The organism is Nesiotobacter zosterae (assembly GCF_033843645.1).
Lineage (GTDB): Bacteria > Pseudomonadota > Alphaproteobacteria > Rhizobiales > Stappiaceae > Pseudovibrio > Pseudovibrio zosterae.
In genome coordinates, this window is record NZ_JAWXVZ010000006.1 from 305166 (window position 1) to 349281 (window position 44116).

The 44116-nt window shown below is 57.3% G+C and carries 39 protein-coding genes and 1 pseudogene; 26 read left to right on the forward strand and 14 right to left on the reverse strand.

Features of this window, described 5'->3' with window-relative positions:
* Positions 1-194 precede the first annotated feature (194 nt).
* The 5 genes from Q3Y58_RS11320 to Q3Y58_RS11340 are packed head-to-tail and all read left to right on the forward strand — an operon-like array spanning position 195 to position 7625.
* Positions 195-692 carry a flagellar basal body-associated FliL family protein gene (locus tag Q3Y58_RS11320; RefSeq protein WP_274218604.1) on the forward strand — a complete coding sequence of 166 codons (498 nt, stop codon included), beginning with the start codon at positions 195-197 and terminating at the stop codon, positions 690-692.
* Between the two features lie 12 nt (positions 693-704).
* A complete protein-coding gene (gene fliM, locus Q3Y58_RS11325) occupies positions 705-1940 on the forward strand; it encodes a flagellar motor switch protein FliM (RefSeq protein WP_319622295.1) in 1236 nt (411 codons plus the stop codon).
* Between the two features lie 14 nt (positions 1941-1954).
* Positions 1955-2542 (forward strand): DUF6468 domain-containing protein, encoded by a 588-nt coding sequence (locus Q3Y58_RS11330; protein ID WP_319622296.1) that lies wholly within the window; start codon positions 1955-1957, stop codon positions 2540-2542.
* Between the two features lie 5 nt (positions 2543-2547).
* Positions 2548-3195, forward strand: a complete 648-nt coding sequence (locus Q3Y58_RS11335; RefSeq protein ID WP_319622297.1) for a MotE family protein — start codon at positions 2548-2550, stop codon at positions 3193-3195.
* A 47-nt stretch (positions 3196-3242) separates the two neighbouring features.
* On the forward strand, positions 3243-7625 hold the full coding sequence (locus Q3Y58_RS11340) for a hypothetical protein (RefSeq protein WP_319622298.1): 4383 nt from the start codon (positions 3243-3245) through the stop codon (positions 7623-7625).
* Between the two features lie 93 nt (positions 7626-7718).
* Here Q3Y58_RS11340 and fliP read toward each other — a convergent pair whose 3' ends face one another.
* Together fliP and Q3Y58_RS11350 are read right to left on the reverse strand one after the other, a co-directional pair.
* On the reverse strand, positions 7719-8456 hold the full coding sequence (gene fliP / locus Q3Y58_RS11345) for a flagellar type III secretion system pore protein FliP (RefSeq protein WP_413697813.1): 738 nt from the start codon (positions 8454-8456) through the stop codon (positions 7719-7721).
* Positions 8457-8475: 19 nt separating this feature from the next.
* Complete coding sequence (locus Q3Y58_RS11350; RefSeq protein WP_319622299.1) at positions 8476-10140, reverse strand: flagellar biosynthetic protein FliO; 1665 nt, start codon at positions 10138-10140, stop codon at positions 8476-8478.
* Between the two features lie 393 nt (positions 10141-10533).
* Here Q3Y58_RS11350 and flgB point away from each other — a divergent pair, with 393 nt between their 5' ends.
* The 8 genes from flgB to Q3Y58_RS11390 all read left to right on the forward strand — a co-directional run bounded on the left by flgB (position 10534) and on the right by Q3Y58_RS11390 (position 17525).
* Entirely contained in the window at positions 10534-10935 is a 402-nt protein-coding gene (flgB, locus tag Q3Y58_RS11355; RefSeq protein ID WP_274218610.1) for a flagellar basal body rod protein FlgB, read from the forward strand.
* A gap of 50 nt (positions 10936-10985) precedes the next feature.
* Positions 10986-11396, forward strand: a complete 411-nt coding sequence (gene flgC, locus Q3Y58_RS11360; RefSeq protein WP_274218611.1) for a flagellar basal body rod protein FlgC — start codon at positions 10986-10988, stop codon at positions 11394-11396.
* Positions 11397-11429: 33 nt separating this feature from the next.
* Positions 11430-11744 carry a flagellar hook-basal body complex protein FliE gene (locus Q3Y58_RS11365; protein ID WP_274218612.1) on the forward strand — a complete coding sequence of 105 codons (315 nt, stop codon included), beginning with the start codon at positions 11430-11432 and terminating at the stop codon, positions 11742-11744.
* Positions 11745-11762: 18 nt separating this feature from the next.
* Positions 11763-12029: a flagellar biosynthesis protein FliQ gene (gene fliQ, locus Q3Y58_RS11370; RefSeq protein WP_274218613.1), complete on the forward strand. Its 267-nt coding sequence runs from the start codon at positions 11763-11765 to the stop codon at positions 12027-12029.
* 22 nt (positions 12030-12051) lie between these two features.
* A complete protein-coding gene (gene fliR / locus Q3Y58_RS11375; protein WP_274218614.1) occupies positions 12052-12825 on the forward strand; it encodes a flagellar biosynthetic protein FliR in 774 nt (257 codons plus the stop codon).
* Positions 12826-12833: 8 nt separating this feature from the next.
* Positions 12834-13910, forward strand: a complete 1077-nt coding sequence (gene flhB, locus Q3Y58_RS11380; RefSeq protein ID WP_274218615.1) for a flagellar biosynthesis protein FlhB — start codon at positions 12834-12836, stop codon at positions 13908-13910.
* A gap of 94 nt (positions 13911-14004) precedes the next feature.
* Positions 14005-16572, forward strand: a complete 2568-nt coding sequence (gene cckA, locus Q3Y58_RS11385) for a cell cycle histidine kinase CckA (RefSeq protein ID WP_319622300.1) — start codon at positions 14005-14007, stop codon at positions 16570-16572.
* A 65-nt stretch (positions 16573-16637) separates the two neighbouring features.
* On the forward strand, positions 16638-17525 hold the full coding sequence (locus tag Q3Y58_RS11390; RefSeq protein WP_319622301.1) for an ORF6N domain-containing protein: 888 nt from the start codon (positions 16638-16640) through the stop codon (positions 17523-17525).
* Between the two features lie 87 nt (positions 17526-17612).
* Here Q3Y58_RS11390 and Q3Y58_RS11395 read toward each other — a convergent pair whose 3' ends face one another.
* The 3 genes from Q3Y58_RS11395 to Q3Y58_RS11405 form a co-directional block, all read right to left on the reverse strand.
* Entirely contained in the window at positions 17613-18083 is a 471-nt protein-coding gene (locus Q3Y58_RS11395; RefSeq protein ID WP_274218618.1) for a hypothetical protein, read from the reverse strand.
* A gap of 255 nt (positions 18084-18338) precedes the next feature.
* On the reverse strand, positions 18339-19265 hold the full coding sequence (locus Q3Y58_RS11400; protein WP_274218619.1) for a pseudouridine-5'-phosphate glycosidase: 927 nt from the start codon (positions 19263-19265) through the stop codon (positions 18339-18341).
* Between the two features lie 33 nt (positions 19266-19298).
* On the reverse strand, positions 19299-20219 hold the full coding sequence (locus tag Q3Y58_RS11405) for a carbohydrate kinase family protein (protein WP_274218620.1): 921 nt from the start codon (positions 20217-20219) through the stop codon (positions 19299-19301).
* 262 nt (positions 20220-20481) lie between these two features.
* Between Q3Y58_RS11405 and recA the strand changes: the two genes are divergently transcribed.
* The 4 genes and pseudogenes from recA (at position 20482) to Q3Y58_RS19520 (ending at position 25881) form a co-directional block, all read left to right on the forward strand.
* The gene (gene recA, locus Q3Y58_RS11410; RefSeq protein WP_319622302.1) at positions 20482-21549 is read left to right on the forward strand and encodes a recombinase RecA; all 1068 of its coding nucleotides are present in this window, start codon (positions 20482-20484) and stop codon (positions 21547-21549) included.
* Positions 21550-21932: 383 nt separating this feature from the next.
* Positions 21933-24590 carry an alanine--tRNA ligase gene (gene alaS, locus Q3Y58_RS11415; RefSeq protein ID WP_319622303.1) on the forward strand — a complete coding sequence of 886 codons (2658 nt, stop codon included), beginning with the start codon at positions 21933-21935 and terminating at the stop codon, positions 24588-24590.
* Positions 24591-24831: 241 nt separating this feature from the next.
* Positions 24832-25386 (forward strand): annotated as a pseudogene (locus tag Q3Y58_RS19515) (ion transporter); the annotation flags it as partial.
* Between the two features lie 111 nt (positions 25387-25497).
* Positions 25498-25881, forward strand: a complete 384-nt coding sequence (locus tag Q3Y58_RS19520; RefSeq protein WP_413697814.1) for a cyclic nucleotide-binding domain-containing protein — start codon at positions 25498-25500, stop codon at positions 25879-25881.
* A 16-nt stretch (positions 25882-25897) separates the two neighbouring features.
* Here Q3Y58_RS19520 and Q3Y58_RS11425 read toward each other — a convergent pair whose 3' ends face one another.
* The 3 genes from Q3Y58_RS11425 to Q3Y58_RS11435 all read right to left on the reverse strand — a co-directional run bounded on the left by Q3Y58_RS11425 (position 25898) and on the right by Q3Y58_RS11435 (position 29169).
* Positions 25898-26890: a glycerophosphodiester phosphodiesterase family protein gene (locus tag Q3Y58_RS11425; protein WP_319622305.1), complete on the reverse strand. Its 993-nt coding sequence runs from the start codon at positions 26888-26890 to the stop codon at positions 25898-25900.
* 161 nt (positions 26891-27051) lie between these two features.
* Positions 27052-28269 (reverse strand): NADP-dependent isocitrate dehydrogenase, encoded by a 1218-nt coding sequence (locus Q3Y58_RS11430; RefSeq protein WP_319622306.1) that lies wholly within the window; start codon positions 28267-28269, stop codon positions 27052-27054.
* Positions 28270-28581: 312 nt separating this feature from the next.
* A complete protein-coding gene (locus Q3Y58_RS11435; protein ID WP_274218626.1) occupies positions 28582-29169 on the reverse strand; it encodes an HdeD family acid-resistance protein in 588 nt (195 codons plus the stop codon).
* 266 nt (positions 29170-29435) lie between these two features.
* Between Q3Y58_RS11435 and Q3Y58_RS11440 the strand changes: the two genes are divergently transcribed.
* The 3 genes from Q3Y58_RS11440 (at position 29436) to Q3Y58_RS11450 (ending at position 32648) form a co-directional block, all read left to right on the forward strand.
* Positions 29436-30209, forward strand: a complete 774-nt coding sequence (locus tag Q3Y58_RS11440; protein ID WP_319622307.1) for an RNA methyltransferase — start codon at positions 29436-29438, stop codon at positions 30207-30209.
* A complete protein-coding gene (murI, locus tag Q3Y58_RS11445) occupies positions 30202-31005 on the forward strand; it encodes a glutamate racemase (protein ID WP_319622308.1) in 804 nt (267 codons plus the stop codon). The genes Q3Y58_RS11440 and murI overlap by 8 nt, the downstream gene beginning before the upstream one ends.
* A gap of 200 nt (positions 31006-31205) precedes the next feature.
* Positions 31206-32648 carry an alanine/glycine:cation symporter family protein gene (locus tag Q3Y58_RS11450; RefSeq protein ID WP_413697815.1) on the forward strand — a complete coding sequence of 481 codons (1443 nt, stop codon included), beginning with the start codon at positions 31206-31208 and terminating at the stop codon, positions 32646-32648.
* 47 nt (positions 32649-32695) lie between these two features.
* On the opposite strand, the gene Q3Y58_RS11455 is transcribed toward Q3Y58_RS11450, so the two are convergent.
* Positions 32696-33334 carry a lysoplasmalogenase family protein gene (locus tag Q3Y58_RS11455; RefSeq protein WP_319622310.1) on the reverse strand — a complete coding sequence of 213 codons (639 nt, stop codon included), beginning with the start codon at positions 33332-33334 and terminating at the stop codon, positions 32696-32698.
* Positions 33335-33531: 197 nt separating this feature from the next.
* Between Q3Y58_RS11455 and Q3Y58_RS11460 the strand changes: the two genes are divergently transcribed.
* From Q3Y58_RS11460 to Q3Y58_RS11475, 4 genes are all read left to right on the forward strand, one after another.
* Positions 33532-34314, forward strand: coding sequence for an FkbM family methyltransferase (locus tag Q3Y58_RS11460; RefSeq protein WP_319622311.1), 783 nt, complete (start codon positions 33532-33534; stop codon positions 34312-34314).
* Positions 34315-34614: 300 nt separating this feature from the next.
* Positions 34615-35232 (forward strand): 30S ribosomal protein S4, encoded by a 618-nt coding sequence (gene rpsD / locus Q3Y58_RS11465; protein WP_319622312.1) that lies wholly within the window; start codon positions 34615-34617, stop codon positions 35230-35232.
* 176 nt (positions 35233-35408) lie between these two features.
* A complete protein-coding gene (gene ttcA / locus Q3Y58_RS11470; RefSeq protein ID WP_319622313.1) occupies positions 35409-36383 on the forward strand; it encodes a tRNA 2-thiocytidine(32) synthetase TtcA in 975 nt (324 codons plus the stop codon).
* 126 nt (positions 36384-36509) lie between these two features.
* Positions 36510-37238, forward strand: coding sequence for a pentapeptide repeat-containing protein (locus Q3Y58_RS11475; RefSeq protein WP_319622314.1), 729 nt, complete (start codon positions 36510-36512; stop codon positions 37236-37238).
* Between the two features lie 21 nt (positions 37239-37259).
* Here Q3Y58_RS11475 and Q3Y58_RS11480 read toward each other — a convergent pair whose 3' ends face one another.
* From Q3Y58_RS11480 to Q3Y58_RS11500, 5 genes are all read right to left on the reverse strand, one after another.
* On the reverse strand, positions 37260-37538 hold the full coding sequence (locus tag Q3Y58_RS11480) for a hypothetical protein (protein WP_274218635.1): 279 nt from the start codon (positions 37536-37538) through the stop codon (positions 37260-37262).
* Between the two features lie 195 nt (positions 37539-37733).
* On the reverse strand, positions 37734-38069 hold the full coding sequence (gene grxD / locus Q3Y58_RS11485; protein WP_319622315.1) for a Grx4 family monothiol glutaredoxin: 336 nt from the start codon (positions 38067-38069) through the stop codon (positions 37734-37736).
* Positions 38070-38195: 126 nt separating this feature from the next.
* Complete coding sequence (locus Q3Y58_RS11490) at positions 38196-38429, reverse strand: BolA family protein (RefSeq protein WP_274218637.1); 234 nt, start codon at positions 38427-38429, stop codon at positions 38196-38198.
* A gap of 79 nt (positions 38430-38508) precedes the next feature.
* Complete coding sequence (gene purL, locus Q3Y58_RS11495; protein WP_413697810.1) at positions 38509-40710, reverse strand: phosphoribosylformylglycinamidine synthase subunit PurL; 2202 nt, start codon at positions 40708-40710, stop codon at positions 38509-38511.
* Positions 40711-41218: 508 nt separating this feature from the next.
* The gene (locus tag Q3Y58_RS11500) at positions 41219-41758 is read right to left on the reverse strand and encodes a peroxiredoxin-like family protein (RefSeq protein ID WP_319622317.1); all 540 of its coding nucleotides are present in this window, start codon (positions 41756-41758) and stop codon (positions 41219-41221) included.
* A gap of 102 nt (positions 41759-41860) precedes the next feature.
* Here Q3Y58_RS11500 and Q3Y58_RS11505 point away from each other — a divergent pair, with 102 nt between their 5' ends.
* Positions 41861-42667, forward strand: coding sequence for an AraC family transcriptional regulator (locus tag Q3Y58_RS11505; protein WP_319622318.1), 807 nt, complete (start codon positions 41861-41863; stop codon positions 42665-42667).
* A gap of 41 nt (positions 42668-42708) precedes the next feature.
* Entirely contained in the window at positions 42709-43947 is a 1239-nt protein-coding gene (chrA, locus tag Q3Y58_RS11510) for a chromate efflux transporter (protein ID WP_319622319.1), read from the forward strand.
* The last annotated feature ends 169 nt before the right edge of the window (positions 43948-44116 follow it).

Below are 44116 nucleotides of genomic sequence, written 5' to 3' on the forward strand. Positions count from 1 at the left end.
GCCGTTTTTCTGGGAATTGCGGGATTTCGTTAGATCCTTTCACATAGGACCCAGCAATAATGAGCTACTAAAAAATGCCAGTGGGCAAAACTTGCCTAGATGGCTTTGTTAACCATCTGTTAACCATTTGGGCTGTTTAACCTATTGTTAAGACTTAAGTTAAAATCCCTCACTGTATTTGGGCGGGTCGAGAGATGACTGATGCACAGGCTCCTGAAACAGAAGAAACGCAGGAACCAGAGCGCAAATCTAAGAAAAAGCTGCTGATTGCAGTTTTTGGCGGTGTGGTTCTTCTTTCCGCACTGGGCGGTCTTGGTGTGTATATGGGGCTTCTCGATAGCCTGACGGACTCTGCCGATCCGAATGCGCCCAAGCAGGCGCAGCAGAAGTCTGTCGTGTTTTATGACCTGCCGGAAATGACGGTTAATCTTGCGACGGATGATCGCCGCACGTTTTTGAAGGTCCGAATTGCTCTCGAGGTCGAGAGTTATTCCGTGGTCAGCGATATCGAGCCGTACTTACCGCGGATCATGGATGCCTTCCAGATCTATCTGCGGGAGCTGCGTCCGGCTGATCTTGAAGGGTCAGCAGGGCTGTTTCGTCTCAAGGAACAGCTTCTGCGTCGCATTAACCTCGCCGTTTATCCTGCCAAGGTGGATGGCGTTCTGTTCAAAGAGATTTTGATTCAATAGGGGAGGCATTGCATGGCAGCAGGTTCCAATGCCGCACCGGGGGCCGCCGGGGGACAGGATTGGGATGCGTCCACCGCCACGGTGGATGAGGACATCTCTGATGATGATGAAGATCTTGCCGCTGCCTGGGGTGCTGCCCTCCAGGAGCAGGGCGCGGCGAATGCTGAGGATGTAGCGGCCCAATGGGCGGCCATGATCGAGGACAGCGAGCCGGAGCTGGATTCAGCAACGCGCGGGGCTGATCGTATCCTCAATCAGGAGGAAATCGACAACCTTCTCGGCTTCAGTCTCGACGAAACCATCACGGGCGACAACACGGGCATACGGGCGCTGATCAACTCGGCGATGGTGTCCTATGAACGTTTGCCCATGCTGGAAATCGTGTTTGACCGCCTTGTGCGTTTGACCACGACTTCCCTGCGCAACTTTACCTCGGACAACGTGGAAGTTTCGCTGGATTCCATCACTTCCGTTCGCTTCGGTGACTATCTCAATTCCATTCCGCTGCCCGCAATCCTTGGTGTATTCAAGGCAAGGGAGTGGGATGGCTTTGGTATGGTGACGGTGGAATCCTCGCTGATCTATTCCATTATTGACGTGCTGCTGGGCGGTGGTCGCGGCATGAGCCCCTTGCGCGTTGAGGGGCGCCCATACACGACTATTGAAACCAATCTTGTGCGCCGGATGATTGAGATCATCCTTGTGGATGCGGAGCAGGCGTTTGCGCCGCTCTCTCCGGTGCAACTGCCATTGGAGCGGTTGGAGACCAATCCGCGTTTTGCCGCAATCTCCAGACCAGCTAACGCTGCCATTCTTGTTGAGCTGCGCATCGACATGGAAGATCGCGGCGGCAAGGTCGAGATCATGTTGCCTTATGCAACGCTGGAGCCGATCCGTGATCTGCTGCTCCAGATGTTCATGGGCGAAAAGTTTGGCCGTGACCCTATCTGGGAAGGTCACTTGGCCTCTGAAGTCTTCAGCGCCGAGGTCAATGTGGATGCGGTGCTTTATGAAAACAGCATTCCCTTGCAGCGGGTGCTGAACTTGGAAGTTGGGCAAACATTGCTCTTCGATGTGGGTCCAAAGGATCCAGTTACTGTCAAATGCGGAGGGGTACCGCTGACACAGGGGGTAATGGGCCGCGTTGGCGACAACGTGTCCATTGAGATCGCAAGCAAACTGCGCCAACCAAAAATGACATTGGCAGCGTTTGAGCGGTCCATGCAGAACAAATCGGAAGGGATCTGAGGATGGCTATCGGGATGATCATTGAAATTGTAGTCGCTGTCCTGTTGGTGGTCACCATCGGCTATTGCTTCACGCTGAACCAGCGTTTGAAGCGCCTGCGTTCCGATGAGGCCTCCTTGCGTGCGACCATTTCAGAGCTGATCACCGCCACCGAGATTGCCGAGCGGGCCATCCTGGGTCTCAAGTCTACTGCGGGCAACGCGGACAAGACACTTGGTGAGCGTCTGGGGGAAGCGGAGGCGTTGTCACGCCGTCTTTCCAGCCAAATCGGCGTTGGTGCAGATGTTCTGGACCGTGTAGGGCAGGTGGCGGATGCCGCCGTTGCCGGTCAGCCAACCTCGAACGTGAACAGCTATGAGGCTGCTGCAGCGGCCGCAGAAGAAGTGGCAGCTCGCGTGGCTGCACATGCTGAGTACACTCATGCACAAATGCCTGCGCAGCCAGCCGCTCCGGCTCAAATGGCTCAGCCCGCTGTTCAGCAGCCAGCGCCTGCACAGCCCGCGCCGCAAGAGCCGCGCCACAGCCGGGTGAAGGACATCTTCAAGGCAGCGGAGGCTTCCACCTCGCGGCTGGAACAATTCCGTCGTAGAGCACAGGGGTGAATGGCGTGAGATTAAGACTGCTTCCGATCGTCGTTTTTGCCATCAGTTCCCTGCTTGTCCTCAAGCTGGTGGGCTTTTTTCTGGATGGCCGCTACGACTTGAGCACAGTGCGTATGGCTGGAGCGCAGCAGTCTGTTCTCGATCCTTCGAGCGTTGATACAACGCCACCTCCCGGTATTGGTGAGCCGGGGGGCTCTGCTCTTGGTGGGTCCGTGTCAGAGCGTGCGGTTCTGTCCAGCCTTGGCGAACGCCGCAAGGAGCTGGAACAGCGCGAGGAAGAGCTGAACCTGCGTGAACAGATGCTTGCCGCTGCTGAAGCACGCGTTGAGAAGCGCATCGCCGAGCTGAAGCAAATTGAGGCCCGGATTGAAGCGAATGTCTCTGCTCAGTCAGAGAAAGAAGCGCAGGAGATCAAGGATCTCATCAAGATCTACGAGAGTATGAAAGCCAAAAGCGCAGCTCGCATTTTTGATCGGTTGGAGATGGATGTCCTGCTGAAGGTTGTTGCAGAAATGCAGCCCCGGAAGATGGCTGACATTCTGTCCAACATGAGCCCGGAAGCAGCAGAGCGCTTGACTGTGGCCATTGCCGTCGGCCGTCAGTCTGCAGTTGAGACGCCTCAGGCGCTTTTGCCCAAGATTCAAGGCAACTAACGGGCATCGTAAGGGTGCGTTAACAAGCAAATTGCTAGAAATACGCAATGCTGTATCAGGGGAATCGGGCGGTGTTGACGGGTTCTGGACCCTACGTGAAAAAGAGCTTGTCGATAGGGCGTGGTGCGTTTGCAGCCCGCATCGGATTTCTGCGTCTTGTTGCGTCCCTTTGGGTTGTATTTTCAAGCTTGTTTCTCGTCTCGGCTGATGCATTTGCGCAAGGGGAGACGGCAACAATAACGGCCAGCGCCGAAGAGGGCTTTGGGCGCATTGTCATTACCTTTCCCGATCGGACCCTTCTGCCAGACTATGATGCACTGGTTACAGCTGGTGTTTTACGCATTGCCTTTCCCAATGGCATCAATGCGGCTGTTGACGAAATTCCCGCAGAACTGAGTGATTACATTTCTGTTGCCCGCCGGGATCCTGATGGCGCAGCCCTGCGCTTCGCCCTCAAGCAGCCCGTGAATGTGAACAGCATGGAAGCGGGCGAAAAACTCTTTATCGACCTCTTGCCGCGGTCATGGCAGGGCCTTCCGCCCCCATTGCCAGAGGACGTGGTGGCGGATCTTGCCAAGCGGGCAGAAAAAGCTCTGCGCCGGTTGCGTGAGTTGGAGCGGGACCGCGAAGAGCAGATTGTTGAAGAGGCTCAGGTTGACCTGCGGGTTGGGGAGCACCCCACATTCACCCGCCTGGTGTTCGACTGGTCCGTTCCGTTTGACAGCGCTTTCGTGCGCCGTGCCGATCGGGTGGAAGTTCAGTTCGACCGGGAAGCCACCCTCGACCTTGCGCGTATGCTGATCAACCCGCCGCTCGGACTTTATGGTGCGCGCTCTGAAATTCGTGATGCTGGCCTGTTTGTCGAGTTAGCTATCGATCCGGCGTCAGATGTGCGGGCGTTTCGCGAGGGCTCGAGCTACGTGGTGGACGTGACGCCAACCGAGCTTCAGGAGCGCGCTGAGAAGAACAGCCTGCTGCGAGATGTTGATGAGGTCTATGCCGACCCGATTTTGCAACAGAGCGAAGGGGAAGACCGGGTGGTCGCGTTGGGCGTTCGTCCGGAAGAGCGTCCGAGTTTGATGCCGGTTTCTCCTCAGCCGCAGCCTGTGCCTGAAACGACGCCGACACCGACGCCTGCCGTTGCCCCTGCTGCTGGTCCGATGAACCTTACGCCGTCAGTGTTTCGGCCGCAGACCAATCCGGCACCGGCCCCAACACCAGTACCGGCACAGCAAACCGCCATGTCTGAAGCACTCGGGCAGGTGGATGACCCCATTGCCGCCGTTCTTGCGCAAGCGGATGAGGTGGCAATGGCCGCCAAGGCGTTTGGATTGAGTGAAGAGCCTCTCGTTTCCTTGAGCGCACCAGTACCTGAAGGGAGCGGCCCGACGCCGCAACGTCCTTTCATTGACGATGAGCCGCTGGAAGAAAAGCCGAACCATCCAAGCGCCAAGCCAGCGCGTGATCTGGAGCCTGTTGGTGAGCTAAATCCACGACCTGCTGGCGAGCTGACACCGAAGGGCAAGCCTTCTCCAGTGGCGGAGGAAAGCCCTTCAGAGGATGCCGTTCCGGAACAGGTGGACCCTGCACCTGCAGAACCTGAAACTGCTCCTCAAAAGGAACAGGTTTCTCAGGAAACCACCCCTGACCCCGGCACTGAACCTTCCTCGATTGCGGTGGAAGAACCTCAGCCTGCTGAGCCTGAAGCTGTTGAGCAAACCTCTGAGGCAGCGGAGGAAGCTGTTTCCCCGCCAACTGCTCAAGATGTTGACCAGCGTTCTGACAGCGCTGAAGAGGTTGCACCTCCGGCACAAGGCACGGCTCAGGAGACCTCTGCGGTGAACCTACCAACTGCACCCGCATCAGAGGCGCAGCCAACAGAGGCGGAAACCGAAACAGCAAAGGCTCCGGCATCACCGCTGCCACGCATCATTCCGATCAATCAGGATACTCCGGCACCAAAGCGCGATGAGGCACCTGCAGTACCTAATGCAGAGGAAGTTCCAGCCTACGCGCAGGAAGCAGCACCCCCGCTTGTCGCGGTAGAGGTGCGCCGTGTTGGAAACTCCGCTCAGGTTCACCTACCGTTTGGGTTTGAAGTTCCGGCGGCCATGTTCCGCCGTGGCCGTTTCCATTGGCTCATCTTCGACAGCAATGTGCCGATTGATGACAGAGCCCTGCGAGTAGCTCTTGATCCCTACATTCACGGCCTCTCTAACGAGGATCATGGGGATTATCAGGTCATTCGCATGCGGTTGAAGCGCTCCACACTGGCGAGCTTCAGTGCAGAAAAGGACCGCTGGGTCTTGTCTGTTGGTCCTTCTGTGACCGAACCAAGCGCCCCGCTGCAAGTCGAGCGGAATGTGCAAGGGGATGGCGAAGCGGTTCTGCGCGTTGCTGTTGGCCAAGGCGCAGCGCTTCACGAGATACGCGACCCGGATGTGGGCGATGTCATTTACGCCGTCACCGTGAAAGGACCGGCGCGGGGTCTGATCAAGCCGCACCGATACACTCAGCTCCAGTTCCTGCAGTCGTTGCAGGGGGTTGCGGTTACGCTTTATGCAGATGGTGTGAATGTTGAGGTCAGCGGCGAGGATGTGTTGATCACCCGCGATGATGGCCTTGCGGTTTCCAGCGAGGATTTGTGGCGCGCGCTCGATCGGGACACGCCGATCAAAGACCCGACCCAGCCCGGCCTGATCGAGTTCTCTAATTTTACCAAGCCGGATGTTAATCGTTATCGAGGCCAGTTAAGGGACTTTGAGGCCGCAGTGGCCCTGGCAGATCCGGAAGCAGTAAAGGGACCGCGCCTCGATATGGCGCGGTTTTACCTTGCCTACGGCTTTGCAGAGGAAGCGCTGGGTCTTCTTGAGCTTTCAAAGGATCAAGACCCAACGGTTGCCACAGATGCTACATTCAACGTGATGATGGGCGCAGCGCAAATGATGGCGCACCGTCCGCGCGCAGCGAAGGAGTATCTTGAGTCCCCCGAGTTGACGCGCAGCCCGGATGCCGCTGTTTGGAAAACCCTTGCGGATGTGTCCCTTGAAGATTGGCCCAGTTCTCTTCTCAATCTGGAGACAGCCGGGGATGTGATCGACAGCTATCCGGAAAGCATCCAGATCGATTTCAATCTCGCGGCGGCACAGGCGCACGTGGAGCTTGAGGATTTTGGCAGCGCAGCCGCCTATCTTGCCCAGATCGAACCTTCGGCAACCAACCGGGAGCAATCGGCTCTTTATGACTTGCTGCGCGGGCGCATCGCGGATGCCTCAGGGCGTACTCAGGAGGCCATCGAGGCCTTTGAGTATGTGATGGAGAACTTCGAGGGGCCGGAAGCGGCAGAGGCGCAGTACCGCAACATCGCCCTAAAATACCGCGATGGCTATTTGGGAGAGCAGGAAGCGATCGACGAGCTTGCCAATCTGTCGACGATCTGGCGCGGGGATGAAACGGAGTTGCGCACTCTTGATCTTCTTGCGGTGCTACAGGCCAAAGAGGGCGCCTATCGCGATGCTTTTGCGGCCATGCATCAGGCCATCCTGTCCGATCCGGATTCAGAGATCACCCGCAATCTTCAAATGCAGATGGGGGATGTCTTCACCGACTTGTTCCTGCGTGAAGGCGCGGACAAGCTGGACGCCATTGAGGCGCTTGCCATCTTCTACGACTTCCGGGAGCTGCTGCCAGTTGGTCGGGAAGGGGATCAGATGGTGCGCTACATGGCAGACCGCATGATTGACCTGGACCTTCTGGATCAAGCCGCGCGCGTTTTGCGCCATCAGATCGATCATCGTCTCAAGGGCGCTGCCAAGGCTCAGATTGCCGCTGACCTCAGTGTTGTTTACCTGCTGGACCGCCAGCCAGAGCAGGCTTTGCGTGTTCTGTCCCAGACCCGTCAGGCGCAGCTTCCCGCCACGTTGCAACGCCAACGCAATCTGGTAGAAGCGCGGGCGCTGACTGAAAGCGGGCGTCCGGATCTTGCTTTGGAACTGGTGCGCAACATGAGCGGTGTAGATGTGGACCGCTTGCGCGCCGATACCTTGTGGGCTGCTGAGAGCTGGCAAAAGGCTGCTGAGCAGATTGAAAAGATGCATGCTGGCCGCTGGGCGGATGCATTCCCACTGGATGAGCAGGAGCAGACCGACATTCTGCGCGCAGCTATTGGCTACTCGCTGTCCTCAGACAGTTTGGGGCTGGATCGTTTGCGCCAGAAATACTCCGAGAAGATGAGCAGCAGTCCGAATGCCGCAGCCTTCGAAGTGGTGACGCGCCCGGTTGATGAGCGCGGCGTTGAGTTTCTGGATGTGTCGCGCTCCATTGCTGCGACGGACAGTCTGGACGCGTTTTTGGATGAGTACCGCCGCCAGTACCTGACGGCAGGGGCCCTCAGCCCATCCCTTTCTGAGAACGCGGGAAGCTCCCTCTAGATCATCACACAACGACCAGCTCACTAAAAAGGCCCCGGATGTGAAGCATCGCGGGGCCTTTGTCGTCGTGAGGATGTCCTTTTTGAAGGTGGGCTATCCGACCCCGAAACTTCGCACCAGGCTTCCTGCGATCAACTGCCACCCGTCAACAAGAACGAAGAAGATCAGCTTGAAAGGCAGAGAGATCACGACCGGCGGAAGCATCATCATACCCATGGACATGAGAAGAGACGCGATAACCAGATCGATGATCAGGAATGGCAAATAGAGCAGGAACCCGATCTCGAAGGCGCGCCTCAGCTCGGAAATCATGAAGGCAGGCACCAGTACACGCAGGCTGATCTCCTCTGGCGTTTCAGGGGCAGGCAGGTTCGCCAGGTCTTGGAACAGCGCCAGATCCGACTCGCGCACCTGATTGCGCATGAACACATGAAATGGCTCCGAGGAACGTTCAAACGCCTCGTCCATCTCAATGGTGCCATCCATCAGGGGCACGACACCAGCGTCATAGGCCTGCTGAAACGTCGGCGCCATGATGAAGGCAGAGAGAAACAGAGCCAGCGCAATCATTACCGTGTTGGGCGGTGCAGTTTGCAGACCTAGTGCGGAGCGCAAAAGCGACAGCACCACCACAATACGGGTGAAGCTCGTCACCATCACCAGAATGCTTGGCGCAAGGGACAGGATGGTGAGCAGGGCAACGATTTGCACCGCACGCTCGGTGAGCGTGTTGTTGTCACCCAGATCAATGGTCAGTGATTGCGCCAGTGCGCCATCGGCAAAGCCGAGGACCACCGCCAGCACGAACGCCAGCGCGGCGAAGCTTCTCAAAAGCACAGAATTTTACCCGTTAACCCGCTTTAGACTGCTTGGAACCGCCTTCCAACTCATCGAGCAGTTCGGCCATGTCATCGTCCAACGCCATGAAGCCTTTATCGGCTTTCTTCTGGTCTTTTGTGTCGCCTTCTTTGTCAGTGGCCGCTTCGGCTGCCTTGGTGTCTTCAGCAGGCTTTGCCTCTTCAGAGGGTTTGGCGTCAGCGGTCTTGTCCTCGGCCTTTTCGGAGCTTGGTTCGTCTTTTGCAGCGTCCCTCACTTCAGGCTTGGCTTCTTCCGCCTTGTTAGCTGCTTCCGGCTTTCCTTCGGTCTTGTGCGCCTGCGCGTTGGCCTCAGGGGCTTTGTTCTCGGCCGCTTTGGTCTCTGACGTCTTGACGTTGTCCGCCGCCTTGGCGTCCGCTGGTGCCTCTGCGTTGTCGGTTAGGCTGCTGCCCAGCTCGGCTTCCAAGCCTTCTGCAACGGCGGCTGTGTCCGCTGGCGCTGGCACCGGCTTCGGCGTTGCCCGTGAGAAAGCGCGAATAGGTCCGTTGGTGGCATGCTGGCTTGGTTTCTCGCCAGTGGCCGGCCCGTTGCCAAAAACGGTCTTTGCGCGTGCAGCTGGACCAGACAGCGGCGGCGTGATGGTGCCGACATAGGTCGAGCGGGACCGTTCTGCTGGCTTGTCAGTGTTCGCAGCGCCGCTGTCCTTGGGGGCAGGCGTGCGCGCGGCGTAAGGCATTGGGCGCTGAGCAGGGTGCGGGCGCGCTGCGGGACGCACATGTGGCGCCGGTTTTGCCTCTACGGCTGTCGGGGCAGGTTGGGCTGGTGTTGTCTGCGCTTCCGGTGCCGCCTTCACTTCTGCAGGTTTTTCGGAGTCAGGAGCAACGGCAGGGGCGGGGGCAGGTGCAGCTTGCTCGGCAGGTTTGGAGGGCGCAACCGGTGCAGCCGGAGCCGCAGGGCGTGGGGTGGCCTGCGGGTTTGGCTGTTGAGGCGCGGCCGCTACTGGCGCAGCAGCAGGCGCTGTTGGTGTCGTGCGCGGCCGTTGTGCCGTGGCTGCTACATTTTGAACTGCGGCTTTTGCGGCGCCAAAAATGCGCTTTGGTGCCAGCTTGGCGACAGCAGACTCAGGGTCTGCGTGGTCAAGATGTGGAGGCTCATAGGGGGTGGTTGGTTTTTGCGGCTCAACGCGTTGCTGTCTTGCTTGCGGAGCGGGGGCAGTCTTGGCTTCAGAGGCTTGGCCCTGTACCTGCTGAACCTGCGGCGCGGCCCGAACGGGGCGCGGCTCTGCGTCTTTCAGTTCGGTTGCTTCTGGCAGCGGTGTTTCATCATATCCGGGTACCTGTGCTGGCAGGTAGCCGTTTGGTGCGCGATGGCGCTCAGGCGCGGCCTTGGCATGTGGGGCAGCGCGAACGATTGCCTGTTCCACCACAATATCCGTGTTGCCACCCACCAAAATGAGGTGTTCCACGTTGTCGCGTCGTACCAACAGAAGGCGGCGACGTGTGTCTACGTCCGCTGCATCCATGATGGCAATGCGCGGCTGCCTGTTGCGCCCGCCTTTGTAGGTCGTGCGGGCAAATCTCTTCAAGAGGGGAACGATGATTGCGATCAACGCCAGCACGGCGATCAACGCAATCACAACAGAAAATAACAGAGCTGTTTCCGGCGGAAGATTAAACGAGCTCGCCAGCCATTCTTTCATGATTTCCCCACTTCTTCGGAGTAGATGCGTGCAACTTTGCCTTTACCTGCTTATTGGCTGTGCCACACTCCGAATCCCTAATACCAATGAATTAGTGCCCTACATATCTTAAGATGGTCGGCAGATGAACTCTGCAGGCCGCCGACACGCGGGATTCTGACGCTGGACTCACAGGTACCTCTCGGTTTTCCTGTTTGAAACCCGTATAGGCAAATTATTCCCGTTGCTCACACTGTTGCATTTTGCCAGTTGTGGGCTCCCCAGGACAATGGCCGTTTTCTGCGACTACCTATTATTAATTGGTTAATATTAACTTTTTGTTAACCAATTGATAGGCAATTTTTACCTAATGTATTGCTGAGGGTATTCGAGACTTAAGGGGCACGCGGTCTAATGGCCATGTTTGATCTGCCGGTGTTTCAAGCACTGCGCCAAAAAATGCAGTGGCATCAAACACGTCAGGGCGTCTTGGCAGAGAACATCGCCAATGCGGACACACCCGGCTACCAAAGTCAGGACCTGAAGGATTTTAAGTTCAGATCAATGGTGCAAAACACTGTTTCTCCTTCGAGTCCAGTGCAGACCGATGATCAGCATATGACCCTGTCGGCGAGCAGCGGCTCGCCCAAGGCGCAGGACATATCAAGTTTCGAGCGCACACCGGACGGCAACTCGGTGGTGCTTGAGGAGCAGATGATGAAGGTTGCCCAGAACCAGATGGATTATCAGATGGCAACCAGCCTCTATTCCCGTGGTTTGGGCATTTTGAAGACGGCCATCAAGCGGTCGGCATAAGCTGCTTTTAGGACCAACGCGCGGGGAATGGCGCGAGAAAAGGGCAAATCGTGGATTTTCTGAAGTCAATGTTCATTGCGGCGTCGGGCTTGAAAGCTCAGACCGGGCGCATGCGGATCATCGCGGAAAACGTGGCGAACGCAGACTCCACGGCGCGTACGCCCGAGGGTGATCCGTACCGGCGCAAGATCCCGACGTTTCAAGCCAAGCTCGACCGCGAGATGGGCGTGAAGGTGGTGGAGCTTGGCAAGGTTCAGGAAGACAAGTCGGACTTCGAAACCCGCTTTGAACCGAGCCATCCGGCGGCTGACGTCAATGGCTATGTGAAGTTGCCCAACGTGAATACGCTGGTTGAAAGCGTCGATATGCGCGAAGCGCAGCGCTCTTACGAGGCCAACCTCAACGTGGTGCGGTCCACCCGAACCATGTTGCAGCGAACCATCGACATCCTCCGCGGTTAATTCTTGAAGCTTTGAACAGATTGGTGACACCCAATGGCTAACCCAACCCTTGCAGCGAACGCCTATGCCAACATGGCAAAGCTCACCCAAAGTGGTGGGAACCCACAGGAAGTGGCGGGCGGTGCCAGCTCTCAGGACTTTTCCCAGCTCGTCAAAACAGCCGTGGAAGAAGTACGAGAAACCGGTCAGGTAACTGAAACGCAGTCCCTCAATCTGCTAGAAGGCAAGGCCAATGTGGTGGATGTGGTGACCGCGGTTGCAGAAACCGAACTGGCTCTTGAAACCATGGTTTCCGTTCGTGATCGCGTGATCTCCGCATATGAGTCCATCATGCGGATGCCGATCTAGTTGCTAAGGTAAGGCTCAATGACCGGCCCTGAAGTTCTTGATATTGCCAAGGATGGCATCTGGACGCTCATTCTTGTGAGCGCTCCCGTGATGCTGGTCGGTCTGGGGGTGGGTGTTGTCGTGGCCCTGTTCCAGGCGCTCACCCAAATTCAGGAAGCCACACTGGTTTTCGTACCGAAGATCCTCTCCATTTTTGTCGCGCTGTTGGTGGCCTTGCCGTTCATGGCCGCCACCATGGCCAGCTTTACCAATCAGATCGTCGAGATGATTGTGAATGGCGGCTAGCGCGTAAGGAGGGGCGTCGCCAATGACTGTAGAACTGGGCTTCATTACCAGCTACGTGGTGACGTTTCTGCTCGTGTTCGCGCGCCTTGGCAGCATGCTCATGCTCATGCCTGCGCTTGGGGAAGCATCCTTGCCCATGCAGTCGCGGCTGGGGTTGGCGCTGGCACTGACCTACATTCTGGCCCCCATTGGCCAGCCGCTTTATCCTGATACGGTCCTGTCTTCTTTTCCCACGCTGATGGTCATGCTCATCAGTGAGATCATTATTGGGTTGTTCGTTGGCGCGTCGGTGCGCATTGTCACGTTCGCACTGCAGACGGCGGGCGCGATGATTGCCAACCAGATGGGTCTGGCCTTTGCCCTTGGCGGCGATCTGACAGCCTCGGGCATGCAGGGCGCTGTCATTGGAAACTTTCTGTCCATTCTGGGCACGGTGCTGATCTTTGCCACCAATCTGCATTATCTGGCCATTGCCGCCATGCATGATTCCTTCACGCTGTTTCCGCCGGGCACGTTCATTCCTGTTGGGGATGCCTCAGCCAATGGTGTGGCGTTGGTCTCGCAGATGTTTTCCATTGCGGTGCGCCTCAGCGCGCCATTCATGGTGCTGGGGCTTACGTTCTACTTCGGCATGGGCTTGCTCAACAAACTCATGCCTCAGCTGCAGATCTTCTTCATCGCCATGCCGGTGAACATCATGCTTGGCCTTTTCTTGATGCTTGGCGTGCTGGCCACCATGATGGGCTGGTATCTGACGCAAGTCGAAACGGCCTTCCAGCCGTTCATAATCCAGTAGGAGCATGAATGGCTGACGAAACGGATGACTCCGAGAAGACCGAGGACCCCTCCCAAAAACGCTTGACCGAAGCGCATGAGAAGGGGGACGTTCCCAAATCGCAAGAAGTCAACGGCTGGTTCGCCTTGTTGGGCACAGCCATGGTGGTGGCGTTCTTTGCCCAGCCAACTGCCGCCGGAATTGCGGATATCCTCAAGGGCTTTTTCGAGCACGCTGACAGCATTCCGGTTGATGGCGGTGGACTGTTGTTCTTGCTTCAAGACACAGGCCCCCACATTCTTGTGGTGCTGGCGCTGCCGCTCTTGGTGATGATGGTGCTGGCTGTGGTGGGCAACGTGGTCCAGCACAAACCGGTGTTCACAGCCGAATCCATCCAGCCCAAGCTCAACAAGGTGTCACCTCTGGCAGGGGCCAAGCGTCTGTTCTCCAAGGACAGTCTCATGAACTTTGCCAAGGGGCTGATGAAGATCGCCGTGGTTTCGACTCTGATCTATTTCATTGTCTGGCCGCAGAAGGATCAGCTGGAAACCGCCATTTTTCGCGGTGCAGGGCACATTCTTCAGGAAAGCAGGGACTTGTCGCTCCAGCTGGTGGGTGCAATCCTTGCTCTGATGACGGTGGTGGCAGGGCTGGACTTCGCTTGGCAGCGACAAAAATGGTTCAACAAGCAGAAGATGACCCAACGCGAGGTCAAGGAGGAGTACAAGCAATCCGAGGGTGATCCGCAGATCAAGGCGAAGATCCGCCAGTTGCGTGCGCAGCGATCTCAGCAACGCATGATGGCGGAAGTGCCCAAGGCGACGGTTGTGGTGACCAACCCGACCCACTACGCGGTTGCACTTTTCTATGACGACGAGATGCAAGCGCCGAAATGTGTGGCTAAGGGCGTGGATGCACTGGCGCTTCGTATTCGTGAACTGGCAGAAGAAAGTAGTGTTCCGATCGTAGAGAATCCCCCTCTGGCGCGTGCGCTGCATGCCACGATGGAGATTAATGATATGATACCGGAGGAGCATTACGCAGCGGTTGCAAAGGTTATCGGTTATGTGATGCAGCTGCGTGAGAAGAAAAATTGGCGCTCGTAACTCTGGGACGTGCTTGAAACTTGGTGCATTGCGTTGAATCCTCAGACGGAGTGCGAATCCGGGCTTAATTGGGGCTGCCCGTGGAGAGATTTTGATGAAAGAGACCGATACTCGGCCACCGGAACCTGTCATTGACCGCAGTGGTGGTGGAGGAAACATCGGATTGCTTATGTTGCTGGCGCTAGGTCTTGCTGCCGCAACAGCCGTGATCGCCGTGATGAGCCGCGAGCAGGCCGAGCCTTACATTCTCGGGCTCTTGGGCATTCTTGCGGTCGTCGGCGTTTTCTCTTTGTTTGCCAGTGCCATTGGCCTGTTGCGCTTTGCTTCCCGGCGGGATGGCAACCCGCTGGCAGAAGCCTTTCTGGATTCTCTCGAAGAGGGGGCGGTTCTGGTCGATCAGACCGGCCGTATCGTCTATGCCAACAAGGCCTACGCGGATCTGACCGGGGCTGTAAGTCCTGGGGATGTGCGCACGGTTGAGCGGGTGTTTTCAGCCGATCCGGAAGCCGCCGATGCGATTTTCCGCCTTTCCAAGGCTGTGCGCAATCACCGCCGTGCTCAAGAAGAGGTGCGCCTGCCTGCCGCCATTGGGCGCGTGGATGGCGGCTCGCGGTGGTATCGCATCAGTGTGCGGCCGCTGAACTACCACGACAAGGCGGGTCAGGCGACTGCAGGCCTCACCGTATGGCAGATCGCCGACATCTCCCGCGACCGAAAAGAGCAGGAGACATCGTTTCAGGAGTTACAGCGTGTCATCAACTTCCTTGATCACGCTCCCTCCGGCTTCCTGTCCTGTGATTCCGCAGGCCGTATTGTGTATCTCAACGCCACGCTGGCCGACTGGCTGGGGTATGACCTGACCCAGTTTGTGGCTGGCGGTCTGACGCTTTCCGATATTGTTCGCGGCGATGGTGCAGCACTCGTTCGGGCTATCAGCGGGCAGGAAGGCGAGGTCAAGACCGAGACCTACGACATCGATCTGGTAACGCGCAACGGCAAGGGGCTTCCCGTTCGCCTCGTGCACCGGGTGCCGTTTGGCGCGGATGGGCAGGCCGGCGACAGTCGCACGCTTGTACTCAACCGCTCGCCGGGCGAAGAAAACGCAGAAGCTCTTCGCGCAGCCGAGGTGCGTTTCTCGCGCTTTTTCAACAACACCCCGGTTGCCATTGCCTCCGTTGAAAAGAATGGCCGCATTCAGCGCACCAACGCGCCTTTCGTTCGCCTGTTCGGGCAAGAAGATGGGCTGAAGAGCGAGGCGCGCCTGACAGACTTTGTCGAGGAAGCGGGCCGGGCCGATCTGGAAGAGGCCTTGAAAAAAGCGGCGCAGGGTCAAGGCGAAATCGCGCCGGTGGACGTTGCTCTGTCTGAAGGGGCAGAGGCGGGGCGCTCGGCGACCTTCTACGTCTCCGCTGTTCTTGACAGTCAGGCTGAGGACGAGGCGGCCGTTGTCTACGTGCTTGAAACGACACAGCAGCGCGCCCTTGAAGCCCAGTTCGCTCAGAGCCAGAAGATGCAGGCCATTGGTCAGCTTGCAGGTGGTGTCGCGCACGACTTCAACAACGTTCTGACCGCCATCATCGGCTTCTCCGATTTGCTGCTGGCCAGCCACCGTCCAACGGACCCAGCGTTCCAGGACATCATGAACATCAAGCAGAACGCCAACCGTGCCGCAGGGCTTGTGCGCCAGTTGCTCGCGTTCTCCCGTCGTCAGACCCTGCGTCCGAAGGAGTTGGCGCTGACGGACGTACTGGCCGACCTCACCATCTTGCTGGACCGCCTTGTGGGCGAGAAAATCGAGCTGCACGTGGTTCATGGCCGCGATCTTTGGCCGGTGATGGCGGATGTGAACCAACTGGAACAGGTGATTGTCAATCTGGTCGTGAACGCCCGTGACGCCATGCCGGGTGGCGGTGAGGTGACCATCCGCACCCGCAACGTGGATGAACCGACCTCAACCACCTATGAGAACACCCGCGGCATGCCGCCTGCGGAGTACGTGCTCATTGAGGTGGAAGACAACGGCCACGGCATGTCCAACGAGGTGCTGGGCAAGATTTTCGAGCCGTTCTTCTCCACCAAGGAAGTGGGCAAGGGCACTGGTCTGGGGCTTTCCACCGTCTACGGCATCGTCAAGCAGACCGGCGGCTTTGTGTTTGCCACCAGTGAGGTGGATGCGGGCACAACATTCCGGATCTTCTTGCCGCGCCATGTGCCGGAGGAAAAGCCGGTTCAGGAAGTGGTCAAGGAAGAAAAGCAGGCCGTTGCCGATCTTACCGGCTCTGCCACCATTTTGCTGGTGGAGGACGAGGAAGCCGTTCGTGCCTTTGCGGCGCGTGCGCTGTCGTCCCGTGGCTATGAGGTCTATGAGGCAGGCTCTGGTACCGAAGCGCTTGAGGTCATGGAAGAGACCGAAGGGTCGGTTGATCTGGTGGTTTCCGACGTGGTGATGCCGGAAATGGACGGGCCGTCGCTGCTTATTGAGCTGCGCAAGACCCGACCGGATCTGAAGATCATCTTTGTATCCGGCTACGCTGAAGATGCCTTCGAGAAGAACTTGCCGGCAGATGAGAAATTCACCTTCCTGCCAAAGCCGTTTACCTTGAAGCAGTTGGCAACCACCGTGAAGGACGTGTTGGAGAACGGGCCATCTGAGCGTAGCTGAGCCCTGCCGTTCAGGGCAGGGTGTTTTGACATCACTGGGAATGATCTCAAACGAGGGGGGAATGCATGAGCACGGAAATTACTCAGGAAACCCCGGAGTTGGACGAAGAGCTTCTTGACGGACCGCGGGTGTTCAAGCTGCGCGGTCAGCATGTGATGCTCGCGGCACATGTGGCGCGGGTGTTCGAGGTTGAAACTCGGCAGATCACTCAGAACATCAAGAATAATCTTGAGAAATTCCCGGAGGCCTATGCCTTTGAGGTCTCGCCGGAGGAGCTGGAAGCCTTGAGATCACTGGGGGTGATCTCAAAACCGGGTCGGGGCGGCAGCCGCGCCTTGCCGTGGGTTGTCAGTCAGAAAGGGGCCATTCGCCTCTCCACCATCATGGACAGTCCAAAGGCCATTGAAGCGGCAGACGTTTTCATCGATGTCTTCACCGAGGTCCTGCGGCAGGTCTATGCGGGCAAGGACCAGTTGGAAATTTCCAAGCCATCACGTCTTAAGCCCAGTTCCGAGCTTCAAGAGCGGGTCGAGAAGATCCGCACCCAGTTGTTTTCTGCAATCAATGACCTTCTGGAAACCAAGGTGGACAGCCAGAACAAGATCACCGTGAAGGATGAATTGGGTCAGGTGGCAGATGGCATTCGCAAACACTATCACGAGTGGCTCAAGTCCAAGCGCGTCAGCAACGACAAGATCGAGGCGGAGACACTTCTGCTGTTGGAAAAGGTTCAGGACTTGCGGGAACGGCGCGCCGCGCATCTGAGTGGTGCTGCGCTGTCGCGTGAAAGTCAGGCGCTTGAGAACATGAAGCAGAAGATCGCCATCATCAAGGATCTCATGGACCTTCACGACAAGCTGGAACCCAATGCGGTCGTGCAGATGGTCGGCGACTACAGCGCGCTCGCGCTCACCGATGCCACAGAGAAGATACTGGAAAAGCCAAAGGGCTGAGTTGGCCTTGTTCCGCACCAGATACGAAAACACCCGCGAAGGTCGAACCTTGGCGGGTGTTTTTGTTTCTTCATGGAAGCTGAGTGCCTAGATGCACTGTGAGGTGGCTTCCGCGTTCTGTTTCAGGCCGATCAGGCTCTGCATGGTGTTGTTGTCACCCGGCAGCTTGTAGGATTGCTCCAGTCCAGTGTGGGCGTTGTTCAGCAGCGCCACATCCTGCACCACAAGTGTGTTGCACTGGCTGCCGGAGAAACGCACGCGCACGCGGATTACGCGATCGCCGTTGTCAGATGGTCCGAACTCCTGGTCCAGAACCGGATTGGCCTGACGCATCACGTTTTCAATGATCACCATGTTCGGGTCATCCTGCACCACCAGTGTGCCTTTCTGAGCAGCGCTGGTCTTCAGGGTCTGGCGAACCTGCTCCGGTGATGCCTTTACGGCAACGGATTGGGTGCCGGGCTCGGCACGAAGAATTGGCTGGTTGCTGCCTCGTGGGGCGCCTGACTGACAAGCCGCAAGCGCCAGCGTAAGCGCAACTAAAGCAACGATCCGCATTGTGTTGGTCCCGTAGGTTTCTGGTGCAAAGGGTTCAGAGCAACACCAGAGCATCATGCTGAAATGTGTCGGAATCATCTCCGTCAGAAGCCGCTGTGGAATCTGCGGAAACGCTCTCATGTCCCGATCATATACCCATCGGCAATACCGGGGTCAAATTCTTAGGAGAGCCTTCAGGGGAAGGGAAGGTCCAGCGCGGGTGCGGAGGGAAGGGTCACAGCAGCGCGCGCCGCTGTGACCGGAATGCATGAGGCGTTATGCCTTTGCTGCGTATTCAACTGCGATCTTGGAAGCCAGACGCGCGTTGTTCTTCACCAGCGCGATGTTGGTTGCCAAGCTGCGGCCGTCGGTCTGTTCAAACAGGTGCTGCAGCATGAACGGCGTCACTGCCTTGCCCTTGATGCCCTGCTTTTCAGCGTCTGCCAGAGCCAGCTTGATGAACTTGTTGATCTCTTCAGCTGGGATCTCGTCTTCAACCGGAACAGGGTTGGCGACCAGTTCACCACCGTGGGTGCCGAACGCTTCGCGGGTAAGAAGAACCTTGGCGATGTCTTCCGGGGTGTCGAGGCGGTAAGGGGTGTCCAGATCGCTGGTGGAGGACCAGAATGCTGGCATCTTGTCACAGCCGTAACCGATCACGGCCACGCCTTTGGTTTCCAGCACTTCAAGGGTCTTTGGCAGGTCGAGCAGAGCCTTTGCAAAGGCTGAGACCACCAGTACAGGCGTGCGTGCCAGTTCTTCAAGGTCTGCGGAGATGTCGAAGTTTGTTTCCGCGCCGAAGTGAACGCCGCCAACGCCGCCGGTTGCGAACACGCGAATGCCCGCTGCGTGGGCGGCCATCATGGTTGCTGCAACGGTGGTGGAAGCGTTGCGGCCCATGGCAATGCCGGTGCACAGGTCAGCGCGGGAAGCTTTCATCACATCCTTTGCGTTTGCCAGCTCTTCCAGCTTCTCGTCGGAAAGACCAACATGCAGCTCGCCCTTGAGGACCGCGATGGTGGCTGGAACAGCGCCGTTTTCGCGGATGATCGCTTCAACTTCGCGTGCTGTTTCAATGTTTTGCGGGTAAGGCATGCCGTGCGTGATGATCGTTGATTCCAGAGCAACAACCGGCTTTCCCTCAGCCAGCGCCTGTGCCACTTCATCGCTGTGATGAATCTGGATCTTTGTGTTCTTGGTCATTTCCTCATTACCTTTTTATAGGAGCTGTTCGGCTCAGTGACTTTGAAGACGTTGTGCGATGGCTGAGAGGCTCAGGCTGTCCGGCGCGGCCCCTGTGGCTTCGACTGTGATGGCGGAAGCAGCCAGACCACTGTAGGCCGCTTGTTCGGCAGCAAGGCCCTGACTGTAGGCGCTCAAGAAACCCGCGATGAAGGCATCACCGGCTCCAGTCACGTCTTTGGGCTCTGCTGGGAGGGGAGTAATCACGCGTTCCTTGCCGTCCACGGACAAGATCAGCGGGCGGCTGCCATCTGTAATGGCAATGGTCTTGCACCCTTTGGCCGTCAGGGCTTGCGCCATGTCCACGGCCGGAGCATCCGCGTCCATGCCCAGAAGGGACGACGCCTCAAGCCTGTTGGTGAACAGGATGTCGAGCTTGTCGAGGATGGGCAGAAGCCGGGTTGCCTTGGCACTGGAGACCGTATCGACCGCCAGAATGCGGTCGCCCTTAGCGGCGGCAATTGCCTCCAGCATTTCGGTTTCCATGTTGGTCTCGGCCAGCCAGATGCCTGCCTGTTCAAGGGCTGGGGTCAGGCTTCCCGCGACCGGCTTTGGGATCAGCTGCGTGATCTCGCTGTCGGAAATGGCGGCATGAAGGCTTCCATCCGGCTGGTGCAGCGCGAGGTAGGACCCTGTGCGCTGGCCGTCCAGCACCTTTACAGTGCTCACGTCAATGCCGGTGGCGGACAGGTGTTTGCGCACCCACAGGCCGTCGGGGTCATTGCCCACACAGCCGATCAGAGCGGGGTTGCAGTCAAGCCGGGCGAGAGCGCGTGCGATGTTCGCAGCAACTCCGCCGGGTTTTCCAGAGATTTCTCCGGGAGTGGACGTGTCCGGGAGAATCGGGCGTCCGGCATGAGCAATACGGTCCACATGAATGGCGCCGATCACTGCGAGCTTCGTCGGTTGGGACATGGTATTAGTGACCATCGTATTATGTTGATTATCAAGGTCGTAACAGTGTCCAGAGGCCGTGACAACTGGTGTGATTCCTATGTCCAAAGGCTTCTTTTTTGCCTGCTCAGCGTTATCCAAAGAAGAACACTTGAAGAACGGATCCCTGATATTCCATTGGAGATCAGCGGGTTATGAGGACTTGCGTAATGAGAACAAAATGAGTACACCAATCATACCTTTTGAATCTGTCGGTCCGTCATGAAATAAGGAACGGGTACGCATGTCACAAACTTCACTCCGCCTTGTCGAGGGCACACAGATGGATAAGAATAAGGCGCTCGATGCAGCGCTGTCACAAATTGAGCGGGCCTTCGGTAAAGGTTCCATTATGCGCATGGGGCAGGGCCAGGCAGTTGAGGTGCAGACCGTCTCTACCGGTTCCCTTAGCCTGGATATTGCACTGGGCATTGGCGGCCTTCCCAAGGGCCGTATTGTTGAAGTTTACGGACCGGAATCTTCAGGTAAGACCACTCTTGCGTTGCACACTGTTGCCGAGGCCCAGAAGCAGGGCGGCATTTGCGCCTTCGTGGATGCCGAGCACGCGCTGGACCCGATCTATGCCCGCAAGCTGGGCGTAAACATTGATGATCTTCTCATCTCTCAGCCAGATGCAGGCGAGCAAGCGCTTGAAATTGCAGATACTTTGGTGCGCTCCGGGGCGATCGACGTGCTTGTGATCGACTCCGTTGCAGCGTTGACACCGAAGGCGGAACTTGAAGGCGAGATGGGTGACAGCCTGCCGGGCCTTCAGGCGCGTTTGATGAGTCAGGCGCTGCGCAAGCTGACGGCCTCGATCTCCCGCTCCAACTGCATGGTGATCTTCATCAACCAGATCCGCATGAAGATCGGTGTGATGTTCGGTTCCCCGGAAACCACGACGGGCGGTAACGCGCTCAAGTTCTACGCCTCCGTGCGTTTGGATATTCGTCGCATTGGCGCCATCAAGGACCGCGATGAGATCGTTGGCAACCAGACCCGCGTAAAGGTGGTGAAGAACAAGCTTGCCCCTCCATTCAAGCAGGTTGAGTTCGACATCATTTATGGCGAGGGCATCTCCAAGACCGGTGAGCTTCTCGACCTTGGTGTGAAGGGCGGCATCGTCGAAAAGTCCGGCGCATGGTTCTCCTACAACAGCCAGCGTCTGGGGCAGGGCCGAGAGAACTCCAAGACCTTCCTCAAGGAGAATCCTGAGGTTGCTCAGGAGATCGAGTTGGCGGTCCGTCAGAATGCCGGCCTTATTGCCGAAGCGATTGACGATCCTGATATGGGCAAGGGCGACGACGAGTAAGTCTGCCAACGGCGCTTTTCGCCACTCATGCATGTATTACCCAAAGCCGGTGGCCCGCAGGTCGCCGGCTTTGTTGTTTTGAAGTCGTGGCTTTCGCGAATCCCCGGCGGCTTTCTGGCGGTCCGGGCAAAATGCAGCAATAGCCCTTAGACAAACGGTGCAGGTGCGGCAGGTGCCTTGCTAAAACCGCTTAATTTCGGCTGTTTCTTGGCGGGAGAACCGGATGCAAAGGGCTTATTGCATGGACAGTTGCGCCGTGTGTAGATAAAACCGCAACAAAGCCATAAGCAGTTGTTGCAGCAACTGCGGCTCCTACTAATGCAATTCAAGGGCGGGCCTGCGTTTTGGTTCCGCAGCTGTGAGAAGAGACGGACATCTAATTCATGAGTGGTGTGAACGAAATTCGGTCGGCTTTCCTCGACTACTTCAAAAAGAATGGCCATGAGGTTGTGCAGTCGAGCCCGCTTGTTCCGCGCAACGACCCAACTCTCATGTTTGTGAATGCGGGTATGGTTCCGTTCAAGAACGTTTTCACGGGGCTTGAAAAGCGCGACTACGTGCGCGCTACGTCCTCACAGAAGTGCGTTCGCGCCGGCGGCAAGCATAATGATCTGGACAACGTTGGCTACACCGCACGCCATCACACCTTCTTTGAAATGCTCGGCAACTTCTCCTTTGGGGACTACTTCAAGGAACAGGCCATTGAGCATGCGTGGACATTGATCACCAAGGATTTTGGCCTGCCGAAGGATCGCCTTCTGGTTACGGTCTACTCTGAAGATCAGGAGGCATTCGATCTTTGGAAGAAGATCGGCGGTCTGTCCGAGGACAAGATCATCCGCATTGCCACTTCAGACAATTTCTGGGCCATGGGTGACACCGGTCCGTGCGGCCCATGCTCCGAAATCTTCTATGATCATGGCGATCATATCTGGGGCGGCCCTCCAGGTTCTCCTGAGGAAGACGGCGATCGTTTCATCGAGATCTGGAACCTTGTGTTCATGCAGTATGAACAGCTGGCCTCAGAACGCATCGACCTGCCGCGTCCCTCCATTGACACCGGCATGGGTCTGGAGCGTATTGCAGCTGTTCTGCAAGGCGTTCACGACAACTACGACATCGACCTGTTCCGCGCGCTTATTGGCGCTTCTGAAAACCTTACCGGCGTTCAGGCAGAGGGCGAGCGTCAGGCCAGCCACCGCGTGATTGCTGACCACCTGCGTTCCACTGCATTCCTGATTGCGGATGGTGTGTTGCCTTCAAACGAAGGCCGCGGGTATGTTCTGCGCCGCATCATGCGCCGCGCCATGCGCCATGCAAACCTGCTCGGAGCGCGCGATCCGCTCATCTTCAAGATGGTGCCAACCTTGGTGCGCGAAATGGGGCAGGCCTATCCTGAGCTGGTGCGTGCCGAAAGCCTCATCACCGAAACCTTGCAGTTGGAAGAAAAGCGTTTCATCAAGACTCTGGAGCGCGGCCTTGGCCTTCTGGACGACGCCACCTCCTCCTTGGCTGAGGGCGAGCAGCTTGATGGCGAGACCGCCTTCAAACTCTATGACACCTACGGCTTCCCGCTGGATCTGACACAGGATGCGCTGCGCAACCGCAACATCTCCGTGGATACCGACGGCTTTGATCAGGCCATGGAACGCCAGCGTGCTGAAGCGCGCGCCGCGTGGTCCGGGTCCGGTGAAGCGGCCACGGACGCGGTGTGGTTCACCTTGAAGGAAAAGCTCGGTGCGACCGAGTTCCTTGGCTATGAAACCGAAAAGGCAGAAGGCGTTGCCACGGCGTTCGTCAAGGATGGGGAAGAGGTTGCCAGCCTGAAGGCTGGTGAAACCGGCATTGTCGTCTTGAACCAAACCCCGTTCTACGGCGAGTCTGGTGGTCAGGTCGGTGATACTGGCGTCATGATTGGCGAAGGCTTCAAGGCCACAGTTACCGACACCCAGAAGAAAGCCGATGGCCTGTTCATCCACCACGTCGAAGTGACGGAAGGTGCGGTCAAGGCTGGCGACGCACTGGAGCTGGAAGTTGACCAAGCGCGCCGCACGGCGATCCGCTCCAATCACTCCGCAACGCACCTTGTTCATGAAGCTCTGCGCGAAGTTCTGGGCGATCACGTTGCCCAGAAGGGCTCTCTGGTTACGCCAGAACGCCTGCGTTTTGACTTCTCCCATCCCAAGCCCGTTGCGGATGAGGAACTGGTGACCATCGAGCGCCTTGCCAACGAGATCGTTCTGCAGAACACGCCAGTCGAAACCCGCCTGATGGAAGTGGACGAGGCCATTGAGGCCGGTGCCATGGCTCTGTTCGGTGAGAAGTACGGCGACGAAGTGCGTGTGGTGTCCATGGGGCTCGCAACCGAAGGCGACAACGCTGGCAAGACTTACTCCTTGGAACTGTGCGGTGGTACGCACGTCACCCGTACCGGTGACATTGGTCTTGTGACCTTAGTCACCGAAGGGGCCGTGGCAGCGGGCGTTCGCCGTATTGAAGCGCTTACAGGAACGGAAGCACGCAAGTATCTTGCTCAGCAGGATGCCTTGATGCGTCAGTCCGCTGGTCTTTTGAAAACCAGCCCGGCCGACGTACCGGCCCGCATTGAAGCGTTGCTGGATGAGCGCAAGAAGCTGGAGCGCGAACTGGCCGAAGCCAAGAAGAAGCTTGCCATGGGTGGCGGTGCTGGCGGCGACAACGGTGTGCGTGAAGCGGGCAGCTTCAAATTGATGGCCCGCGTTGTGGAAGGCATGAACCCTAAGGACCTGAAGTCCGTGGCCGATGAGGGCAAGACCTCTTTGGGCTCTGGTGTTGTGACCATCATCAACGTGGCTGAAGACGGCAAGGCCGCAATCGTTGTGGGCGTCACCAGCGATCTCACTGACAAGTTGTCTGCTGTGGATCTGGTGCGCATTGGCTCCGAGGCTCTGGGTGGACGTGGCGGCGGTGGCCGTCCGGACATGGCTCAAGCTGGCGGTCCAGACGGCTCCAAGGCCGATGCTGCGGTTGAAGCGATTGAGACTGCATTGAAAAATGCATAGCGGCTCCACCGCTTAGACAGTTGAGAAGGGAGGGGCCGCACCCCTCCCTTTTTTGTTTTTGAAAGCCTTTTTGGCTATAAGCCGAAAATCAATTCTCTTTACGGAAGGTCGGTTGATGGCCCGTCAGCTGAAAAAAGACGTCTACGATATCCTTGAAAAAGGTGCCACGACACATCCCGTCGCCAAGCACCTCAACAAGTTCATTGTGGCGTTGATCCTCTTGAACGTTGGCCTTGCCGTCATGGAGACCGAGCCGTGGTTCGGCAAAGGCTGGCCAACGTTGCTTATTGCGCTGGATATGGGGGCGGGTCTCATCTTTCTGGTTGAATACGTGCTGCGCCTCTGGATCGCGGATCTGCATCCGCCGCTGCGCCGCTATCAGCCGTGGCGTGCGCGCCTGCAATATGCCATTCAGCCGCTGGCCATTATCGATCTGCTGGCGGTTCTGCCGTTTATCCTTGCGGTCTTAACCGACTATGTCACATGGAAAGCCTTTGTAATCCTGCGCTTGTTGCGCTTCATGAAGATCGCCCGTTACTCTCCGGCCATGCGGTCGTTGGCCTCGGCGGTGGTTACCGAGCGCAAGGCGATCATGGCCAGTCTGGTGATCATTTTTGGCACCATCCTCATTGCCGCTACCACCATGTACCTGGTGGAGCATCAGGCCCAACCGGAAAAGCTGGGCACCATTCCAGATGCCATGTGGTGGGCGTTTGCTACCCTCACCACCGTTGGCTATGGCGATGTGGTGCCGATCACCTGGGCGGGAAAGGTGGTGGCGTCCATTGTGATGCTTACCGGGTATTGCCTGTTTGCGTTGCCGGTGGGCATCATCGGCACCGCCTTCGTGCGTGAAATCAACTCCCGCGATTTTGTCGTCAGCTGGTCCATGGTGGCGGAAGTGCCCATGTTTGAGGACCTGTCGGCCATCGAGATCAAGGAGGTGGCGCACCTGCTCAAATCACAGAGCGCCGTCGACAATGAGGAGATTGTTCGGCGCGGGGAGCGCGCAGATGCGCTTTACCTCATCACCTCCGGTGCTGTCGTTGCCATCACGCCAGATGGGCAAACGCGTCTGGAGCAGGGGCAGTATTTCGGCGAGATGGTGCCTCATGGTGATGCTGAGCGCACAGCCTCGGTCTACGCAACAGAGCCCTCTCAGTTTCTGGTGCTGCGTCTTGAAGATCTTCGGGATCTCATGCGCCGTACGCCGGAGCTTGCCACCAAGGTCGCCCACCGGGCATTTGAGGCAACCAAGTCGGGCATGTCTGCGGCGGGTCCAGACGCATGAGATCCCTTGGCCCCTCTCAGGGCCTGTCCGTTTGTGCAATCGGGCCGATGACTTCAATCTTGTTGGTCCAGATGTAGCCTTCAAAGTTCTGAAGGGGGCGGTAGGTGTCCTCACTGTCCAGACCGTCGCATGCCTGCGAGTCACCGACCGGGCCCATGGCAATAACCGTGGACCCTTGGGCCTTCAGGCGGGCGGCAAACCGGTGCGGCCAGCCCCACACCATCCATGTGTAGTCGCTGGGTACGCCAATCACCGTTTCCCGGCACTGGCTTGGCACATAGCCTGACCAACCGAACAGGAAATAGTTCTTCAAGCACTGCTTGGTCTGCTGCTTGGTGAAGCTGTGGAGGTTTGGCACGCGTGCCAGAGTGTAGTTCACTGGCACCGGGTGACCATAAACACCCCAGACTTGATCAAGTCGCTCTGGCTGTTGTTGAAGAAACGCCACAAAACGTTCGGCTTCCAGTGCCTGTTTGGATTTGTAGTTGATCAGGAATTTGGCCTCGGGCAGGGCGTCGAAGACTTCCGTAAGTTCCGGCATCAAGCCAATGCCTGTACCGCGAAACGGGAAGCTCTGGCCTCCATCTGCGGTGTAGCCCCAACCGATATCGAGTGCCTTGAGATCGCTCATCGATTTGCTGCGGGTTTCGCCGCTGCCATTACTCCTGCACTCCAAAGTCCAGTCATGGAACACGGCCAGCTTGCCGTCGGTGGTGGGGTGAATGTCAATCTCCACCACATCCGCGCCCAGTTCCACCGCCTTCTTCATGGAGGCGATGGTGTTTTCCAGATAGCTGTGCGTGGGCGGGTCAATGCGCGTTGCCGTGCAGGTGTCGTTCGCCAGATTTTCTCTGTGATAGGTCTGGTGAACACCGCGGTGGGCGATCAGTTGCGCCTCGGCCGTGCTGCCGAGATCTGCAATCCACGATGCGTTTGTGAGGTACAGTGTTGCAGCAAGTCCCCCAAACGCTGCAAGTCCCCCAAACGCTGCAAGGCCCCATCGCAGCATGACCGTTCTCCGCTTTTAAGCTCATAAGTGGTGGCCGTTGATTGCTGCAGTTTTTGGTAGGAATGGGGTCGGTCTGTGGTGATTGCATGGCGGTTGCAGTCTACCAACAAAAAAGGGCGCCCGTTTCGGAGCGCCCTGATTTTCTCGTGAACCCTGAAGGCTTACTTCGCAGCCATGGCCTTCTGAAGGTTCTCGTCCACCTTGTCCAGGAAGCCAGTTGTGGTCAGCCACTTCTGATCCGGACCAACCAGCAGTGCCAGGTCCTTGGTCATGTGGCCGCTTTCAACGGTCTCGATGCAGACGCGCTCCAGCGTTTCAGCGAAGTCCTTCAGCTCGGCGTTGTCGTCGAGCTTTGCGCGGTGCGCCAGTCCACGGGTCCACGCAAAGATGGAAGCGATGGAGTTGGTGGAGGTTTCTTCACCCTTCTGGTGCTGACGGTAGTGGCGGGTCACGGTGCCGTGCGCCGCTTCCGCTTCCACGGTCTGGCCGTCCGGGGTCATCAGAACGGAGGTCATCAGGCCCAGAGAGCCGAAGCCCTGTGCAACGGTGTCGGACTGCACGTCGCCATCGTAGTTCTTACAGGCCCAGACGTAGCCACCGGACCACTTCATGGCTGCAGCAACCATGTCGTCGATCAGGCGGTGCTCGTACCAGATCTTTTCTGCTTCGAACTTTTCCTTGAACTCAGCTTCATAAACTTCCTGGAACAGGTCCTTGAAGCGGCCGTCATAGGCTTTCAGGATGGTGTTCTTGGTGGACAGGTAGCATGGCACCTTGCGGTTCAGGGCGTAGTTCATGGAGGCGCGGGCAAAGTCGCGGATGGAGTCATCCAGGTTGTACATTGCCATGGCAACGCCGGAGGATGGCGCATCGAAAACTTCGTGTTCGATCTCGGTGCCGTCTTCGCCAACGAACTTGACGGTCAGCTTGCCCTTGCCCGGGAATTTGAAGTCAGTCGCGCGGTACTGGTCACCGAATGCGTGACGGCCAACGATGATTGGCTGTGTCCAGCCTGGAACCAGACGCGGCACGTTGTTCATGATGATCGGCTCACGGAAGATCACGCCACCCAGGATGTTACGGATGGTGCCGTTTGGCGAGCGGTACATGCGCTTCAAGCCAAACTCTTCAACGCGGGCTTCATCTGGTGTGATGGTCGCGCACTTCACGCCAACGCCGTATTCCTTGATGGCGTTCGCCGCATCGACGGTAATCTGGTCATCGGTCGCATCGCGGGCCTCAATGCCGAGGTCGTAGTACTTCAGATCGATGTCGAGATACGGATGGATCAGCTTGTCTTTGATGAACTGCCAGATGATGCGGGTCATCTCGTCGCCGTCGAGTTCGACGACCGGATTGGCAACTTTGATCTTCGCCATGGTGGTTTGACCTCGTGTTTTTGAACTGTAATGGATTGGCCTGAGCCCGAATTCGCTCCGTGTATACACGTGTGCGCAATCTGATGCCAGCTCGAAATCCATAGTTTGGACAGGTCGTGTATAGCACTATGGGAAAACACGGAATAGCGCTCTCAGGCGCTAACACCGCCGGAAAACTGCTCTAATCCTACGAAAATGCGCAATTTTGAGGTGTAAGTGGATCAACTGACCCTTGGTAATGCCAAAAACGGGGCGTCGGGCAATTCTTCGTGAACTGCCCGATTCTGTTTTCAATTGCATGCGTCATGCGTTTCAGGTCGCGCCTTGGGCGTTGGAAATGGCCCGTGCGGTCAGCGCAATGGCAATGTAGCTCCAGCCGTTGAAGATAATGGAGATGCCCACGATCAGGCCAAGGGCCCATGCCGCGGAAAGCGGGAACTCAAAGAAGATGCACAGACCGGCGAGCAATGAGATGACACCCGCGGTCAGGATCCAGCCCCAGCCATCGTGCGGCTTCAGTTTCAGGGAAAACATGATTTGAGAGATGCCCTGAATGATGAAAACCGCTGCAAGAACGAGGGTGAGGGCAGCTGTGCCGAACGCCGGATTATAATAAACGGCCGCGCCACCGATAATGGCAATCACGCCGGTAATGAGCTGCCACAGGAAGCCGCTCCACTCTTTCACGGAGAAGGCGTGCCAAATCTGAATGGCGCCGCCAATCACCAGCACCGCTGCGATAACCAACGCCACGGCGATGGATGATGCCAGTGGCATGGCAATGACAACCATGCCGCCGATTACCAGAAGTACACCTAGAGCCAGAAAACGACCCCACTTGTCGACCACCATCTGCGTCATGCTGGAGGTGATCATTGGACCGCTTGCTTGTTGGGTCATTGCATTTCCCTCCTAAAAGGTTGTTGCGGCTTGCATCCTTCCCGCCGCACAAGGAACACCGCCAGCGGCGATGCCTCCGGGCGATATCGGAAGCTTACCCTAGGGTAATTTTATTAGCGATCCGATAATTTGTCAGCACCTGCAACTTATGGGGGAGGGGCGGTCTGTGTGGTGCCAGGGGCTGTTGTTTTGCGGCCCTGTGACTTTTTCCGCGGCGTCTTCGGCTTTTGCTGGAAATTGAAAGGGCGATCCGCTATCTGAGCGGCATGTCTGAGATGGAACAAACCCCAACACCTTCCCGCCCGCCGGTTGTCATCCTGTGCGAACCGCAGCTGGGCGAGAACATTGGCATGGTGGCCCGTGCCATGGCGAACTTTGGCCTGCATGATCTGCGCATTGTCAATCCGCGCGACGGCTGGCCAAGCGAAAAGGCGCGCTCTGCTGCAAGCCGTGCCGATCATGTGATTGATGCGGTTCAGGTCTTCGACCGGGTTGAAGACGCGGTTGCCGACATTCAGTTGCTGTTTGCCACCACCGCCCGCAACCGGGACATCCCCAAGCCTGTTGTAGGCCCGGACGAAGCTGCGGCCGAAGCGGTGGCCTATGGTCAGAAGGAGCTTACCACCGGCTACATGTTTGGCCGCGAGCGCTGGGGCCTCAACAACGATGAGGTGGCGCTCTCCAACAAGATTGTCACCTTGCCGGTCGATCCTTCATACGCCTCGCTCAACATTGCTCAGGCGGTGTTGGTCTGTGCTTATGAGTGGCGCCGCACTGCAACTTCCGGCCAGCTGCCGTTCACGCTTGACGATTATGAAGGTGAGCCTGCGTCTCAGGAAGCCATTCAGCGTATGTTCGAGCACTTAGAAGGCGCGCTGGATGTGCGCGGTTTCTTCCGTCCGGTGGAAAAGAAGCCGGTGACGGTGCGCCGCCTGCGCAACATCTTCCAGAAGGCCGATCTGACGGACAATGAAGTGCGCATTCTGCGCGGTGTGATTGCCAGCTTCGAAAAGTATCCGGCCAAGTACGGTAATGAGTGAACGGCAGTCCTTCGTTGATCCGGTTACCATTGAACCCGGCCAGTGCGATGTTGCTGGTCGGATAATGGTTTTTGACAGTGGCATCGGTGGGCTCACCGTTGCCCGTCAGATCCAGCGCAACCGGCCCAATGAAGGCTTGCTTTATGTCGCGGATGACTTGGGCTTTCCCTATGGCGATTGGCAGGAGGGGGCTCTTGGCGATCACATTGAAGAAGTCGTCGCTCGGTTTGCTGCAAAGTGGCAGCCCTCAGCTCTTGTCATTGCCTGCAATACAGCCTCCACGCTGGTGCTGCCGCGGCTCAGAGCGCGGTTTTCGTTCCCCATTGTTGGCACCGTGCCGGCCATAAAGCCTGCTGCTGAAAAGACACTCTCCGGCGTTGTCGCGGTCCTTGCCACACCGGGAACGGTGCGCCGTGATTATACGCGAGACCTCATCTCGAAGTTCGCCAACGGCGTGCAGGTCGAACTTGTTGGCGCGACTCGCATTGCCCAGCTTGCGGAAGACAAGATGGCGGGCCGGGATGTGGATACTGCGCTCTTGCGGCAACAAATCTCGCCTTGCTTCGTGGAATATCAAGAAAAACGCACAGATTGCGTTGTATTGGGTTGTACACACTACCCATTTCTCCTAGAGGAACTGGAGCAGATTGCTCCTTGGCCTGTGGCGTGGATTGATCCTTCGCCTGCGGTAGCACGTCAGCTTGACCGTGTTCTTGCACAAGGGGCAGGTGCTGAATGCACGACAACTCTTTACAGGTACACATCTGGTAGGGACTTCCCGTCTCTTATCTTCTGACCAGCTTCAGTGTTCGAAGCCTGGGCATTTTCAGTTAATCCGCAGGTCTGTGCCGCCTTAACTGTTGCGTGAGCAATAAAAGTGACGCAACGTGAATGTGTTCGTGTGGTCTGTTTTCTGTTGCGCAGAAGGCGGCGAACTGTTTTGGCGCGTCAAGTTACACACATGAACAACAACCGGAAGGGAGATTGAGCTTGGTCATATCAGTAATCAATGCACTCAATACAGTATTCTGGGGTTATATTCTGATCTACGGTTTGCTGGCAGTAGGTATCTACTTCACAATCCGCTTGAATTTTCTCCAATTTGTTCACTTCAGACAGTGCTTCAACGTCTTGTTCAAAGGCAAGAAGGAAGACCGCAGCGGCATCAGTCCGTTTCAGGCGCTTTGCACCAGTCTGGCTTCGCGTGTCGGCACCGGCAACATTGCGGGGGTGGCGGTGGCGCTCACCTCTGGCGGCCCCGGCGCGATCTTCTGGATGTGGATGGTGGCGCTGGTTGGTATGGCAACCGCCTATGCGGAAAGCACGCTGGCTCAGCTGTATAAGTATGTTGATGAAGATGGCCAGCTCCGTGGCGGGCCGGCACGCTATATGGCCGTTGGCCTGAAGCAACCTGTCATGGGACATGTGTTTGCAATCGTGCTCATCTTTTCTTTCGGGCTGGTTTTCAATGCGGTTCAGTCCAACTCCATTGCAGAGGCGATGGGAAGCGCGTTTTCCATTCCTCCTTATGTCTCTGGCATTCTTTTGGTTATCGGCGCAGCGCTCGTTATCTTTGGTGGCATACGCGGCATTTCACGATTTGCCGAGTTTGTGGTGCCTTTCATGGCGGGAGCTTATGTGTTGGTCACCTTGCTGGTGATCCTAATGAACATCACCGAGATTCCGCAGATGCTCTACAGCATCGTGGCGCACGCGTTCGGCTGGGAACAGGCGGTGGGCGGTGTTGCCGGTGGGGTCATGGCGGCCATGCTCAATGGCATCAAACGCGGCTTGTTTTCCAATGAGGCGGGTATGGGCTCTGCGCCCAACATTGCGGCCTCTGCCGTGCCAGACCCACACCACCCGGCCAGTCAGGGCTTTGTGCAGGCTCTGGGCGTTTTCATCGATACCATCGTGATATGTACCGCAACTGCACTTTTGATCCTACTCTCCGGCATCTACGAGTTCGACAGTGATGTCACCGGAACGGCGTTGACGCAGGCAGCAACCGTTGCGCACATAGGCCCGATCGGGGCGCAGTTTGTGGCGCTGGCCATTCTGTTTTTCTCCTTCACCACCATCGTTGCGAACTACTCCTATGCGGAAAATGCCATGGTGTATCTGGAGCACGGCTGGAAGCCGGGGATCACCATTCTCCGGATCATGGCGCTGGGCATGGTGTTTTGGGGCACGCAACAGACGGTGCAGACCGTGTTTGATGCGGCGGATGCGGCCATGGGCATGATGGCCACCATCAACCTTGTCGCCATCCTGTTGCTCTCGCCCAAGGTTGTGTTGCTGACCAAGGACTATCTGGCGCAGCTCAAGGCGGGGGAAGACCCGCACTTTGAAATCAGCGAGCACCCGGAACTGGGTGACGGGATTGAAGGCTCTGTCTGGACCGAAAAGCGTCCGCCATTCCCGCAGCCTGCTGAATAGCAATCGAGGACAGACGGGGAGCGCATAAACGTAGGACCGTCGCCGTTTCAGGCGGCGGTCAGTGCCAGAAAGATCGAGATCTGGCCGCCGTAATACAGCACCCACAATGCAACCGAGATCGGCACGGTCAGGCTCGGGCGCTCAGGCAGCCGAAAGAGCTGCAGCGAGAGCAACAGATCCGAGGCGATAAAGGCGAGGGCACCGGCCATCACCAAGCCGCCCAGCTGTGTAGCCAGCACGCCCATCCCCGTTATCAAGAGCACATAGACAGCGACAGGCAGCTTCAAGTCGTGGGTAAAGGGCAGAAGCCACCACATTGTTGACAGGGCCAGAAGGCCAAACACGCCGCCTGCAATGGCCAGCACGGTCATGTCAAACTGGGCGATCATCTGCCAGAACAGGATGATGTAGAGGACGTGGGCGAGGGCGAAGCTGCACAGCCCCACGAGAAAGCGTTTGTCACCGGGAGCTGCCAGAGCGGCGTCGCCAAGGCTTGAAGCCGCCAGAGCCGCAACCAGAAGCCATGGTGCATCGTTGGCCGCCGCCAACACGCACACCACCGCAAGCGACAAGGTTTTCAAGAGCGTCTTGAGCGCAGAGGCATCTCGCCAGCTGAATGCGGCTCCGTAAATGGTGGCCGATAAAAGACTTGCGCCAATGATGGCCGGTCCCAATGCGGTGATCATGTCTTCCCCCCGATATGTCTCTCCCTTCATCTTCGTTAGGTGACGCTAGGAAAGAGGGCAAGTGCAACTCATGGGGGAGTTCCGGTTCGCCGCTACGGGCTGATCCTCCGCCGTTTCTCGCCCGCTTAATTCGGGGAGTTTCAAACACGGAGGTTGTGACGGAGACTCGCAGACGAAGAATCTTCGGGACATTGTAGATGACCTCCATACCCTATCTGGTCACGCGCTTAACGCGGGCTGCTGCGTACTTCCATATCAACCTGAGGCCAGTTGAACGCTTTTTGGGTTATCTGTTTGACCTGAAGGGTGGGGTTTTTGTGACCGAAGGGCTGCGCTTTGAAATCCCCAAGCAGTTCACCTCCTCGGCGTCCCGTGGTCGGTTCATGGTGGGCGCTCATGAGTGGAACGAACGCCGCTTGATCACGCGGTATCTTTCCAGTGACGCCCATGTGCTGGAGCTTGGTGGCGGGCTTGGAGTTGTCTCCTGCGTCATCAATCGCAGGCTGGCAGATCCGGCTCGTCATGTGGTTCTGGACGCTGATCCGCGGGCGGTAACGGCGCTCACCCAAAACAGAAACCTCAATGGTGCGCGGTTCTCCATTGTGCATGGGGTGATCAGCGCAAGGGAGCAGGAGACCGTGTATCTGGCCCCCACTATCGGGGGCAGCAGCCTGTGCCGTCGTCAGGGGCGCAAGACGGTCAAAGTGCCCGGCTATTCCATTGAAGAGCTGGAACGCCAGCATGATCTGTCGTTTGATTGCTTTATCGTCGACATTGAGGGCAGCGAGTTGCGCTGGGCGGAGGAGAACAAAGACGCGCTTCGGCAGGTTCAGCTTCTGGTGCTGGAAGTGCACCCCACCAAACTCTCGGAGGCGGAACTGGTGCGTTTGAGAAACCTGCTTCGGGAGTGCGGCCTGTTTCTCATCGACGAGCTTTACGAGGTCGAGGTCTGGCGGCGTCAGCCCCTTATCTCGGCATAGGGGGCAGCCGGTCACGCCGGTGCTGATCAGTGCCGGATCTCTACTGGTCTTTTAGGGGAGGCGGGGCGCGGAATTCTGCGCTTTTTTGCGGGGTAAGCCGTTGACTCTGGACGTCGTTTCCAATAGAACCCCGGTGATCTGGCGGTGCCACCTCGGTGCCGCCATGATTTTTTACGCACCCGTGGGGTCCGGCAGGCGCTTCTTGTCGAGACTTCTGTCAGCCTCTAAGCCTTTGGGCTCAAGGGGAAAAGGAGGGCGCGTTTCCTTTAATATGAATAATGCAACGCAAAGGAAACTGCGATGTCTAAGCGCCATAGCGCCAAGTACAAAATTGACCGCCGGTTGGGTGAAAACATCTGGGGTCGTCCTAAGTCTCCTGTAAACCGCCGTGAGTACGGTCCAGGTCAGCACGGTCAGCGCCGCAAGGGCAAGCTGTCTGACTTCGGCGTACAGCTGCGCGCAAAGCAGAAGCTCAAGGGCTACTACGGCAACATCTCTGAAAAGCAGTTCCACAAGGCATATGTGGAAGCGTCTCGCCTGAAGGGCGATACCTCCGAAAACCTGATCGGTCTGCTGGAGCGCCGTCTCGACGCTATCGTGTATCGCGCAAAGTTCGTCCCAACCGTTTTCGCAGCACGTCAGTTCATCAATCACGGTCACGTGAAGGTGAATGGTCGTCGCGTAAACGTTGGCTCTTACATGTGTAAGCCAGGTGACGTTATCGAAGTTCGCGAAAAGTCCAAGCAGCTCGCAATCGTTCTGGAAGCAATCCAGTCCAACGAACGCGATGCGCCTGACTACGTAGACGTAGACACCAACAAGCTGACCGCGACCTTCAATCGCATCCCAGCGTTCTCTGACGTACCTTATCCGGTACAGATGGAACCAAACCTGGTTGTGGAATTCTATTCCCGCTAATAGCCAGTGGCAGTTTGTGTTTCTTGGCCGCCCGGTTTCGGGCGGCCTTTTTCTTTTTAAAGGCGCTGTATTGGCGCTTGAGTTTTGGCGGTCCAGCGGGCATCTTGCGCCCCGTTTAGTGCATGGAGCTGCAAGCTCCCAATCCACCTCCATCTAGCAAGGCATCACGAAGAGCCATGGACGATATCACGCAGCTTCCTCCCCTCGTTGAAACCACTGGTCCGGCCGTGGATGCGGATTGCCATCCGCTGTTCCGCGAGGTGCCCAGTTCGGTTGAGTTCAAGAAGCTGCGCAAGCGTCTGCTGCGCGAGACCCGGCAGGTCATGGATGATTATGCCATGATCTCAAAGGACGCGCGGGACAAGGCTCCCCGTTGGTTGGTGTGTCTTTCCGGCGGCAAGGACAGCTACACCCTGCTTGCGGTGTTGATGGACCTGAAGTGGCGCGGCCTTTTGCCCGTCGACCTTATTGCCTGCAACCTTGACCAGTCTCAGCCCGGTTTCCCGCCGCACATTCTGCCCGCGTTCTTTGAACGCTACCAGATCCCGCACATCATTGTGCGCGAGGACACTTATTCCATCGTCACCGACAAGATCCCGGAGAACCGCACCTACTGTTCGCTGTGTTCGCGTCTGCGCAGAGGCATTCTATACCGCATCGCGCGCGAGCAGGGCTGTGAGGCCATCGTTCTTGGTCACCACCGGGATGATGCGCTGGAAACGTTCTTCATGAACCTGTTCCACGGGGGGCGCATGGCCTCCATGCCGCCGAAGCTGGTAAACGATGAGGGAGACCTCATGGTGCTGCGCCCACTAATGTATTCCTCGGAAGCGGACATCGAGAAGTTTTCCAAGGCCATGGAGTTCCCGATCATTCCTTGCAACCTGTGCGGCTCTCAGGACGGCTTGCAGCGCGTGGAAGTCAAGAAGATGCTGCAGCAGTGGGAAAAGGAAACGCCGGGCCGTCTGGGCATCATGGCGCGCGCTCTGGCCCATGTACGCCCCTCTCATCTGCATGATGCAAAGCTGTTTGACTTCGAAAATCTTCGTCCAGCCGAGGGGGCGTCGACCGCTCAGGTGGCAGAGGCGGAGGAGCCTTGCGCGGCCTCTCTTGCCATGACCGCCAATCTGTTCGATCTCGGACAGAAGTAGCTGCGGTCCAAATCTCCGTATTTTCTACAATAAGCTATTGATAGGTAAGCCAGATCTCTGTTCACAAGATCTGGCTTTTCTCATATCTCACGTTGCGTGATTTTTCGGCGGCGTCATCTTAAGGGCATGACAGCACGAAGGCACGATTCGCGCGGGCATGGGCTCTGGACCGGCCGCAGGCGAGCACTCACACTCGCTCTGTGCATGGCTCTTGCTGCCTGCGAGAACGTCAAGCCAAGCGTGCAGGACTGGTTCCCCAGCTCGTCGGTGGATGAGGATCTGCCATGGGGCGAGATCGCGAACCGCAACCTGAACAACGTAAAATGGGCCGGGCGGCGTTTCGAAGGGCAGACCTTTGAGAACCTCAGCTTTGTTGGCGCAGATCTTACGGGCGTGAACTTCAATGGCACTGTCATTCGCAATGTGGACTTTTCCCTCACCACATTGAACCGGGCCTCATTCCGCGGTGCCGAGCTGCGCAACGTCACGTTTTATGCCAGCGCCCTGCGCGGGGTGGATTTCACGGAAGCCGATCTTCAAACCGTTATTCTGGATGCAACGGATCTTCGGGGCAGTTGTTTTGAAAAGGCGGAGCTGTGGGAAGTGCCCTTTGAAGGGGCCGTACTTTCTGGGGGGCATTATCCGGAGCAGCACCCGCCGAACATCTCACCGCGTTCCTTTTATGCGCTCGTGGAGCAGCTTCCGTGTCCGGGGGGCGGGGATGCTGCAGCGGCACTCTATGGTCAATACCAGCCGCCTGTGGAGGTCCAGCCCATTGACGGGCCCATGTACAAGCGCCGCTCCATCCGGCTTTCGCCGGGCGATGAAGCGCGGGCAACCCCGAGCAGCCGATGAAGAAGTTTGCAAAAAGACGGGTTAGTGGTCGGCTTCGTAGTAGGCTTTGCCGTGGAAGGTGCCCATGGGCTTGTCACGCATCAGGATCACGAGGTTTTCTTGTGCGGTTGTCTTGGCTTCGGTGGCCAAACCGCCATGAGATCGGCACACGGCTTCAGCGCTCATGGTGAAGTAGGGCGTGAACACAGTAAGGCGCGCGCATTCCACCTTCCGAAGCTGCGTCGGAGATGCGTTCAGGAATGAATATGCGCCCGCCACCAGAAACAGGGCGGATAAGACCAGGCTACTCAGCTTTTTCATGGTCTTGCCCCTCGTTACCAATCAAGTTTTTCGTTCAGGATGTGAGGTGTTGCCGACCTCACTACAAGGGCATCATAGCGATACTTGACTGTAGTGGGGCTGAACTTCGCGTTCATGTTGCATTCATCTCAAACGAAAATCGGCGAGCAAAGCCCGCCGATAAAGTCATTTCGCCAAACGATGGTGTTCGGGCACTCAGGCTTCCTGAGTGGTCTCGATGCCTTTTTCGTTGAACATGGCTTTCAGCTCTTGAGACTGGAACATTTCGCGCACGATATCGCAGCCGCCAACAAACTCGCCCTTTACGTAGAGCTGAGGAATGGTTGGCCAGTCGGAGAATTCCTTGATGCCATTGCGCAGGGCATCATCTTCCAGAACGTTGTGGCCAACGTACTTTACGCCGACGTAGTCAAGGATCTGCACAACCTGACCTGAGAAGCCACACTGTGGAAAGGACGGGGTGCCTTTCATGAACAGCACAACGTCATTGTTGTCTACTTCGTTTTGGATCCAAGCCTTGATATCGCTCATACTTGTTCGTCCTCTTGTCTACCAGGGTCAAAGTCTGGTGACGGTCTTGTAGAAATTGATGATTGCCTAGGGCTTTTTACAGAGTTCGCCCGTGCATGTCACAGCTCGAAGGCTGTGTCCAGAAACTTATTCCGGAGCCGAGGTTTGCAAGGCGAGGGCATGCAGCTCTCCGCCCATACGGCCCTTTAGAGCCTTGAACACCATCTGGTGCTGCTGAACACGCGACTTCCCCCGAAATGCTTCAGAAACCACAACAGCTGCGTAGTGGTCACCGTCACCGGCCAGATCGCGAATTTCAACATGGGCGTCGGGCAGAGCCTCTTTGATCATGCTCTGAATTTCAGCCGCGTCCATTGCCATGCGATCGCCTCCTCTCCTGAAATGTGCGCTTCCAGTCGCGTCTGATCTGGAAGCGCGTTTGTCTGTTGTGTTCGCTGGATCAGGCGTGCGCCATGAACTCAGGGAACCATGCTTCATGAGCCTGTGACAGCTTACTGACGGATATGGTGGTCAGATTTGCAAAGTTCAAATCCGTGCCGCCCGTGGTTCCCAGTTCTTCCACCCCAATGCCCAGATCAATGGCGTCTTCCATGAAGGCAGCCAGCTCGGCATTGGTGATGGTGACGACATACCGCCCCTGATCTTCACCAAACATCTTGGCATGAACATTTTCGAGGTCAAGCTTTACAGTTGCGCCCATCTTACCGGAAATGGCCATTTCAGCCAGAGCAACTGCCAGACCACCCGAAGAAATGTCGTGAACGGCGGTTACACGGCCCGATTCAATGCTGTTGCGAACGAAGGTGCCGTTGCGCTTTTCCTTTGCAAGATCAACAGGTGGCGGTGCGCCTTCTTCACGTCCCAGAACCTCAGCCATGTACTGGCTCTGTCCCAAGTGTGTGCCGTGACCGCCGATCAGGAGAATGGTTTCGCCTTCTGCAACAAAAGCACTGCCAACGCGCTTGGTCACGTCTTTCAGCAGGCCAACAGCGCCAATGGCTGGAGTTGGCAGGATGCCTTCGCCGTGTGTCTCGTTGTAAAGCGACACGTTGCCGGAAACGATCGGGGTTTCCAGCACCTCACAGGCCTCTCCAATGCCTTTCAGACAGCCCACGAACTGGCCCATGATCTCCGGCTTTTCAGGGTTGCCGAAGTTCAGGTTGTCAGTGGTTGCCAATGGCAATGCACCAACAGCGGACAGGTTGCGGTAGGTCTCTGCAACGGCTTGTTTGCCCCCTTCAAACGGGTTGGCATAACAGTAGCGCGGGTTCACATCCACGGTGAACGCAAGCCCCTTGTTGGTGCCTTCCACGCGGATCACGCCTGCATCACCGCCCGGTGTGGCCGCGGAGTTGCCCTGAATGAGGGTGTCATACTGCTCATAGACCCAGCGACGGGAAGAGCCGTTGGCGGAGCCAATCAGTTTGAGAAGCGCCTCTGTGTAGTCCGCAGGTGCTGCGATCTGGTCGGCCGGAATGGCGGCTGGTTCTGCCCACGGCAGCCAAGGACGGTCATATTCCGGGGCTTCGTCGCCCAGTTCCTTGATCGGCAGGTCAGCCATGACTTCGCCGTGGTGCTTGATCACAAAGCGGAGCGTATCGGTTGTGACACCCACAACCGCAAAGTCCAGACCCCATTTCTTGAAGATGGCTTGAGCAACATCTTCCTTGGATGGCTCCAGAACCATGAGCATGCGCTCCTGGCTTTCAGAGAGCATCATCTCATAGGCGCTCATGTTTTCTTCGCGCACTGGCACCTTGTTCAGGTCCAGCTCGATCCCGAGATTGCCCTTCGCGCCCATTTCAACGGCGGAACAGGTCAGCCCGGCTGCGCCCATGTCCTGAATGGCGATCACGGCGCCGGTCTTCATCAGTTCAAGGCAGGCTTCCAGAAGGCACTTTTCGGTGAACGGGTCACCCACCTGAACGGTTGGGCGCTTTTCCTCGATGGTGTCATCGAATTCGGCGGATGCCATGGTCGCACCGCCCACACCGTCGCGGCCGGTCTTTGCGCCAAGGTAAACGACCGGAAGGCCGACACCCTTTGCTTCAGACAGGAAGATCTTGTCTGCATCAGCAAGACCTGCAGCAAAGGCGTTCACGAGACAGTTGCCGTTGTAGCTCTTGTGGAATTCCACTTCACCGCCCACGGTTGGCACACCGAAAGAGTTGCCGTAGCCGCCCACACCGGAAACCACACCGGAAACGAGGTGCTTGGTCCGTGGGTGGTCAGGCTCACCAAAACGCAGAGCGTTCATGGCAGCTACCGGACGGGCTCCCATGGTGAACACGTCACGCAAAATGCCGCCAACACCCGTTGCCGCCCCTTGATAAGGTTCAATGTAGGAAGGGTGGTTGTGGCTTTCCATCTTGAAGACAACGGTCTGGCCGTCGTCAATGTCCACAACACCTGCGTTTTCGCCCGGACCCTGAATCACACGGGGGCCCTTGGTTGGCAGCGTCTTGAGCCATTTCTTGGAGGACTTGTAGGAACAGTGCTCGTTCCACATGGCAGAGAAAATGCCAAGCTCTGTGAAAGTCGGCTCGCGGCCAATCAACTCCAGAATACGCTCGTATTCATCTGGTTTGAGGCCGTGGGCTGCGATGAGTTCGGGGGTGATCTTGACGGTGTTCTGGATCATCACTTTCTGACTGCTTGAAAGGGCGCGGGACGCCGGACCGAAGTTAGGTGTCTCCTAGCAGATTGGGCCGGGAAAGTGAAATCTACATCTGTGTTTTGTCGATGAAAAATCTGGCAGGTGCCGCAATTTTCGGCGAGATGGGGCAAGTGCACCGGTTGCGCATGGGGCCTCTTTCGATTTTCTGGTCCTTGATGGCAGCGCCGCCAAACTGTCGCCGCAGGTGCGGTGGGGTGGAAGGTGGCGACACAGCCGCTGACTTCCTCAGCATAACCAGCTTCACGGGTGAGGGGGATAACTGTTCCGGCAAGCGCGAAGGCGAATGGTGGTCCACATCCTGCATCTGGTGCCTTCAGCGCGGCGGCAATCCCATCTTCCGGTCACGGTCTGCGGGCCAATGCAAGAAATCCGTGTTTTGTTCAAATCCTTTCAAATTCTTTCAACCACCAACGCAAACTGCCGCGCCGCTTGGGGCGAGGCAGTTATTCCCTCTGTCAGGTGCGGTCTGGTGTCAGGCTACCGGGCCTGTGTATTCGCCGCGGGCCGGATAGTTTTTGGCCTTGACGAAATCCAGCGCGCCCAGAAGGGGTTTGAAGTCAGGCCGCGCGAACGGCATGGTCTGAACGTTGCCGAAGTAGAGCGTGCCATCCGGCTTGATCAGAAACAGCCCGGGTTCGGAAAACTTGGCAGGCTCTTCAATGCCGATGGATGTGGTGCCGTGGCCCTCTGAAATGTAGAGGCCCCATTCCTTTGCCTTGGGCAGGGAAACGGAATGCCCGACACGCAAGTTATTCGCGCCAATCTTGGTGGCAAATTCTGCTGCGCGGCCTGCGTCATCTGAAGACAGCGCAAGAGTTGTTACCCCTTTTTCATTGAACTGCGGCGTCAGCGCTTCAAGCTCTTTCAGGTAGGTGGCGCAAATCGGGCAATGCAGGCCGCGATAGAAGACAACCATGGTTGCGAACTCGGGTGTCTCTGAGGCCAAATCAAAAGTGCCGCCGTCGACAAGCGGAACACTGAGGGAAGGGACAGGCTGGCGTGGAATGAGCATTTCGTTTCTCCAGAGTTTGAGTGTTGTCTTCTCGGTAGTTGTTGGTAGGATATCGAACTATAGATTATATTTTGTTCGTAAAAGGTGACTTGGAGTACGGAAATGGCCGAGCAGAGAAACCTTGATCGGTTGTGGGGCATTATCGAGAAGTTCCGTGTCAAGGCGGCCATCACCGCCAGCGGCGGCCAGGTCACTCCCATTGGAAACTTCTTCATTTATGACTGCCATCAGACCCAGCATCGCAAACTTGTGTTTCTGCCTCATGCGGACAGCGAAGCCTCTGGTGCGTTCGAGCTTTGCAAGGACCGCTCGTTGTTGGTGGCGGCCTCTGTGGTGATTGGTGGGCCGGGCTCCCTCATTTCCCAAGCGTTGCCAGCGCAAGTGCTTGTAAACCTGAGTGAAACACCAGACCTCGCATCGGTGGCAGATCTGTTGGTTGAGGAGGTCACTGTTCCGCGTTGTGGCGGCCCTGCCGTTTTCGGAAGGCTTTGCGAGGTGGTTGTCATCCGCCTGTTAAGGCATGCAATTAAGGCGGGTGTCGCGGACGTTGGATTGATCGCTGGACTTGGGCATCCCAAGCTGGCACAAGCCATTGTTGCAATGCATGAGGCACCGGAGAAAAGCTGGCGTCTTGAAACTCTTGCTGATGTGGCGGGCATGTCCCGTACCCAGTTTGCTACGGGGTTCAAGGAGGTGCTTGGCAAGACGCCGGGGGCCTATTTGACAGAATGGCGGTTGGCTGTGGCTCATCTTGAGCTGGAGGCGGGGCGTCCTTTGAAATCTGTTGCCGCACGTGTTGGGTTCGCCTCACCCGTAGCGCTCTCGCGTGCGTACCGCCGATACTACGGCGTTTCACCCCGTGAGACCAAGAATGAAGGCACGGCACTCGAGAGCACTCGGGTGGCTTAAAGCTTTTGAGCCAGTGGTTTAACAAGAGTTTTAGTGGTGAAATGACAAATGAAGTTAAAAGAGAGCCGCAGGAAGGCTCTCACGGAAAGACAGAGGGCACACCGGGTGAGGTCTTTTCGGCCTTTCTCAAGTTGGGGGTGACGTCTTTCGGGGGGCCTATTGCGCACCTTGGATACTTCCGCGACGAGCTGGTGCAGCGTCGTCAGTGGGTCTCCGAAGAGCGGTATGCTGACCTTGTGGCGCTGTGTCAGTTCTTGCCCGGCCCGGCCAGTTCTCAGGTCGGCTTCGCGCTGGGCTTGCTGCGTGCGGGGCCACTTGGCGCTTTGGCCGCCTTTACCGCGTTTACGCTTCCTTCCGCCTTAATCCTCATTGCTTTTGCCTATGGTGCAGATGCCTTTGGCGGTCCGGTCGGTCTTGGACTTATTCACGGTCTGAAGCTGGTGGCGGTTGCCGTCGTGGCGCAAGCAGTTTGGGGGATGGCGCAAAACTTATGCCCGGACAAAGAGCGCGCAGCCATTGCCGTGATCTCGGTTTTTGTGGTCACGTTTTTGGCAACCGCAGGTGGTCAGATTCTCGCGATCATCTTTGGTGTGATAGCCGGTTTCGTGCTGCTGCGCGATCCCTCTGACAGCGGCGAAAGCCATATGCGCTTTCCGGTCAGCGTGACTGCGGCTGGCATCTCGTTTGCCGTGTTCCTGCTTTTGCTAATTGGCGTGCCGCTGGTGGCCGGTGGCTCTTCCGATACGGCGCTCAGTGTATTTGACGGTTTCTACCGGGCCGGGGCGCTTGTTTTCGGCGGCGGGCATGTTGTTCTGCCTTTGCTTCAGACCGAGGTGGTCTCTACCGGTTGGCTGAGCAGTGAGAGTTTTCTGGCAGGTTATGGTGCCGCGCAAGCGATGCCGGGCCCGCTCTTTACCTTCGCATCCTACCTCGGTGCGGCCATGTCCGAGCCCATTGGCGGCCTTCTTGGGGCGCTGGTGGCAACACTGGCGGTGTTCCTTCCGGGCTTTTTATTGCTCATTGCAGCGCTGCCGTTCTGGAACACCATTGGTGCTCGTCCTGACGCGCGTGCTGCCATGCGCGGTGCCAACGCAGCGGTGGTCGGAATTCTGGGCGCAGCCCTCTACAACCCCGTCTGGACCAGCGCGGTGCTAAGCCCTGCCGACTTTGCTGTGGCTCTGGCTGGTTTCATCCTGTTGGTGCGATGGAAGTTGGCACCTTGGATTGTTGTGGTGCTTCTTGGCGGCGCCGGTATCGCCATGAAGCTGTTGCTCGGCTGATATTGCAGGTTCCCAGAAAAACAAAAAGCCCGCTCACTGAGCGGGCTTCAGATTGATGACAAACCCCGTCATATTTTTGGCGGGGTTTTCGTTTTTTAGGTCTGCGGCGCGGCCTAAAACTACCCCTTGCGACTTACGCCGCCGTAGCTTGTGTTTTGGTGTTCATAGC

Excerpts from the sequence above, each read along its gene's own strand:
- murI (WP_319622308.1), top strand. The coding sequence starts at position 30,202 with ATGAGTGAACGGCAGTCCTTCGTTGATCCGGTTACCATTGAACCCGGC.
- fliQ (WP_274218613.1), top strand. The coding sequence starts at position 11,763 with ATGACCGGCCCTGAAGTTCTTGATATTGCCAAGGATGGCATCTGGACG.
- Q3Y58_RS11430 (WP_319622306.1), bottom strand. The coding sequence starts at position 28,269 with ATGGCGAAGATCAAAGTTGCCAATCCGGTCGTCGAACTCGACGGCGAC.
- Q3Y58_RS11400 (WP_274218619.1), bottom strand. The coding sequence starts at position 19,265 with ATGACCAAGAACACAAAGATCCAGATTCATCACAGCGATGAAGTGGCA.
- Q3Y58_RS11330 (WP_319622296.1), top strand. The coding sequence starts at position 1,955 with ATGATCATTGAAATTGTAGTCGCTGTCCTGTTGGTGGTCACCATCGGC.
- Q3Y58_RS11390 (WP_319622301.1), top strand. The coding sequence starts at position 16,638 with ATGAGCACGGAAATTACTCAGGAAACCCCGGAGTTGGACGAAGAGCTT.
- purL (WP_413697810.1), bottom strand. The coding sequence starts at position 40,710 with ATGATCCAGAACACCGTCAAGATCACCCCCGAACTCATCGCAGCCCAC.
- Q3Y58_RS19520 (WP_413697814.1), top strand. The coding sequence starts at position 25,498 with ATGTTTGAGGACCTGTCGGCCATCGAGATCAAGGAGGTGGCGCACCTG.
- Q3Y58_RS11460 (WP_319622311.1), top strand. The coding sequence starts at position 33,532 with ATGACCTCCATACCCTATCTGGTCACGCGCTTAACGCGGGCTGCTGCG.
- fliM (WP_319622295.1), top strand. The coding sequence starts at position 705 with ATGGCAGCAGGTTCCAATGCCGCACCGGGGGCCGCCGGGGGACAGGAT.
- Q3Y58_RS11365 (WP_274218612.1), top strand. The coding sequence starts at position 11,430 with ATGGCTAACCCAACCCTTGCAGCGAACGCCTATGCCAACATGGCAAAG.
- fliR (WP_274218614.1), top strand. The coding sequence starts at position 12,052 with ATGACTGTAGAACTGGGCTTCATTACCAGCTACGTGGTGACGTTTCTG.
- Q3Y58_RS11480 (WP_274218635.1), bottom strand. The coding sequence starts at position 37,538 with ATGAAAAAGCTGAGTAGCCTGGTCTTATCCGCCCTGTTTCTGGTGGCG.
- Q3Y58_RS11490 (WP_274218637.1), bottom strand. The coding sequence starts at position 38,429 with ATGGCAATGGACGCGGCTGAAATTCAGAGCATGATCAAAGAGGCTCTG.
- chrA (WP_319622319.1), top strand. The coding sequence starts at position 42,709 with ATGACAAATGAAGTTAAAAGAGAGCCGCAGGAAGGCTCTCACGGAAAG.
- Q3Y58_RS11440 (WP_319622307.1), top strand. The coding sequence starts at position 29,436 with ATGTCTGAGATGGAACAAACCCCAACACCTTCCCGCCCGCCGGTTGTC.
- Q3Y58_RS11320 (WP_274218604.1), top strand. The coding sequence starts at position 195 with ATGACTGATGCACAGGCTCCTGAAACAGAAGAAACGCAGGAACCAGAG.
- recA (WP_319622302.1), top strand. The coding sequence starts at position 20,482 with ATGTCACAAACTTCACTCCGCCTTGTCGAGGGCACACAGATGGATAAG.
- Q3Y58_RS11405 (WP_274218620.1), bottom strand. The coding sequence starts at position 20,219 with ATGTCCCAACCGACGAAGCTCGCAGTGATCGGCGCCATTCATGTGGAC.
- Q3Y58_RS11340 (WP_319622298.1), top strand. The coding sequence starts at position 3,243 with ATGCTGTATCAGGGGAATCGGGCGGTGTTGACGGGTTCTGGACCCTAC.
- flgB (WP_274218610.1), top strand. The coding sequence starts at position 10,534 with ATGGCCATGTTTGATCTGCCGGTGTTTCAAGCACTGCGCCAAAAAATG.
- rpsD (WP_319622312.1), top strand. The coding sequence starts at position 34,615 with ATGTCTAAGCGCCATAGCGCCAAGTACAAAATTGACCGCCGGTTGGGT.
- cckA (WP_319622300.1), top strand. The coding sequence starts at position 14,005 with ATGAAAGAGACCGATACTCGGCCACCGGAACCTGTCATTGACCGCAGT.
- ttcA (WP_319622313.1), top strand. The coding sequence starts at position 35,409 with ATGGACGATATCACGCAGCTTCCTCCCCTCGTTGAAACCACTGGTCCG.
- Q3Y58_RS11425 (WP_319622305.1), bottom strand. The coding sequence starts at position 26,890 with ATGCTGCGATGGGGCCTTGCAGCGTTTGGGGGACTTGCAGCGTTTGGG.
- grxD (WP_319622315.1), bottom strand. The coding sequence starts at position 38,069 with ATGAGCGATATCAAGGCTTGGATCCAAAACGAAGTAGACAACAATGAC.
- alaS (WP_319622303.1), top strand. The coding sequence starts at position 21,933 with ATGAGTGGTGTGAACGAAATTCGGTCGGCTTTCCTCGACTACTTCAAA.
- Q3Y58_RS11395 (WP_274218618.1), bottom strand. The coding sequence starts at position 18,083 with ATGCGGATCGTTGCTTTAGTTGCGCTTACGCTGGCGCTTGCGGCTTGT.
- flhB (WP_274218615.1), top strand. The coding sequence starts at position 12,834 with ATGGCTGACGAAACGGATGACTCCGAGAAGACCGAGGACCCCTCCCAA.
- Q3Y58_RS11350 (WP_319622299.1), bottom strand. The coding sequence starts at position 10,140 with ATGAAAGAATGGCTGGCGAGCTCGTTTAATCTTCCGCCGGAAACAGCT.
- Q3Y58_RS11435 (WP_274218626.1), bottom strand. The coding sequence starts at position 29,169 with ATGACCCAACAAGCAAGCGGTCCAATGATCACCTCCAGCATGACGCAG.
- Q3Y58_RS11500 (WP_319622317.1), bottom strand. The coding sequence starts at position 41,758 with ATGCTCATTCCACGCCAGCCTGTCCCTTCCCTCAGTGTTCCGCTTGTC.
- Q3Y58_RS11505 (WP_319622318.1), top strand. The coding sequence starts at position 41,861 with ATGGCCGAGCAGAGAAACCTTGATCGGTTGTGGGGCATTATCGAGAAG.
- Q3Y58_RS11475 (WP_319622314.1), top strand. The coding sequence starts at position 36,510 with ATGACAGCACGAAGGCACGATTCGCGCGGGCATGGGCTCTGGACCGGC.
- Q3Y58_RS11455 (WP_319622310.1), bottom strand. The coding sequence starts at position 33,334 with ATGATCACCGCATTGGGACCGGCCATCATTGGCGCAAGTCTTTTATCG.